Origin of the sequence: Faecalicatena orotica (genome assembly GCF_003149245.1) — a bacterium.
Taxonomy (GTDB): domain Bacteria; phylum Bacillota; class Clostridia; order Lachnospirales; family Lachnospiraceae; genus Faecalicatena_A; species Faecalicatena_A orotica.
In genome coordinates, this window is sequence record NZ_QGDL01000009.1 from 230,686 (window position 1) to 285,881 (window position 55,196).

A 55,196-nucleotide genomic window follows, 5' to 3' on the forward strand; every position below is an offset into this window, starting at 1 on the left:
GATAATTATTATGAATGATATAAGTACGGCATATGATAATCAGGCTCACAGAATAGGACGGATTTCTCTTGTTATTGCATTCGTCTGTACTCTGTTTTTCCCGGCGGCGATTGCAGTTTACTATAAAGTACCGCTTCCGTTTCATGCGATGGGGGCAAGCTTTACGGCAATTATGTTAATGATGATTCCGGCATCTATCGGGGACTTCTTCAGTATCGCGCCGATTGTCAGCCCATCTGGTATGTACATGATGGCGCTTACAGGGAACTTTACTAATATGAAGATTCCGTCTACGATAGCAGCACTGGAATCTGCGGGGCTGGATCCGACAGAATATACGGAAGAATCCAATGTACTTTCAACTCTGGCTGTCGGCGCATCAACAATTACATGTGAACTGGTAATTTTCGCAGGTGTCCTGCTGCTCACACCGCTGTCGAAACCACTGGGTAATCCTGCCCTGGCACCGGCCTTCAACAATATCGTGCCTGCCTTATTCGGTGCACTCGGGGTTACCCTGATTAAAAAGTCACCGAAGCTGGCAATTGCACCGATTATACTGGGATTCCTTATCATAAAATTCCAGCTGATCCCAAGTTCATTTATACTGCTGGCACTGGTACTCCTTTCAGTTGTGGGGGGACGTGTTATCTACAAAATAGATGAAAAGAAAGCTGAAAAATAAAATTACAGAATCAAAACGAACGGCCAGAAGGTAAAGTCTCCTGGCCGTTCATTTTGATTTCCGCCTGCTGATGTGCAGGCAAAACAATTGCCTTTTTAAAAGTACTATGATAAAATCAAATGGTATATATTAGCTTTTTCTGAACTGCACATTTATTCCAAATAATAATACATAAATCTCAAAGACAGAGGGGTGAAATCATGTTTTCACGGAAAAAAAATTTAGTTGTGGAAGACAATCCGCTAAACAGGGGCTTATTATGTGAGATTCTTGCTTCCGATTACGATGTACTGGAGGCGGAAAACGGGCAGGAGGCCCTGGATGTTTTAAAGCAATATAAAGAGGGCATTTCTCTTATTCTGTTGGATATTGTTATGCCGGTCATGGACGGCTATACCTTTCTATCTATCATGAAAGCAGATCCGGCTTATTCCTCAATACCTGTTATTGTAACAACACAAAATGACGGTGAATCGGATGAAGTTGCGGCATTGTCCCACGGGGCATCTGACTTTGTTGCCAAGCCTTACCGGCCCCAGATAATCCTGCACCGTGTGGCAAGTATCATTAATCTGCGGGAGACTGCGGCTATGGTGAACCTGATACAGTATGACAGACTGACAGGGCTGTACAGTAAGGAGTTTTTCTATCAGCAGATTAAGGACATACTGCTTCGGAATCCGGAGAAGCAGTATGATATTATCTGTTCAGATATTGAAAATTTTAAACTGATTAATGACGTTTTCGGAGTGCCGACAGGGGACCGGCTGCTGTGCGGCATCGCAGATATGTATAAGAGGCGCGTGGGCAGCAGGGGAATCTGCGGACGGATGAATTCAGATCAGTTTGCATGCCTTCTGGAGCGGCGGGACGGGTTCACGGAGGAACTCTTCAGGACGGCGACGGAAGAAGTCAATGCATTTATGGATGTCAGGAACATCGTGATGAAATGGGGAATCTATTATATAGAAGACAGGACAATCTCTGTAGAGCAGATGTGCGACAGGGCGCTTCTTGCTGCCCGCAGTATCAAGGGACAGTATGGCAAATACATCGCGGCTTATGATGATACGCTCCGCAACAGTATGCTCAAGGAACAGATGATTACAGACAGCATGGAATCGGCACTGGCACAGAACCAGTTCCAGATATATCTTCAGCCCAAGTACAGGATAGAGGATCAAAAGCTGGTTGGCGCAGAAGCGCTGGTCAGATGGATTCATCCGGAGTGGGGATTCCAGTCTCCGGCTGAGTTTATCCCCTTATTTGAGAAGAATGGATTTATTACAAAGATGGACCAGTATGTATGGGACAAGACCTGTGCTGTCATAAAGGAATGGGAGGTGGAAGGGCTTCCCCCGATATCGGTATCTGTGAATGTATCCAGAGCGGATATCTACAATGCAGATCTGGCAGAAATTTTAATGAGGACGGTTAAGAAGTATAACCTGTCCCCATCACATCTGCATCTGGAAATTACAGAGAGTGCGTATACGGAAAATCCGACACAGATTATTGACACGGTCAGACAGCTGCGTGAACTTGGGTTTATTATAGAAATGGATGATTTCGGAAGCGGTTACTCTTCACTAAATATGCTGAATGAGATGCCTATTGATATCCTGAAGCTGGACATGAAATTCATCCAAAGCGAGACTGCCAAGCCGAACAGCCAGGGAATCCTGCAGTTTATTATTGCACTTGCGCGCTGGATGCATCTGAGTGTAGTGGCAGAAGGGGTGGAAACAAAAGAGCAGTTTAACCGTCTCAAGGAGATTGGCTGTGATTATGTTCAGGGTTACTATTTTGCAAAACCAATGCCATGTGCGGAGTTTAAAGAACTTCTCGGGAAGCAGGAGCATTCAGACACAGAGGAGTTTCCGGCAGAGATGGAATATAAAGGACAGGCGAGTGAATAGATACAGTCCGCAGAAAGAGGATTCAGAATGATAAAACAAAGTGATGCACAGCAGACGATATACGCATTCTGCGAAGCATGGTTTCAGGAGAGGAGTCTGGAAAAAACAGTTTCTTTTCTGGCAGAAAATATGAAATTTACTGGTACTGGTTTTCACGAGTCCGCAGATGGGATCGGGGAGATGCAGGAATATCTGAAACGAGATATCTGTGAAATCCCGGAGCCATTCCAGATGGAACTGAATGTTCTGTATGAACAGCCCCTGACCGAGGAGATCCACACTCTTGCAGCAGAGTTAGTGTTAAAAAATTCATTATACAAATGGCATCTTCGGCCTTTCTTTATCTTAAAGAAGTGTGGACAAAAGTGGTTTATACTTAACATGCAGATAGCGGAACCGAGCAGCAGTCAGAGGGGAGATGAACATTATCCGCAGACACTGGTCATGGAAAATGTTATGAAACAGCGTCAGGAGCTGCTTGATGCTTCTTTGGCAGGCGGTATGATGGGCGGATATATAGAACCAGAATTTCCTTTTTATTTTATTAACCGGCGTATGCTGGACTATCTGGGGTATGAGAACGAGGAAGAATTTGTCACGGACATAGATGGTATGATCAGTAACTGCATGCACCCGGAGGATAGAAACAGGGTGGATGAAGAAGTCGGGGACCAGATCAGACTAAAAGGTGAATACAGCGTAGAATACCGGATGAAACGAAAAGACGGTACTTATATCTGGGTACATGATAACGGACTTCGCACAGCAGATGAGAATGGCAGACAGGCAATTACGTCTGTGTGTATAGATATTACTGCACAAAAGAGAGCACAGAATGAAGTACTGCACATTTATAATAACATACCGGGAGCGGTCTTCAGGTGCCGTTTTGATGAAGATTTTTCTGTAATTGATGCAAATGACGGATTGTTTGATTTTCTGGGCTATACAAGAGAAGAGTTTGCGGCTATGGGAAACAGGATGTCCGCTGTTATATATCCGGATGATCTGGAGATCATGGCGGATAAGCTCAGGTCCCAGCTTGAACATGGAAACACAATCCAGAATGAGAACAGGCTGGTCTGTAAAGACGGCTCTGTAAGGTGGATATCAATCAAGGCACAGCTTCTGGATGAAGAGGACGGGGATGAATATTTTTACTGTGTTTTTGTTGATGTGACGGACACAAAGCAGCTTCAGGACCGGATTAGGGAAGTGTATGAAAAGGAACTTCATTATTTTGCGGCATTATCCTCGGCAGGTGACAGTATCCAGGGGCGCATCAATGTGACAAAAGACCGGGTGGAAAGTTATCTCAGTAACTCTGATGCGGCAGTTACAACTGTAGGTGCAACCTATCGGGAAACGTTTGACCGCTTTGCGGCATCAGCCGTGGAAGAAACTGAAGCGTATACAATTCTGACCGAGATGGACAGGGATAAAGTGATATCAGACTATGCCGAGGGGAAAGTAGACTATCATTTCGAGTTTTTAAGAAAACGGAATGACGGAAGTGTGTTCTCGAGCAGTACGAATATGCGTTCATACCAGAATCCTGAGACAGGTGACCTTATTATTTTCTTCTATACATTTGATATTACCGAACAGAAACTGCAGGAACAGCTGTTGAATAAGATTACAAAACTGGATTATGATATTATCGCAGAAGTTGATATATTCCACGGTACACACAGGCTGATTTCTTTTGATGAAAAGGAGAATACAATTCCCCTCACGGGAAATTTCCAGGATGAAATTAGAAAAATTGCCGATGCTTATATGCCTGAGAGTGCGAAAGACGAAGCTCTTAAGAAACTCTCTTTTGAGTATATGAGGGAACAGCTTGCAGAGAAGGAATGCTACTCTTTTATCAGCGAGGTAAAAGACAGGCACGGCCGACTCCGCGTAAAACGTTTTCAGATATTTTATATTGACAGGGAACTTGGAAAGGTCTGCCTTGCCCAGACGGATGTCACGGATGTTGTACATAAAGAGCAGAAACAGAAAGATGAACTTGCGGCTGCGCTGGTTGCAGCAGAACAGGCCAATGCAGCTAAATCCGATTTCCTTTCCAGAATGAGCCATGAGATCAGGACGCCTATGAATGCGATTATCGGTATGAGTACAATTGCGGTCCAGTCTCTCGGGGATGATGAACAGGTGGCTGACTGTATTTCCAAGATCGGGATCTCTTCCCGTTTCCTGCTGTCACTGATTAATGATATTCTGGATATGAGCAGGATTGAAAGCGGAAAGATGCTGTTAAAGAATGAAAAGATACCGACAGAGGATTTTTTAAACGGAATTAATTCAATCTGTTATGCACAGGCCTCCAGCAAAGGCGTAGAATACGAATGTATTGTCGATCCGGTGCTGGATGATTATTATATCGGGGATGCCATGAAGCTCCAGCAGGTGCTGATTAATATTCTGAGCAACGCGATCAAATTCACTGATGAAGGTGGAAAAGTTACCTTTTCAGCAGCTCAGCGGAGAAGGGCAAAGAATGATGCTGTACTCAGGTTTATTGTAAATGACACAGGCGTCGGCATGAGTGAAGATTTTCTGCCGCATATTTTTGAGCCGTTTTCACAGGAATCGACGGGGACGACAGCTTTGTATGGCGGCACAGGGCTAGGGCTGGCAATTTCAAAGAACATCGTTGATATGATGGACGGAAGGATTACGGTCAGATCCATCAAAGGAATTGGAACAGAATTCACTGTAGATGTAAAGCTCGGGATTACTGAGGAAGAAAAACAGAGGCATAACCAGAAGAAACCACAGTTTAATTTTTCCCATTTAAAGACACTGGTCGTGGATGATGATGTAGCAGTCTGCGAAAGCGCTGTTGTAACACTGGAAGAGATGGGGATCAAAGCCGAGTGGGTGGACAGCGGACGTAAGGCAATAGAAAAAGTGCTCATGCTTCATAAAGAAGACCGGTATTTTGATATGATACTGATCGACTGGAAGATGCCGGAAATGGATGGTATTGAGACGGCAAGGCGGATTCGGGGTATCGTGGGACCGGACGTGACGATCATTATCATGACGGCCTATGACTGGATATCTATTGAGCATGAGGCAAAGATGGCGGGCGTGAATCTGCTTATGAGCAAGCCGATGTTTAAATCCTCGCTCGTATCTGCGTTTACAAGGGCGCTTGGGAAGAAAGAAGAACTCAAACGGCAGGCAGTAGAGGTTGATTATGATTTTACAGGCAGACGTGTCCTGCTTGTGGAAGACAACATGATCAATACAGAGGTGGCAGTTATGCTGCTGGAAGGAAAAAATTTCAAGGTAGAAACTGCGGAAAACGGTCTGCGGGCGATGGAATTATTCAGTAAATCAGAAGAGGGCTACTACGACGTTATTCTAATGGACATCCGGATGCCCATTATGGACGGACTGACGGCTGCGGCGAATATCAGGCATCTGAGTAACCGGGATGCGGAAACGATACCGATCATAGCCATGACGGCCAATGCATTTGATGATGATATTGAGAAGAGTAAGGCAGCTGGTATGAACGCCCATCTTGCCAAACCGATTGAGCCAAACCGGCTTTACCAGATTTTATATGATTTTATATGCGGAAAGGAGGTCTGAGAAATGTCAGGATTTCGGGAAATATTTGAGGAATACGGCGGAGATTACCAGACAACTATGGCCAGATTTATGTTTAAAGAAGATATGTATCTCCGGTTTTTAGACATGCTTTTCCAAGACGAGAATTTGCAGAAGCTGGGAGAGGCACTCGAGGCAGAAGACTTGCAGGCTGCTTTTGAGGCCGCACACACCATGAAGGGTGTTGTAGGCAACATGGGGCTGGAACCGCTGTTCTTAGCTGTATGCAGGATCGTGGAGCCTTTGCGCTTGAAAGAGGCGCGAACGGACTACAAGGAGATGTATCAGGAGATTCAGAAGGAGTTTGTAAGGGTGGATGGTTTGAAGGAGAGACTGAAAAAGGGGGAATAGGTGTGATACAGAGAGAATCTCTCTTTCCGGGAGAGATGGAAGATATCATCAACGCAATCCCCGGTGGTGTTGCCATCTATAAAGTTTCAGATATTTTTGAAACCGTGTATTTCTCAGACGGAGTGCCGGAACTGAGCGGATATACGGTCGCGGAATATCATGAACTGGTCAAGGGTGATGCCGCGGATATGACCTATTGGGAAGATACGGATATGGTAGTATCGAAGGCGAGGGAAGTTATAAGAACACATGCCGTTGCTGAATTTGAATTTCGTAAGCAGCACAGGGACGGCCATATTGTCTGGGTGCGTGTTCAGGTGAAGTGGATCGGGGAGGAAGATGGCTGCCCGCTTCTTCATTGTGTATTTCATAATATCTCGGATTTCAAAGAAGCGCAGCTGGAGATGGAACACCTGATCAATTCTATTCCGGGCGGAATCGCCAGCTACAGGGTGGAAAATGAGCGGTTTATCCCTGTCTTTTTTTCAGATGGGGTGATGGCACTTTCTGGCCATACGAGAGAAGAGTATAATGAAATGACCAGAGATAATGCTCTTGACGTCATTTATGAGCCGGACAGAGAACGTGTTTTAAATGCTGCAAAGGCGGCACTTGTAAGCGGTGAGGTACTGGATGTTTCCTACCGTATGTACCACAGGAATGGGAGTCTGGTCTGGATACATCTAAATGGGCGCCGGATGGGGCCACTGTCTGAATCCAGCAGATTCTATGCAGTGTTTACAGGAATGTCATCTGAAACCCGCCTTTTTCAGAGTATCGTAAATGATACATCAGGCAGTATTTATATTATTGGCAAGAAAAATTATGACCTTCTTTATGTCAATATACGCGAAGAAGGTCCGGGTAAGGGACAGAATTATATAGGCCAGAAGTGTTACAAGGCCCTGTATGGAAAAGACAGCCCGTGTGAATTCTGTACTCTTAAGACACATGGGGCGGATGGTAAAGAACATGAAATGAAAGTGACAGGAACGGAACGTTCTTACAGTACCCGCTTCCGTGAGACGGACTGGAATGGAATCCCGGCTTATCTGAAGTATGTTAAAGATATTACAGAAGAAGTGAAAAATAGAAAAGAGAGAGAACGTCTCGAACAATATTTCCAGACAGTTGTAAAGAACCTCCCTGGAGGTATATCTGTTATGCGCTGCAAAAAGGATGGCGGTCTGGTTACGGAGTTTTTGTCAGACGGCTTTATCGATATGACAGAAATGAGTTCAGAAGATGCATGGGAATTGTACAAGTATGATGCCCTTGCGGGGGTTCATCCGGATGATTTGGAGATGCTGGAAAGGACAATTGATGGTTATATAACCGGCGGGGACGGAAAATGTGAAGCGGTTTACCGTTTGAGAAAAGGAAGTTCAGATTATGTCTGGGTAAAAAGTACGTTTTCCCTGATTCGGAATGAGGGCGGTGAAAGCAGATTTTATGCAGTTTACCATGATATGACAAAGGAGCTCATAGAACAGGAGAAAATCCGTGCCCAATACAGGGAACAGATCCTGCAGCATTACCGCACCCCGGACCCGGATGCGCTTGTCATCGGCCACTGTAATATCACTCAGAATCTCATACTGGAGATTATTGACAGTACAGATTCCGATCTGCTTAAGAACTTTGGTGTTAACAGAACGTCGTTTTTCACAGGGGTTTCAACCCTTGTTGTTGATGAGCGGGAGAGGCAGCAGTTTTTAGACATGTATTTAAATGAACCGGCTCTTGAGGCATATGGGAAAGGTGATACAGAATTGATCCTTAAGTGTTTTATCCGGCTGCCTAAAGAAGAGACAGGCCGCTATGCCCAGTTCAAGGTTAACCTTCTGGAGACACCTGATACCGGAGATATAACAGGAATTCTGACAGTTACGGATATTACGGAGCAGACAATATCTGACAGGATTCTTCACAAGCTTTCAGTAACGAGCTATGACTTTGTGATAGACCTGAACTTAATTACGGATACATATACGGTGCTGGCCCGCAACGATAATGTGGATTGTATGCCGGAACATCTTGGAAGCCACAGGAAACGGCTTGAGTATATGTATCGGGAGGTAGTAGTGCCGAAGAACAGGGAAGTATATAAAAAGGGACTGGAACCAGAGGAGATGTGCCCCCGTCTGGAAAAAGAAGGCTCTTATACGTTTGTATTTTCCGTAATAAATGAGTCCGGTGATATCCGGACAAAGAATATCACGGTATCCGCAGTAGACCTGCGGATCGGCAGAATCTGTCTGGTTCGTACGGATGTGACGGATTCCGTGCGTGAGCAGCAGGGGATGCTGAATATGCTGGCTTATACATTTGAACTGGCGGGATTTATTGATGTCATCAGCAAATGTCTAACGCTATATACCAGGCAGACTGTCCTCGAGAACCTGCCCCCATATGTGATAGAGCATTATGATGACGCTATTGCTGATTTTGCTGCCAACTACGGAACAGAAGAGAATCAGAAAGAGGCACAGGAAGAATTCAGGCTGAGTTCCATGATTGAGGGATTAGAAGAGAAACCTTCAGGATATGATTTTGTGTTTCCTTATCAGTCAGAAGGGGAACTCAGGTATAAGCAGATCAATGTCCTGTGGGGAGATGAAAACCACAGCACAGTATGTGTGGTTCGGGCCGATGTGACTGACATGCTGACATCGGAACGAGAATCTAAAGAGGCGCTTAAGAAAGCACTTGCCCTTGCAGAAGAGGCGAATCACGCAAAGAGCGAATTCTTATCGGCCATGAGCCATGATATACGAACACCGATGAATGCAATTATGGGAATGACGGCTCTTGCAACTGCACATATAGATGACAGCAGCCGGGTGGCGGACTGCCTGAAGAAGATATCAACTTCATCCAAGCACTTGCTGAGTCTGATCAATGATGTTCTGGATATGAGCAAGATCGAACGCTCGCAGATTACGTTGGGGAGAATGCGCATTACCATGCAGGAAATGCTGGGGCAGCTTACAGCTATCATTGCGCCTCAGGCAAAGGCATCGGGCATCCGTTTTCTGGTCAGCAGTGAACATATCGTGCATGAGCAGTTTTATGGAGATCCTCTGCGTATGAACCAGATACTTCTGAATATTTTGAGTAACGCGGTTAAGTTTACCCCGGAAGGTGGGAAGGTAGAGTTTCTGACGGAGGAGATTCCGTCGGATGCTGAAGATGAGAAGGTTCGTTTCCGGTTTACAGTCAGTGATTCTGGTATAGGTATGTCGGAAGAATTCATGAAACACCTTTTTGAACCATTCACCCGCAGCAGTAATGCCGCACAGGTCGAAGGAACTGGTCTGGGCTTAAGTATAACAAAAGGGCTTATTGACCTGATGGGCGGCAGCATTTCTGTAGAAAGCCATATTCATAAAGGAACTATATTCAAAATAGAATTAGAATGCGAATGTCTGGATGAGACTGTGGAGTCAAAGGAAAAATGTGATGCATGTATGACAGACGAGGAGATTGAAAGTCTGTTTGCAGGACGGCGTTTCCTGATTGCAGAGGACAATGCAATTAACGCAGAAATTTTGGTTGAACTGCTTGCGATGCATGGGGCGAAATCGGTAGTGGCAACAAACGGGGCACAGGCAGTCGGGCTTTTCAAGGCAGGGAAACCGGGTACATACGATGCAGTCCTGATGGACATACAGATGCCTGAGATGAATGGATATGAGGCCACGAGGCTGATTCGTGAGATGAAGAGAGAAGATGCTCTGAATATCCCGATCATTGCAATGACTGCGAATGCATTTGCAGAAGATATTCAGGCATCTGTAGATGCAGGAATGGATGCACATGTTGCAAAACCGATTGATATAGAGGTGCTCAGGGCTACACTGACCAGAGTGCTTGGGGATGCGTCATGAAAATCTAATATCATAAAGCAGGAATCACCCTCATATATTACTATATGGGGGTGATTTATATTATATATGTAGTGAAAAGCGGAGATACTTTATATTCTGTTTCTGAGGAGACAGGGGTGCCTATGTGGAAAATCGCCTTTGACAATCAACTGGTGAATCAGGAACAACTGGTTGTGGGGCAGGCGCTTCTGATTTTGCAGCCGGAAGAGTCGGGGAGTATGAGGGGGGATATGTATGTCACGGGATATGCATATCCTTTTGTTGAGCCATATATACTGGAGCAGGCATTTCCTGCTTTAAATGAACTGTTGATCTTTTCTTATGGTTTTACATTTGAGGGGGAACTTGTACCGCCTATGCAGGATGAACTCTGGATGATCGAGGCCGCCTGGGAGGAAGGAATTGAACCCCTGCTTGTGCTGACCCCGTTTTCAAACGGGGCCTTTAATAACCAGCTTGTAAAGGTTCTTGTTGAAAATTTAGAGATCCAGCAGCGGGTCATCGATAACCTGCTTCGTACTGTTGAGGAGCGCGGTTACTCCGGAGTAGATATTGATTTTGAATATGTCCTTCCGGAAAACAGGATAGATTATGCGGAATTCGTCGGCAGGGTCCGGGAAGTTATGAATGCAAATGGATATACAGTATCTGTGGCACTGGCTCCGAAGACATCTGCGGACCAGCCGGGGCTTTTGTATGAGGGGATGGACTACGCGTTGCTGGGGGCAAATGCAGATCATGTATTTTTGATGACTTATGAATGGGGCTATACATACGGGCCGCCCATGGCAGTCGCTCCGCTGAATAAGGTGCGTGAAGTCGTGGAATATGCGTTGACGGAGATTCCCAGGGAAAAGATTCTAATGGGAATCCCCAATTATGCCTATGACTGGACACTTCCATATGAAAGGGGAATCACCAAAGCACGGCTGATTGGAAATGTGGAGGCCGTCAGGATTGCGGCGGAGAACGGGGCATCCATACAATTCTCGGGTATCGCACAGAGTCCGTATTTTACCTATATGCGGGACGGCTTTTCCCACGAGGTCTGGTTTGAGGACGTCCGGAGCATTCAGGCGAAGTTAAACCTTGCAAGGGAATATGAATTACTGGGGGTTGGGTACTGGAATCTGATGCGGCCGTTTCGGGCGAACTGGCTTCTATTGGAAAAATAAGCAGAGTAACTATCCATACATAATCTTTCTAAAAAGAGACACATCCCCCACCTCTTCAACATATACTATGCAGAAGGAGGGTAATGTTATGGTCGAAAAATTAAACGGAATGCCAGAGGCATATGCAGAAGTAAAAGGTTCAGATCAGTATCCGGAAATACATGGCATGGTATACTTTTTTGATGTATACGGCGGGACAATCGTGATGGCAGAGATATACGGGCTGCCAGATGAAGAGAGCCAGGAGACAGGGGAGTTTTTCGCATTCCATATTCACGAGGGGAAGGACTGCCGGGGAGATGGCAAAGAAGCGTTCCCGGATGCAGGAAAACATTATAATCCAGAACATAAAGAACATCCGGAGCATGCAGGGGACCTCCCGCCGCTTTTATCCACCTACGGTGCGGCGTGGAATGCTGTCTACACGGGGAGGTTCCATCCGGATGATGTGACCGGGAGGACTGTGATTATACACAAAGACCCGGATGACTTCCATACCCAGCCATCAGGAAACAGCGGTGAGATGATTGCATGTGGTGAGATCAGGGAATGGGCACTGCAGGAGATGGAAAAGTAATAACAAATAAAAAACCCGGAAATCCAATTACAGGACTTCTGGGTTTTTTATTTGTTCTGATGTAACTGTTCAGTACAGAACTGTGCATTTACTGCACAGTCCGTACGAAAACGTGGAACAGCCAGAAGCAAGCCCCATCGCCAAAGACGATTTTCATGGGCTTGCGACGTAACGGTTCATGGTCCTGAACAGTTACGTTCTGTTTTAGAATATGTCCGTAATACATAGCGGTTCTTTCCGGAAGCCTTTGCATCATAGAGAGCCTGATCAGTAAGTTTGAAAAGTGTATCAAAATTTGTAACCTGCTTCTTAAGGCAGACAGCACCGATACTGCAGGAGGTTTTTACCAGAGGATTTCCTGACAGGCTCTTGACCAGATCGGTCTGAAAGGTAGTGAATGTTTTTTTCAAAGTATCCTCAGAATCATAAAAGTCTTTAATCAGTACCATAAATTCATCGCCTCCGACCCGCCCAATGATGTCGGTCGGACGAAACGAGGACAAGAGCAGCCTTCCAGTCTCTGCCAGAAGTTTGTCGCCACAGGAATGTCCGGCAAGGTCATTCACTTCTTTGAAATTATCCAGATCCATGAAAAGCAAGACACATGTACGGGGGATTCCGACATCCAGATAACTCCGTATTGCATCTTCACAGGTTTTTTTATTGAGGATGCCTGTCAGAGAATCCAGCATACTGAGCCGCTTATACCGGGATCGGATATCATGGTCTTCGGAACGCAGTTTTAGGATGACCTGGGCGACAGCCAGCGCAAACAGAAAACCAACGATGGAATTGAAAATGTCATTTTCAGCCATTGACTGTATCTTGACTGCCTTAACGGAAACAATAAAAACGATCTCGGCCCACAGCATAAGAAAAAAGATATGGCTGAACGGCAGGATAAAAAGTGCAGGGAGTGCAACATATATTACCGGCATAAAAGTAGCCGGTGCGCTGGGATAAGGGAAAACATCAATCAGGATAACAAAAACAAAAACTACGACGACATACAGCTGGCATAATCCGGTAATAGTACGGCTGCTTTTTAAATACGACTTCATAAGCAGGCTGGATAAAATAAAAAACAACAGGGCAGCCGGGAGAAATAATAAATGCTGCAGTGTAATTGTCCAGCCCTTTACGATAAAAGGCGTGAGTATATAAAAGAACAGCAGCAGAACAACATTGATCATACTTGATATTCTCAGCAGTCCAAGGTTCTTTTCTGCGATTTCTAATTCTGCATCTTTGAAATATTCTTTTTCCAACCTGAGCATATTCTTTACATTAGTCATAAAACGCTGCCACACTTAAATATTCCCCCTCGTGGATTTGTGATTTGTCATACAAAAATAAATATAAAATTATTATACCGTTTTTTTCCTGTTAGTACAACTGTTACCGTATTACTGTTTACAGGCTGCCTGTGAACAGCAGCATTTTCGGTGATTTTGAAAAATTCCATCGGTACATCAGTCAGGTATCTTGACTTTCACCGCGTGATTACTTACAATACAGCCATGAAGAAAATAGAGATGATGATCATTAGTTTTACAAAGTCAGGCAGTATATTGAATGCAGAATTAAAGCGAAAATTCACAGAAAACGGAATGGAATGCACAGGCTTCAGTGTCAGAAGGTTTGCCGGGGGAGAGGACGGCATACAGGCGCTGCCGGAGGATGTGAATGTCTGGATAGGGGCAGAGTGGGGAAAAGCAGCGTTTCTTTTTATTGGAGCCTCTGGGATTGCAGTCCGTTATATCGCTCCCTGGGTGAAAGACAAGTTTACCGATTCACCGGTTATTGTGATGGATGAGAAGGGCTCGTTCGTAATCCCACTTTTATCTGGACATGTCGGCGGTGCGGTGGAGATTGCGAAAATGGTATCTGTATGGACAGGTGCCGTGCCTGTTATCACAACGGCGACAGATGTACAGGAAAAGTTCGCCATAGATGTATTTGCCGAAAAAAACGGGATGCAGATTGAAGACAGGAGGCTGGCAAAAGAAATTTCGGCAGAGATTCTGGAGGGCGGGAAAGTTGGATTTTACAGTGTGCTGCCAGTCTCAGGGAAAGTGCCTGCCGAATTAAGCGTATGTACGTCACCGGGGGAACTGGAAAGGTTTCCTTTCGGTGTGGCTGTGACAGACCGGAAGGAAAAGATCCTGCCGCATAGGGGGGGGATCCTCACACTGCATACAGGTGCTGGAATGATTGTGGGTCTGGGCTGCCGCAGGGGGACGAAGCGGGAGCAGTTGGAGGCAGGGCTTCAGGCTGTCCTGAAAGAGAACCGCATTCTGCCGGAACAGATAGAAGGTTTTGCAAGTATTGACCTCAAGTGTGATGAAGCCGGGATTCTGGAGCTTGCAGATGCATGGGGAGTCCCTTTCAGGACCTTTTCGGCGGAAGAATTAAAACAGATCGAAACAGTCAGCAGCCATTCTGCATTTGTGGAGCAGACAACCGGCGTGGACAATGTCTGTGAGCGGGCCGCAATTCTGCACTGCAGGGATGGGGAACTGATACAGCCGAAAATCTGTTCAGAGGGTTCCACATTTGCACTTGTTAGAAAAAAAAGAAACCTTTCTTTTTAAACTGAGAGGCGAAAAGAGGATAAAATCATGGAGGAAACAAAACAGCATTTAGGGATCAGCCCGGAGACAGCAGAAATCAGGATACTTCTATTTTCTGGGACAACGGAGGGACGTCAGCTCGCAGAGTCACTGCGGGAACTTCCGGTTTATGTCTATGTCAGTACGGCTACGGAATATGGCCGTGAATGTACCGGTACCGGAGATAACATAGAGACAGCGGCCGGACGGATGGATGAGACGGCCATCCGCTGTTTTCTGGATGTACATAAGATTGATCTGGCGGTGGATGCAACACACCCCTTTGCAAGGGTGGTGACGGAGAATATACAAAACGCCTGTAAAGCAAACCGGACGGAATATATACGGTGTCTAAGGGAGAAGCAGAACATAGAGGCATTAGAAACAGACCATGTTATATTCAAAAAATCCGTTTCAGACGCCGTGGAATATTTAAAAGGGAAAGAGGGGAAGGTTCTGATAGCAACAGGGAGCAAGGAACTGAAGCTGTATACTGAAATTGATGATTATCAGGAGCGGTGTATTGCGCGGGTACTGTCGACCAGAGAGGCTGTAGAAGAAAGTACGGCACTTGGTTTCAAAGGCCGCAGTCTGATTGCCATGCAGGGACCGTTCAGCAAGGAACTAAACATAGCGATGCTCCGCTATACGGGGGCCAGATATTTCGTGACAAAAGAATCTGGGAAAGCAGGCGGTTTTCAGGAGAAGGCGGAAGCGGCAAAAGAAACGGGGGCCCGGCTGATCGTGATTACCCGTCCTGAAGAGTGTGGTACAAGCTCTGCTGAAACATTGCTTTATATCAGGCAGAAAATTAGAAAAAAGGGCACGTCCTGCTGATGCGGGCATGCCCTGTGCGATACTTATATTACCGGAACTGCTTGGGTGTCAGCCCGGTATATTTTTTAAATACCTTTGAAAAGTAACTCTGGTCTTCGAATCCGATCGCAATTGCAATATCAATGATAGAGAAGTCTGTATTGGATAGCAGCCTCTTGCTTTCCTCAATCCGGACCATATTCAGATATTCCTTGAATGAGGAACCGGTTGACTGTTTGAACATGGTCGAGAAGTAGGACGGGTGCAGATGTACATGCATGGCAACATCCTCCAGAGTGAGTGGTTCATTGAAATGCTTGGATATGTAGATCATGGCTTTCTTGATCAACTCACTGTTCTGGGACGGTATATAATTAAAAAGGCTTTCCGTAAATGATTCTACAATCTCCTGCAGCTTATAGCAGAGTGTTTCCATCGTATCGACAAGCTGTATGTTTTTCAGAAAATGATTATTAAGCTTCAGTATGTTGTCCGTCTGGGCACCACCTTCAATCGCAGCACGGGAAAGCAGGGAGCAGAGTTCGATTGCTCTGGCTTTCACGATTTCCAGGCTGTTTCCTTCGGAGAAAAGTACATATCCCAGCAGTTCATTCAGAATGGCATTGGCCTGCTTGACATCACCCAGCTTTACTTTACTGATTAATTCCTTTTCCTTTTCATAGGGATAGGAATTGGTACTGATATTTTCTTCCTTGTAACGCTGGATGGACTCATTAATCCGGGACTGTTGGAAAAGCTTCTGGTTATTTTGCTTCAGTTCTTCCTTACTGTCGTTGATCAGGTTGGCAAACATGTAGTAGAGAAGCCGGCTGATATGATTCACCTTGGCGGGTGTGGCCAGCGGGATGCTGGCAGTCTCATCGTACAGTTCCAGTGCTTCAGTAGTCGGAATATGATACTTCTTTGCAATATCAGAGATCAGTATCGAGTCCGCCGGATCCATTAAAAAGGGCCCTACGAGAATAGAACCGAGAAACGTTTTCTTGCTGATCAGCGGGAAAACGATATGGTTCAGTTCGGCGTGACAGGCGAATATATAAGGTTCACCAAGTGTTATGGCTTTCTTGCTTGCGGAAATATGCATCTTCTCACAAGAGTCGCCGCTGGGAAGATAATCCTGAAAGCAGCGGCAGAAATTTGCCATCTGTCCGCTCTCGGCAATAAACTCTCCATGCTCGTCAATGACCTGGATCGGCAGCTGCATGCAGGCGTAAAAAGTATCAGTCATGGCCTTCAGGGTTTCCTCCGGAACGATAGAGTACAATAAAGGTTTCAACATTATCCCTCCATTAATCTTTGGTTCTGTAAGTAGTTCCTATTTAGTTTATCACATTATAAACGAAAATGGGATAAAGCCTGCAAAAAATAAAAAGAAAATATTTGTACAAAGATTCTAAAATAATTACCAGAACAATAGTAGGAAAATAGATAGAATGAAATACAGAAACAGCCAGACGGCAAAAAGATAAGTTGGAGGGAATGAAGTTATGTCTATTATTCAGGAAATGTCAGAATTTCTTCAAAAAGGAAGAGCAAAAAATGTAAAAGCATTAGTACAGCAGGCTTTAGATGAAGGTGTTGATCCAAAGGAAATTTTGAACGAAGGTCTGTTATCTGGAATGATGATTATCGGGGCAAAGTTTAAGAACAACGAGGTGTTCGTACCTGAGGTTCTGGTTGCGGCGAGAGCTATGAATGCAGGATTATCTGTTCTTGAGCCAAAACTTGTTGAAGTTGGGAATGAGCCTGTAGGTAAAGCAGTTATCGGAACAGTTCAGGGAGATTTACATGATATTGGCAAGAACCTCGTAGTGATGATGCTCAAAGGGGCTGGATTCGAAATCTACGATCTTGGAGTTGATGTTGAGACATCCGTATTTATTGATAAAGCAGAAGAAGTCGGAGCAGACGTGATCTGTATGTCAGCGCTTCTTACAACAACTATGCCGAAGATGCAGGACTGTATAGACCAGTTGAATGAAAAAGGACTTCGCAGCAAGTTTATTGTAATGGTCGGCGGAGCTCCGGTAAACGACAGTTTTGCACAGCAGATCGGTGCAGATTTCTATACACCGGATGCAGCAACGGCAGCAGAAGTAGCAAAGAAAGCAGTTATGGACAGGAAGTAATTTCGAATCAGAACATAGAAAAACGATTGTAAAAATCAAGGAAACCGGTGTGAATCCGGTGCAGGCTTGCCCCTACTGTAAGCGGTGACGAAGAATAACAGCCATTGTCCTTTCAAAGGATGAGAAGGCATTCCAAGGATGAACCGTGAGCCAGGATACTTGTCATTGTCAGCAGCCGATCGTGGGTAGGAGATGGCCGCTGGTTATAATTGAATCAGGAAAATCAGCAGAAACTCTTTTATGGGAGTTTTTCTTTATATATAGAAATTGTAGCTGCCCGGAACTATGGACAGTTATCGGAAACTATTATAATTGTGTTAACTATAGAGAGGGCGGCAGGATGATAATTAAAGATTTTGACATCAAGATATGTAAAGAAAGTGTTTTGAATTTAATAGACTGTTATGAGGACAGTGAGATCTATGATGAGGTCCTGGAAGAATATGAGGAAATGCTGCCCGAAGCATATAAAAAAATAGAGCCGGCGGCTCTGCTTGCGTTTGGCAGTGTGGAGGAATTCCATCTGGCGGAGTATGAAGGAGAGAGTCAGGAGGCCTTGTTTAGCATTACATCGGTAGGCGGCGAAATCAGCCGGTGGGCAACCGGGCTGTTTGCACAAGGCAATTATCTGGGCGGGATGCTGGCCGATGCTATGGCGGACGATTATCTATTCCAGATGGACCATCTGCTTTCAGATACCATTATCAGGCTGTGCAGGGAGAGAAAGCGCGGTGTTATACGGCGTATGGAGGCTCCGCAGGACATCCCTATGTCGGCGCAGAAAAAAGCTCTGGAAGTAACAGACGGGGAAGCACTGGCAGGGATACATATCAAGGAAAGCTTCATGTATGACCCGGTAAAGACGACCTGCCAGATTTACCTTTTGGATGAAAATTCTGATAATTTCAAGATTGAACATGACTGCAGCAAATGTCCGAATTTAACGTGTAAGCTGAGGCATATCCCGGACTTCATGATGAAGGTTTCATCGGCAGGCGGCAGCGGCGGTTCCGAAGAGGTCGTTGTAACAATTACCGGGAAAAAGGACCAGACACTCATGGAAGTGCTCAAGGAGCATAATATATTCCTGAGTGCTGTATGTGCCGGACGTGGTACCTGTGGAAAATGCCGTATCAGGGTATTGGAAGGGGAAGTAAAGCCGTCAGCGGAGGACAGCCGGTTTTTCGATGAGGATGAGATCCGGGCGGGGTTCCGTCTTGCCTGCCGTGCCTATGCATCCGGGGACTGTACGATTACACTTGACTGTGGACAGGAGGAAGGATTTGCAGTCCTTACGGATTTCGGAGAAGAGGCAGGGCGCGGGAAAACCTTGCAGGCAGAGGACGGAAACGCTGGAGATTACGAGGGGGGCAGATTCGGGATTGCCACGGATATCGGTACGACAACGATTGCCATGCAGCTGGTCAATCTTACGAGTAAACGCGCAGTGAAGACTTATACGGCCATGAACCGTCAGCGCGCATATGGTGCAGACGTAATCAGCAGGATCGAGGCATCCACGAATGGTAAGGGAAACGAACTGAAGGAAAGCATTCAGGAAGACCTGATGTCCGGAATAAAAGATCTTACAGAAAACGGGAAGATCCTTCCGGAACGAATGGTAATCGGGGCCAATACTACGATGGTCCACCTGCTTATGGGATATCCATGTGAGACGCTCGGTGTCTTTCCCTTTACTCCGGTCAATCTGGAACAAATTACGACAGATGTAAAAGCACTTTGCGGGAAGTCAGCAAATGATTTTGACGGTAGTTTTGAAGTAAATATCTATCCGGGAATTTCAACCTATGTGGGCGGGGATATTACAGCGGGAATGTACGCCCTTAATTTCCAGAACAGGGAAAAAGTGTCCGTGCTGATTGACCTGGGAACGAACGGAGAGATGGCAGTCGGCAATAAAGATAAGATCTATGTGGCATCAACGGCGGCAGGGCCTGCATTCGAGGGCGGCAATATTACATGCGGTACGGGCAGCATCCCCGGTGCTGTCTGTAAAGTTGAAATCCATGACGGGAAGGCCGTGACAGAGACAATACAGGACAAGCCTATATCAGGAATCTGCGGCACGGGGGTTGTGGAGATCACATACGGGCTTTTAAAAGAAGAACTGATCGATGAGACCGGACTTCTGGACGAGGAGTATTTTGAGGACGGATTTTATCTGGGTGAAGATGCACAGGGGAGAACCATCGGTTTTTACCAGAAGGATGTAAGGGAGATCCAGCTTGCCAAGTCTGCTGTACGGGCGGGGCTGGAGACGTTAATCCTGAGATATGGAATCCCTTATGACGAAATTGAAACTGTCTATATAGCAGGCGGTTTCGGGTATCAGCTGGACATCAAAAAGGCGGTCGGCATCGGACTCCTCCCGAAAGAGTGTGAGGGAAAGATCGAGGCCGTGGGCAACAGCTGCCTGAAGGGGGCGATTGCAAAATTACTGGAACCGGATGCAGATGAAGTGATAGAAAAGATCAGAAGCGTCTCGAAAGAAATCAGATTGTCCAATGATAAGGACTTTAATGAATTTTATATGGATTACATGTTTTTTGAAGAGGACTAACATTCCTTTTAGAATATAAAAAGGATGGCCGGCAGCACGCGGGGCCATCTTTTTTATGGTAATCTTTACTAGTTTATAATCCCTCGGCCGCAGTTGCCCGGATTTCTATAATTCCTACAAAGTATCCTTAAAAAATTACAATACATAGGGGGAACAGCCGTTTACAATAATATATGCGTAGATATTTTTGCAATAGAGGCCGTTTTACGGCCCGGTCACGGATTGCATATTTTTATGAAGTGTGATAAAATTTTTAAGATTGAATTCTACATGTATAATCAGGCAGGGCTCAATCGGGTTGAACAGCTCTTGTTCAATTTACAAATCTTATTCGGGCCAGAGGCCCAATAAGCATAGTTCAGATCTGGCAGACAGTTTAAAAGTAAGCCGTTTTATTAAAACGGCAGGGGAAGCAGGTTGGAATCCTGCACAATACCCGTTGCTGTATTAGAGGAGCGGTATTCCATAAGGTCACTGTGGGGATTCTCATGGGAAGGCGGAATATCGTGATGATACTTGAGTCAGAACACCCGCTTTTAGAAAGATCTGGATGGTTACGGGGAGATGACCAGTTGTCCTTACGAATCTCTAACGATTTTGTGATGGACCTGGGCTATTTTCAGCAAATTCACAAAAAAGGAGAGAGAAAGACATGACAAAAAAAGAAAAAATCTTACTCAAAGCATCCATCGCGTTCGCCGTGATGTTTGCAGTCACACCGGCAGTCAATGCAATGCACATTATGGAAGGGTACCTTCCGGCAGGATACTGTATTGCATGGGGCGTTATTTGTGTCCCATTCTTAGCAGCCGGATTTATTTCCCTGAAGAAAAGAATGAAAGAGAACCGCAAATCCATCACACTGATCGCGATGGCAGGGGCGTTTATTTTCGTAATTTCATCCCTGAAGATTCCTTCTGTAACAGGAAGCTGTTCCCATATGACAGGAACCGGACTCGGAGCGATCCTTTTTGGACCTGCGGCTGTTAGTATACTTGGAATTATCGTACTTTTATTTCAGGCAATCCTGCTTGCACATGGCGGCCTTACATCACTGGGAGCCAATACATTCTCAATGGCTATTGCAGGACCGCTTCTGTCATTTGGAATATATAAGCTGTGTATGAAATGCAAGGTAAATAAAAAGGTTACCGTATTTCTGGCTGCATGTTTAGGCGATCTGTTTACATATTGTGTGACAAGTATCCAGCTTGCACTTGCGTATCCGTCAGAATCCGGCGGTGTCGCTGCTTCAGCAGTGAAATTCCTCGGTGTGTTTGCACCTACACAGATTCCGCTGGCGGTCATCGAAGGTATCCTCACCGTTATTATCGTAATGGCGCTTGAGTCTTATGCAAAACCGGAACTGAAGGCAATCGGATTTATGAAGGAGGCAAAGTAAGATGAGTAAGAATGCAAAAACAGTTATCATTTTATTAATTATCGCGGCATTGATCGCGTTTGTTCCCCTGTTTGCGTTAAAGGGGGCCGAGTTCGGCGGCTCTGACGATGCGGGAAGCGTTGTAGTGGAAGAACTGCAGGGCGGTGAATATACTCCCTGGTTTACTCCGATTCTGGAAACTGCTTTGGGCGGAGAAATTCCGGGAGAAGTAGAAAGCCTTATCTTCTGTCTCCAGACAGGAATCGGTGTCGGCGTGATTGCATTTGTAATGGGACGCTTTGTCGAGCGCAGGAAATGGCAGAAAAGCGAAGAATAAAGAAAAATAACGAAACTGCGCCGGAGAGGAGCAAGATATGATTGTAGTGGATAAGCTTTGTTATCGTTCGAAGCTTAGGCTTGTGAATGCAGGGGAGAAATTCATATTTTCTGTCATGACACTTTTATTCTGCATCATCAGCCGCTCTCTTTTAATAGCGGGAATCGCTTTTTGGGTAAATGGGTTCCTGACGGTAAAAAAGGGCGGGATTTCATTTGGACGATACATACGTCTGCTGGCTGTACCATTTACATTTCTTATACTGAGTACTCTTGCGATTATCGTAAACTTTTCTAAGGTCCCACTGGATGCATATGCGGTGCCAGTGGGCACCTTTTTTATCACAGGAAGCAAAGCATCTCTGGCATTCGCCATCCAGCTGATAGCAACTGCTATGGCAAGTGTATCCTGTCTGTACTTTTTATCCTTAAATACAACAATGACAGATATTCTCGATGTATTAGGCAAAATGCACTGTCCGGAGATGATGATTGAACTAATGATGCTGATCTACAGGTTCATCTTCGTGCTGATGGAAACAGCTTCCGCCATCATGGTTTCACAGAAGTCCAGACTGGGCAATAAAAATCTGAAAACATCTGTGAAGTCATTCGGGCATATGGGGGCAGGACTCTTTATCAGAGCACTCAGACGGTCTAATTTTTTGTATGATGCGATGGAGTCCAGATGCTATAACGGAAAAATAAAGGTGCTTAGTGTACAGCATCCTGTGAAGAAAAAGGAGGCGGTGGGAATCCTGCTCTTTGAGCTTCTGCTGCTCGGTCTTACGATATGGAGGAAACTGGTATGAGTATAGGTACAGAGGATATTATAATAGAAGTAAAAGATGTTCACTATGCCTACGAGGAGGATGGACCGCATTCATTAAACGGTGTCAGCCTCCGGATTAAGAGAGGGCAGAAAGTCGCCTTCATGGGTGCAAATGGATGCGGTAAATCCACACTGTTTTTATGCTGTAATGGCATCTACAGGCCGGACAGTGGAACGATTCTGTTTAATGGGAAACCTGTTGACTATTCCAAAAAGGGGCTGCTTGACTTAAGGAGCAAGGTAGGGATTGTCTTCCAGGACCCGGATAACCAGTTATTTTCGGCGAGTGTTTATCAGGAAATCTCTTTTGGACCTCTGAATCTGGGGCTGCCGGAGGATGAAGTGAGAAAGGATATCGAGCAGGTGATTGAATATCTGGAGATTACGCCTTTTTGTGACCGTCCGGCACATGCCCTGAGCGGGGGACAAAAGAAGCAGGTTTCGATCGCTGACATCCTTGTTATGCATCCCGATGTGATTATTCTGGATGAACCGGCGGCTGCCCTGGATGCGAAACATACGAAGATGGTGAACCAGATAGTGGACAGGCTGGCAGATGAAGGAATCACGATACTAATGGCTACCCATGATATTGATTATGCCCTGTCATGGGCGGATGAGATTGTCCTGATGCACGAAGGGAAAGTTCTGCTTCAGGCGGATCCGGTCACGGTATGTACGAATCAGGAGGCTCTTGAGATGACGAATCAGGAAGAACCTGCTGTTTTGAAATTATTTGACAAACTGGTAAAAAAGGGGGTTCTCAAGGAGAACCTCCGGCCGCCTGTCAGCATGGGACAGTTAGAACAATATATAGAACATGGAGTTTAAAGCAGCGAACCTGCATAAAAGGAGACGGATATGGAGAGAACGGCAGAGACGAAGAAAGCGATACTGGCTGTAAGCTTTGGAAGCAGTCATATGGATACTCTGGAAAAGAATATAGACAAGATCGAACAGCAGTTTGCAGAGACATTTCCGGATTACCGGGTGTACCGTGCATTTACAAGCCAGATGATTCTGAAGAAGCTGAAAAAGACAGAGAATCTGCATTTTAATACGGTGAAAGAGGCAATGGAGCAGATGGAGGCCGAGGGCATTGAGAATGTGATCGTGCAGCCGACGCATATCATTAACGGGATTGAAAATGACAGGATGATGTGTGATGTGATGGAATACACAGATAAGTTCCGAAAGATCCGTGTCGGAAAGCCCCTGCTCACCAGTGTGGATGATTATAAGAAGGCAATCCATGCAGTGATGTCAGAAGTAGATCTGGAAGACGGCGAGGTTCTTGTATTCATGGGGCACGGGACGGACCACCATGCAAATTCAGCATATCCGACGCTGGAGTACACGTTTCATTCCTTAGGCTACAGTCAGGTTCTGGTGGGAACCGTGGAAGGGTTTCCGGACTTAAAAAATGTGATGACAAAACTGGAAATATCCGGTGCAAAGAAGGTCATGCTGATGCCGTTCATGCTTGTGGCAGGAGATCATGCGAAGAATGACATGGCGGGAGAAGAAGATTCATGGAAGACGGAGCTTGAAGAAGCCGGCTATGAGGTGAAGGCGGTCATCAAAGGATTAGGAGAGATGAGGGGGATCCGCAATATTTATATAGAACACATCGAAGCAGTTATGTAAAGGAGCATCCTTATGACAGAAAAAGATCTGAACAGGTACCAGTCGGAAGAAAAACAGGGGGCGTTGATCTGGAAAAACCAGAAACAGCTCCGCTCAGGTTATACGACCGGCAGCTGTGCGGCTGCCGCGGCGAAGGCAGCGGCACATATGCTGCTTACGGGAGAGACGATCTGGCAGGTTTCCCTTCTGACTCCCAAGGGTGTTTTGCTCTATCTGGATGTGGAGGATATACAAATCGGTCAGGATGCGGTCAGTTGTGCGGTCCGTAAGGACAGCGGGGATGACCCGGATGTGACGGACGGTATCCTTATCTATACAAAAGTCAGCAGATGCCCGGGGACAGAGCTGCATCTGGACGGCGGCGAGGGAGTCGGCCGGGTGACAAAGAAGGGACTGGAGCAGAAGATCGGGGATGCAGCAATAAATAAAGTTCCCCGCAGAATGATCCTTCAGGCGGTGGATTCCCAGAGAGAGGAGTCTGGCAGCACAGGCGGGCTCGAAATTGTGGTCTCCATCCCAAAAGGGAAAGAACTTGCCCGGAAAACCTTTAATCCCCGTCTCGGGATTGAAGGAGGCATCTCAGTTCTCGGAACGAGCGGAATCGTGGAACCAATGAGTGAGCAGGCGCTGACAGCTACGATTCATCTGGAGATGAAGATGCTCAAAGAGAACGGTTATGACTGGTGTTACGTCGTACCCGGCAACTATGGCAGTGACTTCCTGACACAGACGCTGAAGTTTAATGGGGAATTGTCTGTGAAGTGCAGTAATTATATCGGGGATACCATCGATTATGCGGTCAGTCTTGGAATGAAAGGGATTCTCCTCATCGGACATATCGGGAAGCTTGTAAAGCTGGCGGCAGGGGTGATGAATACCCATTCCAGACAGGCAGACTGCCGGATGGAGGTATTTGCGGCACATGCCGCCCTGCATGGGGCATCACAGGAAATAACAGGCAGGCTGATGGGAAGCCTGACGACGACGGAGGCCGTGGACCTTCTGAAGCAGGAAGGAATGCTGGATGTTGTTATGCGGAGTATCCTTGAGAAGGCTGAGTACCACTTAAAGCACCGTGCAGGAGAGAAATTGAAGATCGGGGCGGTCGTATTTTCTATGGAGGAAGGGATTTTAGGAAGTACATCCGGCACCCGGGAATTACTGGAACAGATACAGCGGCTTAAACCGTGATCAGTTACCCAACAGATACATAAAGGAGAGAACATAAGATGGACGGTATATTTTACGGAGTAGGCGTAGGGCCCGGAGACCCGGAGCTTCTTACTTTAAAAGCAGTGAAAGCGATACAGGAAAGTGAGGTCATTGCGGTGGCAGTGTCTTCCCCGGACTTCCGGGAACCTGTATATGAGGAGGCGGGAACGGTAAGCCGGTTCCCCCTTCTGCTGGAAAAATGTGTGGCGTGGCAGATTGTACTGCCCGCAGTTCCAGAGATGGAATACAAAGCCAGACTCTTTCTGCCTATGCCGATGATGAAGGAAAAAGAGGTATTAAAGGAGATCCATGACAGGTGTGCTTCAGTGACGGAAGATTTGCTCAGAACCGGGAAGGATGTCGCTTTTATTACACTGGGAGACCCGACCGTATATTCTACATGTCTGTATGTACATAAGCGGTTAAAGAAACGTGGAATGAAGACTGCACTGATCCCCGGAATCCCGTCTTTCTGCGCGGCAGCGGCAAGGATGGACATGGGACTGGCGGAGAACCGCGAGGAACTGCATATTATCCCTGCCTCCTACGGAGTCGAGGAAAGCCTTGATCTGAAAGGGACCAAAGTACTGATGAAGGCAGGAAAGAAAATGCCGTATGTGAAGCAGGTAGTCAGGGAAAAGGGACTGGAAGCGGAAATGGTGGAAAACTGCGGGATGAGCCAGGAACATATTTACAGGCAGGTGGAAGAAATACCGGATGATGCCGGGTACTATTCGCTCGTGATCATTAAAGATAAGGGGGAAAAGAGATGATTTTATTTGTAGGGGCAGGCTCTGGAGCTGAAGATCTGATCACGGTCAGGGGGTACCGCTATCTTCAGGAAGCGGATATCATTGTATATGCAGGTTCGCTCGTAAATCCGGGCCTTCTGAAGGTGAAAAAGGAAGGCTGTGAGGTTTATAACAGCGCGAAAATGACCTTGGAAGAGGTTCTGGAAGTAATGATAAAAGGGGAGAGGGAAGGCAGGAGCGTCGTCCGTCTCCACACCGGGGATCCCTGCCTGTACGGGGCAATCCGTGAGCAGATGGATGCACTGGATGCAGAAGGAATTTCTTATGAATACTGTCCGGGAGTCAGTTCTTTCTGCGGCGCGGCGTCAGCGCTTAAGGCAGAATACACTCTTCCAGATGTGTCACAGTCCGTGGTCATCACAAGAATGGCTGGGAGGACGCCCGTGCCGGAACGGGAATCCATCCGCAGCTTCGCGGCTCATCAGGCAACAATGGTCATTTTCTTAAGCACGGGAATGCTGAAGAAGCTTCAGGAGGAACTGATGGCAGGCGGATATGCGAAAGATACGCCGGCGGCGATTGTCTATAAGGCAACCTGGCCGGACGAGAAAGTACTAAGGTGTACAGTAGACAGCCTTGCGAAAACAGCAGAAAAGGAAAACATCACGAAGACTGCCCTGATTGTTGTCGGAAAGGTGCTGGATGGGGAGTATGACCGGTCCAGACTGTATGACCCGTCGTTTACCACAGAATTTCGTCAGGCATCAGAGGGAGGAAAAGACAATGGGTAAGATTTATGTTGTAGGTTTGGGTCCGGGTGCGGACATGCAGATGACGATGGAGGCAAAAGCCGCCGTAAAGCAGTGCGGGATCATCGTGGGTTACACGGTCTATGTGGATCTGGTAAAAGAAGAATACCCGGACAAGGTGTTTCTGACAACGCCCATGACGCAGGAAGTGAAACGCTGCCAGATGGCTTTTGAGGAGGCTCAAAAAGGGCAGGATGTGGCCATGATCTGCAGTGGGGATGCGGGAATATACGGGATGGCAGGGCTGATGCTTGAGGTCGGGAAGGAGTATCCTGAAATCGAGGTCGAAATCGTCCCCGGAATTACTGCGGCAAACGGTGGCGCGGCCGTGCTGGGCGCCCCGTTGATGCATGATTTTGCGGTGATCAGTTTAAGCGACCTTCTCACCCCCTGGGAGAAGATCGAAAAGCGGGTGAAGGCGGCGGCAATGGCTGATTTTGTCATCTGCCTGTACAATCCATCCAGCAGGAAACGGAAGGACTATCTGAAAAAAGCCTGTGAGATGATGCTGGAATATAAATCCGGGGACACAGTCTGCGGAACGGTGCGCAACATCGGCCGGGATGGTGAAGAATCACAGATCATGACACTTAGCCGCCTGAAAGACACGGAGGTGGATATGTTTACGACTGTATTCATCGGAAACGAACAGACGATAGAAATTAATGGGAAAATGGTAACACCGAGAGGATATCGGAATGTGTAAGAAAGACCAGACAATTTACCTGATTGGCATTGGCATGGGTGCACAGGATTCCCTTACAGGGGAGGCCCTTAGGCTACTTGGTGACTGTGGCTGTGTGATCGGTGCCAGAAGGATGACTGAGGCCCTGAAAGGCTTGGGAAAACCGGTGTTTCATGCCTATCTGCCGGATGAGATCCGCGGATATATTGAGGCACACAGAAAATATAAAAAGATCGCGGTGGCGCTGTCCGGAGACCCCGGTTTCTACAGCGGGGCAAAAAAGCTGGAAGCCGAATTGGAAGGATATGAGGTCATACGCGTGCCGGGAATCTCTTCCGTCGTTTATCTCGCGTCCCGGCTCCATACTTCATGGGAAGATGCCGCCCTTGTAAGCGCCCACGGCAGAATACAGAATTACATTCACGCAGTGGCACACAATGAGAAAACCTTTCTTCTGCTGGGCGGTGAAACCTGCGGGGCTGCACTGTGTGAAAAACTTCGTTACTACGGTCTGGAGGATGTGGACTGCTGGATCGGGAGACGGCTATCCTATGAGGATGAATGTATCATACATAAAAAGGGAAGCAGTCTTTCCCCGGAGGACTGTTCCGGGCTGGATGTGGCACTCATTCTCAATGCACATCCGTGCAGGCGGACCTTCTGCCATGTGGAGGATGAGGAATTCATACGCGGCAAAGTACCTATGACAAAATCCGAGGTGCGCGCGGTTAGTATGGCAAAGCTCCAGCTCCATGAGGATGCAGTGGTTTACGATATCGGCGCCGGGACTGGTTCGGTTGCGGTGGAGGCCGCGATGCAGTCAGGGACGGTCCGGGTCTATGCCATTGAGAAGAATCCGGAAGGGGCGCTTCTGATCGAGGAAAATAAAAAGAAGTTCAGGACGGACTGGGTGACGGTTGTGGAAGGCACGGCCCCGGAGGCACTTCTGAATCTGGAAGCACCTACCCATGTGTTCATTGGAGGGAGTTCGGGAAACCTGAAGGACATTCTGAAGACGGTGAAGCGTAAGAACCCGGAGGTACGGATTGTCCTGAATGCGATCTCTCTGGAAACAGTGAAGGAAGCAATCGAGGCTGTGGAGGAAGGCATTCTGAAGGAACCTGAGATCGTGCAGATTGCGGCATCCAGATCGAGAAAACTTGGCGCATATCATATGATGACCGGTTTGAATCCGGTATATATCATTACGGAAGGGAAGGCATAGCAATGAAAGGTTCTCAGTTTATGATCGCAGCGGCATCCAGCGGAAGCGGCAAGACTGTGATCTCCTGTGCTCTGATGGCGGCTTTTTTACAGAAGGGCATGAAGACTGCCGCATGTAAATGCGGGCCGGATTATATCGATCCCATGTTCCACAGGGAGGTGCTTGGAATTGAGTCAGAAAATCTGGATCTTTTCTTCTGCGAACCAGAAGTGCTAAAACCGCTTTTTCTGGAACATACCCGCGGTGCGGAAGTGACCGTAATTGAGGGAGTGATGGGATATTATGACGGGATGGCCCTGGACTCGGACCAGGCCAGTTCTTTCCATGTGGCCGGTACACTCGGTATTCCGGTGGTCCTGGTAGTGCCCTGCAGGGGGATGGCACTTTCGGTTCTGCCCATGATTCTGGGAATGCTCCAGTTTCGTGAGGAAAGCCACATTCAGGGGATCTTATTGAACCGCATTTCCGGAATGCTGTATCCGAAGATGAAGGCCATGATTGAGGCCGGACTCAAGGAAAAGGGATATCAGATCCCGGTCGTCGGTTATGTGCCTGAGGATGAAGTGTTTGGGCTGGAAAGCAGACATCTCGGACTGGTCACACCGAAGGAGGTTCTTGGAATCCGTGAACGCCTTATGCGGGCAGGAGAAATCTTAAGTGGCACGGTGGATCTGGAGCAGCTGCTGGAAATCGGAAGAAACGAAGGTAATGCAGATACAGAAGCAGCGGGGCAGGCAAGGGAAGTTCAGACGGGTAAAAAAGCCCGGATAGGCATCGCCCGTGATGAAGCATTCTGTTTCTATTATAAGGATAATCTGGAACTGTTAAAAAATGCGGGCTGCGAACTGATTCCCTTTAGTCCGCTCCATGACAGCCGGCTGCCGGAAGGGCTGCAGGGAATGATCATCGGAGGCGGTTACCCGGAGCTTTATACAGAAACACTTTCTGCAAACGGTGAGATGTGTACGGCAGTCAGAGAAGCAGTCGAAGAGGGAATGCCGTGTCTGGCAGAATGCGGCGGATTTATGTATCTACATGAGGAAATGGAAGGAAAAGACGGAGTCTTTCGTTCTGTGGCCGGTGTCATAGAAGGTCGGGCAGTAAAAAAAGACAGGCTGGTCCGATTTGGTTATATTGACCTTCAGGCACAGAAAGACGGAATCTATTTCAAAAAGGGAGAGCGGCTGAGAGGACATGAATTCCATTACTGGGACAGTACCGATAACGGTACAGACTGTCTGGCGGTGAAGCCGGACAAAAAACGTTTCTGGGAGTGTATCCATATGGAGGGCAGCCTGTTTGCAGGATATCCCCATATTCATTTCTACTCCAATCCCGTTTTTGCAGAACGGTTTATCGAAAACTGCAGAAAATTTCAATCAGAATAGGAAGGTATGAAAAGCGATGGCACAGGTGACAGAAATTCCGGAAAAGATCACTCCGGAGGAATTGAAAATGATGATTGAGCCCGCCGATCAGGCAAGTGTCGAGGCTGCGAAGAGAAGATGGATGTCCGTGGCAAAGCCTCTGTTCAGTCTGGGGAAATTGGAGGATGCCGTGATCCGCATGGCGGGGATGAAGCGGACAGCAGAGTATGATCTGGAGAAAAAGGGCCTGATTATCATGTGTGCGGATAACGGCGTCGTGGAAGAGGGTGTGACACAGACAGGGCAGGAGGTTACGGCGATTGTGGCTGATAACTTTACAAAGAAAGCAGCCAGTGTTGCAATCATGAGCGAAATCGCGGGAGCCGATCTGTTCCCGGTCGATATCGGGATGGCGGTGGATGTGCCGTCCGTGACAAAGACATCTCAAAAGATTGCTTATGGAACAAAGAATCTGGCAAAGGAACCTGCGATGACAAGGGAAGAAGCATGGAACGCCATACTGGTCGGAATCCGCATGGCCGGTGACCTGAAGGCGCAGGGATATGATATTCTCGCAACCGGTGAGATGGGCATTGGAAATACCACGTCAAGCAGCGCCGTGGCCGCTGTACTCCTGAACCGGCCGGTCGAGGAAGTTACCGGAAAAGGGGCAGGCTTAAGCAGTGAAGGGCTGGAAAAGAAGATTGGTGCAATCAAGCGGGGGATCAGTCTTCATAAGCCGGATCCAGATGACGCTCTGGATGTGCTGGCAAAGGTAGGCGGACTGGATATCGCGGGACTGGCCGGGGTATTCTTAGGCGGTGCACTGTATCATGTACCAGTCGTGATCGACGGTTTTATTTCAGCGGTATCTGCCCTGACTGCCCTTCGCATGGTTCCGGCTGCAGGAGATTACATGATGCCTTCCCATGTATCCAAAGAGCCGGCCGGCCAGATGCTTCTGGACGCGCTGGGTATATCCCCGTTTCTGACCTGTGATATGTGTCTGGGTGAGGGCAGCGGTGCCGTAGCAGTCTTTCCACTTCTGGAGATGGGACTTTCAGTTTACCGCAGGATGAGCACCTTTGAAGAGACAAAGATTGAAAAGTATGAAGTTTTGAAGTAACCGGGGGACGAGGAGGGAATATCATGTATCTGCTTGAATCATGTGCTGTGGCGATGTCGATGTATTCGAAAATACCGATGCCGAGAGTGGAATGGAATGAAAAGAATATGAAGTATGCGATGTGTTTTTTTCCTGTCATCGGTGCAGTGATTGGCATACTGGAAGTCCTTCTGGGCAGTCTGCTTTTGAAAAGCGGTGCCGGGAAACTGTTCTTCGCGGCGGCAATGACGCTGCTGCCTGTGCTGGTCACGGGCGGGATTCATCTGGACGGTTTTATGGATACGATGGATGCTGTCAGTTCCTACGGGGACCGGGAGAAAAAACTTGCGATCCTGAAAGACTCAAATTCCGGTGCCTTCGCAATCTTAGGACTGGGCTGTTACTTTCTGTGGAGCGTGGCTGTGTGGAGCGAGGTGACACTGGACATGCTGCCCGTGATCGGGTGCGGGTATGTTCTGTCCCGCTCTTTCAGCGGATTCTCCATCGTAACCTTCCAGGCCGCCAGAAACTCTGGGCTTGCGAAGACTTTTCAGGACGGGGCCAAGAGGAAGAACGTCAGGATTACGATGATTATTTACCTTTTTGTTTTCTCAGGGCTGGTCCTGTGGCTGAACTGGGTTCTCGGACTTGCTTCCCTTGCGGCTGCTGCGGTGGTCTTTCTATATTACAGGCGGCTGTGCAACAGGCAGTTTGGCGGAGTTACCGGGGATCTGGCGGGGTATTTCCTCCAGCTCTGTGAACTGGCGGTGCTGACCGGAATTGTACTGGCGGGGAGGCTGTTATGAAGGTAGTTATGATACGGCACTTCCAGACGCCGGGAAATCTGGAACGAAGATATGTAGGCCGGACAGACGAGCCCCTGCTCGAAGGGGAAGGGCTTATCAGGATGGCAGAAGAGAAACGAAACCTCATTCAGGCATTGGGAAAGCTTGATTGTGTGATTGCCAGTCCGATGAAACGCTGTATCCAGACCGCAAATCTGCTCTTTCCGGGAGAAGAGCCGCTGCTCTGTGAAAAGATGCGGGAATGTGACTTCGGGCTGTTCGAGGGGAAGAACTACGAGGAACTCAAAGACCTTCCCGTCTATCAGGAATGGCTGGATTCCCGCGGGACGATACCTTTCCCGGAAGGGGAGAGCCACGAAGCGTTCAAGGCCCGGTGCGTGGAAGGATTCGAGGAAATGGCGGCAGAGCTGGTCGAAAAAGGCTGTGAGACGGCGGCTATGGTCGTCCACGGGGGAACGATTATGGCCGTGCTGTCCCGGTTTGACCGGGGAGACAGTGAGTTTTATGACTGGCAGGCCGAAAACGGCGGCGGGTATGTGATTTCTCTGGATGAGGCGGCATGGGGCAGAGGACAAAAAGAATTCAGGGAGATAGAACGGTTATGATGGCATTGTTAGCCTGTGGGACAGGATTTATATTAGATTTTCTATTTGGAGACCCGGTATGGCTGTATCATCCGATCCGGCTGATTGGTGCACTGATTGCATTTTTGGAAAAACAATTCCGGAGAATCTGTAAAGATCAAAAGAATGCACAGTTTGTGGCCGGGGGGCTCTTGGGGATCCTCGTCGTGCTCGTTTCTGTAGTGGTTCCGTGTCTTTTCCTGTATGCAGCGGGACGTGTACACCCGGTACTTCGATTCCTGCTGGAAAGCTTCTGGTGCTGGCAGCTTTTGGCGGCGAAGGGACTGAAGCAGGAGAGCATGAAGGTATATGCAGAAGTCAAAAAAGGAGACCTTCCCGGAGCCAGAAAGGCTGTTTCCATGATCGTGGGAAGGGATACACAGTGTCTGGATGAGGCCGGTGTCGTGAAGGCGGCCGTAGAGACTGTTGCGGAAAATACTTCAGACGGGGTGACGGCGCCGCTTCTGTTTATGATGATCGGAGGCGCCCCCTTAGGATTCTTTTACAAGGCAGTCAATACAATGGACTCCATGATCGGCTATAAGGATGAAAAGTATCTGTATCTGGGACGATGCGCGGCAAAGATGGACGATGTGCTCAATTATATCCCGGCCCGTCTGTCCGCTTTTCTGATGATTGCGGCAGCGTGGGTGCTGAAGATGGACGCACGCGGCGCGTGGCGCATCTATCTGCGGGACCGGAGAAAACATGCCAGCCCGAATTCGGCGCAGACAGAGGCAGTCTGTGCGGGGGCACTTCAGATCCGGCTCGCCGGGGATGCGTGGTATTTCGGGAAGCTGTATAAAAAAGATTACATCGGTGATGACATCCGGCCCGTTGAGGCGGAAGATATTCCGAGGGCGGACAGGCTGATGTATGGGACGGCAGTACTGACATTCCTGCTGTTCGGGATGGTAAAACTGGTGTTCATCTTGTAATGGTTCCTTTTTTGGAACAGCTGTTTGACTTTGAAGATTTAGATGCGGGAGGATTTTATGGATTACATGCATGGCGGTGATATTTACACATATGAAGGCATGATTGACTTTTCTGCCAATATCAATCCTTTCGGGCCGAGCCGGAAGGTGAAAGAGGCGGCTGCCTTAAGTTCTGAATGGATCGGTGTGTATCCGGACAGCCGTTTAAGCAGACTGAGGAAGGCACTGGCAGAAAAAGAAGACATCGACGGAGAGCTGCTTGTCTTTGGAAACGGTGCGGCGGACCTGATCTTTTCCATCGTCTTTGCAGAGCGTCCGAGAAAAGCGGTGCTGACGGCCCCGTCTTTTTCCGAGTACGCTCAGGCCTTAAAGGCAGCAGGCTGTAAGATCGTGTACCATTATCTAAAGGAAGAAGAAAATTTTAGGCTGACAGAGGAGTATCTGGATCAATTGACGGAAGATACGGACATGGTTTTCTTATGCAGTCCGGACAATCCGACAGGGCAGACCGTGGACAGGGAACTTCTGCAGGAAATCATTCAAAGATGTCAAGAACGGCATATCAGGCTTGTTTTAGATGAATGTTTTTATGAGTTTCAGGAGGACCAGACAGGCATCCTGTCGGCGAAGGAAGCATTGGTAACAAAGGAAGTATTTCTGATGCGGGCGTTTACAAAGATGCATGCAATGCCCGGCCTGCGGCTTGGGTACGGCATCAGTTCGGACAGGGGCCTTTTAGAGAAACTCTGTGCTGTCAGGCAGCCGTGGAGCGTCTCCGTGACCGCGCAGGAGGCGGGACTTGCCGCCCTTACGGAGCCGGAGCGGGTAGAGATGACCAGGTGCTTTGTAAGTGAGGAACGGAAAATGATGGAAAAAGAATTGGGAAGAATAGGAGTCAGGTATTTTCCGTCCTCAGCAAATTATATGCTGTTAAAAAGTAAATATGATTTATTTGAGCTTTTAAAAGAGCAGTACATACTGATCCGGGACTGCAGCAATTACGAAGGACTGAAAAAAGGCTATTACCGCATTGCGGTGAAAAGCAGCAGTGAGAACAGGCAGCTGCTATCGGCACTGGAAGAAATCTATTCAAAAGACTGCAGGACTGCAGAATAAAAAGAAGGAGAACCGATATGTCAAAATGCATTATGATACAGGGGACCATGTCCAATGCGGGAAAGAGCATCCTCGTGGGAGGCCTGTGCAGGGTATTTGCCCAGGACGGATACAGGACGGCCCCGTTTAAATCACAGAATATGGCCCTGAACTCTTTTATTACAAAAGAGGGACTGGAAATGGGACGAGCCCAGGTCATGCAGGCAGAGGCAGCCGGGATCGAACCTTCTGTACTGATGAACCCGATCCTGCTGAAGCCTACCAATGATACAGGGTCCCAGGTCATCGTTAACGGAGAAGTGACCGGGGTGATGTCAGCCTCGGAGTATTACCGCTCCAAGAAGAAATTCGTACCGGCTGTTCTGGACGCATACCATGAGCTGGAGAAGTCGTATGATATTATTGTGATTGAGGGGGCGGGAAGCCCGGCGGAAATCAACTTAAAGGACGAGGATATCGTCAATATGGGATTAGCAGAGCTTGTGGATGCACCGGTCCTTCTGGTCGGAGATATCGACCGGGGCGGGGTTTTTGCACAGCTGGTAGGCACGGTCATGCTTCTGGAGGAACAGGAAAGAAACAGAATCAAGGGAACGATCATCAATAAATTCCGTGGAGATAAGAATATACTTGCACCGGGACTTCAGATGCTGGAAGAGAAAACCGGGATACCGGTCCGGGGCGTGGTGCCCTATTTCTATCTGGACATTGACGATGAGGACAGCCTCACAGAACGGTTCGACAGAAAAGAAACGGCAGGACTGGTGGATATTGCTGTCATACGCCTTCCGCGGATTTCAAACTTTACGGATTTCATGGCACTGGAATGTATGGAAGGAGTTTCCGTGCGTTATGTTTCTGCACCCGGAGAGTTTGGAAATCCGGATGCAGTACTCATACCGGGAAGTAAGAATACTATCGGTGACCTGCTCTGGATGCGCCAGAACGGACTGGAGGCCAAGGTCATACGCCACAGCGGACAGGGAAAGTTAGTCTTCGGAATCTGCGGAGGTTACCAGATGCTTGGGGAAGAGATCACCGATCCCGAAGGGGTGGAACAGAAAGGAACCATACAGGGGATGGGACTTCTGCCGGCGAGAACAGTTTTTGAACAGGAAAAGACAAGGACGCGCGTGCAGGGGACCTTCCTAAGTCCCGGCGGGATGCTGGATGATTTAAACGGTGTCCAGATCGAGGGATACGAGATCCATATGGGAGCCACAGAACTGACAGGCGGGTCTCCGATCCTGACGTTGAGAAACGATGTCACGGAAGAATCCCAGAAGATGGATGGAGCCGCCCACGGCAATGTATATGGCTGCTACGTCCACGGTGTATTTGATAAACCGGAGGCTGCCGGAGGCCTGGTCCGTGCACTGCTGAAGCAGAAGGGACTGGACCATGAGGATATCAGGGCCGTCGATCTTGAAGAATATAAAAACCAGCAGTACGATAAACTTGCGGACATCATCCGGGAGAGTCTGGATATGGATGCAGTCTACCGCATACTCGAAGGGGGAGAATAAATATGGTGCAGTCTATCATCCGGATCGGAAGCCGGGAAAGCAGGCTTGCCGTTATACAGGCAGAACTGGTAAAGAATGCGATTGAAAAATATAACCCTGGAATAAAAGTGGAACTTGTGACCATGAAGACGACAGGAGACAAGATCCTGGATAAGAGTCTGGAACTGATCGGGGGAAAAGGACTGTTTGTCAAGGAACTGGACAGGGCACTTATGGAGGGCAGGATTGATATTTCTGTACACAGCCTGAAGGATATGCCGATGGAGGTTCCAAAAGAACTTCCATTGATCGGTTACAGCAAAAGGGAAGATCCCAGAGACGTCCTGATTTATAAGCCGGGGCGGACGGAAATTCCGGAAGGCGGGATCATCGGGACTTCCAGCCGGAGAAGGTCACTGCAGCTAAAGAAGCTGTTCCCATCCTGTTCCTTTCAGGGAATCCGTGGCAACGTCCAGACGAGGCTTCGTAAACTGGAGCAGGAAAACTTTGATGGTACGGTGCTTGCTGCGGCAGGGCTGAGACGTTTACAGATGGAGTCCGTAATGGGCAGGATATTTGAAACTGATGAGGTCATTCCGGCTGCAGGACAGGGGATACTGGCTGTGCAGGGAAGACGCGGGGAGGACCATTCCTATCTGGAACCTTTCTTTAGCAGCAAAAGCGAAGCCGAGGCTCTTGCAGAACGCGAGTTTGTATCGGCACTGGACGGGGGCTGCACATCACCGGTTGCAGCGCATGCCAGTGCAGTGGGGACGGAAATCCGGCTTACGGGTCTGTATTATCAGGAAGAAGACGATACATACTGGGTGGAAACAAGAACGGGGGAGACTGCCAGAGCCAGACAGCTTGGTGCCGGTCTGGCAGAGGACATGAGACAAAGGAGTAAATCATGAAAGAGAAGATAGAAAAAGTACCCGGGGCAGAACCTTGCGGCAAGGTATGGCTTGCCGGGGCAGGCCCGGGAGATGCAGGACTTTTAACGGTCAGGACAAAAGAACTGATGGAACTGGCAGATGTGATTGTTTATGATGCCCTGATCAGCGCCCAGATCCTGAGTCTGATCTCCCCGAAGAAAGAGATGATCCATGTGGGAAAACGTTCGGGTCACCATATGGTGCCGCAGGAGGAGATCAACCAGATTCTGCTTGAGGAAGCAAAGAAAGGGAAAAAGGTGCTCCGCTTAAAGGGCGGTGACCCCTTCATATTTGGAAGGGGCGGCGAGGAACTGGAACTGCTTAAGGAGAATGGGATACCATTTGAAATCGTCCCCGGAATCACATCAGCAGCAGCAGTTCCGGCCTATGCGGGGATTCCGGTTACCCACCGGGATTTTACATCATCCTTCCATGTGATAACGGGGCATCCACGAAAAGACGGAACGAGCAGAATTGATTATCCGTCTCTTGTAAACCTTAAGGGAACGCTCGTCTTTTTAATGGGGATTTCTTCCATGAGAACGATCCTGAAAGGACTGACGGACGCAGGAATGGACTCTCAGACACCGGCTGCGGTTCTGGAAAAGGGAACACTTGCCGCGCAGAGGCGTGTGGTTTCTACGGTAGAACATCTTGCAGAGGATGCAGAGAAAGCGGCAATCGGCACACCGGCGATCATCGTAGTCGGTGAAGTCTGTGCACTGGCAGATACCTTCCACTGGGCGGAGGACCGGCCTCTTGGGGGGAGGCAGATTCTTGTTACACGTCCGAGGCAGAACGGTTCCAGACTCTCCGATAAACTGCGTTCTCTGGGCGCCCAGGTCATCGAACTGCCTGCAATTGATACAAAAACAATCTCACCGAATCCGGTACTGGAACGTGAAATGAAGGCGTTCGGGCATTTAGCAGAGGAGGAATGGCTCGTCTTTACAAGCCCCATAGGAGTCAGAGTCTTCTTTGAACAGATGGCTGAGCTTAAAATAGACTTAAGAAAGCTGTTTCGATGCCCCGCAGATGTGAAGATCGCGGCGATCGGGTCTGCCACGGAGAAAGAACTTGCCTTGTACGGGCTGTTTGCTGATTTAGTACCAAACGTATACTGTGCTGCAAGCCTGGGCACCCAGCTGGCAGAAACGGCAAAAGCCGGAAGCAGAGTCACCATCGTGCGTGCGGCAGCCGGGTCGGAAGAACTGCTCCCGCCGCTTGAGGAGGCAGGCATCAAAGCCGTGGATATCCCATTATACGAAACAGTTTATGAGACTCATGGGCAGGTCAGGGAAAAGATACAAAAGCTGTTTGAAGATGGTGAGATCGATGCAGTCACATTTACCAGTGCATCTACGGTGAAAGGCTTCGTGAACGCAGTCGGTGCACTCGATTACAAAAAGATACAGGCGGTCTGCATTGGAGAACAGACTGCCGCAGAAGCAGAAAAATACGGGATGCAGATTCGGATTTCGAAGAAGGCTTCCATTGACAGTATGGTGGAGCTGATTAGCTCTATGTTCTAAAATGGCGGGGCCTGCAAGGGGAAAGGAGGAGAAGCAGATGCTGAGATATACGTGTAAAAGAATCCTGACTGGTATTCTTTCGCTTTTTGTGCTCGTAACAGCTGCTTTTTTCCTGACCCGCATGATGCCGGGCAGCCCCTTCCAGACAGGGAATGTAACGGAGAGCGTGCTTGAGTCTATGGAAGAGGAATATGGTCTGAATGATCCACCGGTCCGCCAGTACCAGACCTATCTGGGTAACCTGCTGAAAGGGGATCTGGGCGTTTCCTTTAAAAAGCCGGGGGTCTCTGTGAGTGAGGTCATCGGCCGGGCATGGCCCGCCACGGCTTCCCTTGGTGCACTTGCAATACTGGCGGCGGTTGTTGTAGGAACGTGTCTGGGAATCTGGCAGGCTTCCACGAAGAACCGTGCGGTAAAGGGCGGTATTTTCTTTGGAACCATACTGGGAACGGGGATTCCAAACTTTGTTATTGCGCTCCTGCTGATGCTGTGCTTCGGGGTGAAATTAAAACTCCTGCCTATCGCGGGGCTTAAATCGGCTGCAAACTATGTTCTTCCCGTAATCTCACTGGCTGTGTACCCGGCTTCGGTAATTGCAAGGCTGATGCAGAATACGTTCCGGGAGGAAATGAGCCGGGATTATGTGGTGCTGGCGAAGGCAAAGGGGCTGAAATGGAGGCGTACTGCCGTGACACATATACTGAAAAATGCGTGGATACCGGTCCTCAATTACATTGGTCCGGCGGCGGCCTTTTTGATGACAGGAAGTTTTGTTGTGGAGAGCGTGTTTACGATACCGGGACTGGGACGGGAATTTGTCAATTCCATTGCGAACAGAGATTATACTCTGATTCTGGGGCTGACAATTTTCATGGGAGTCACGGTTATCGTGATTAATCTTCTTACGGACCTGCTCTGCGCATGCCTGGACCCCAGAGTGAGGAGGGCATACCGATGAGAGTAAAATACAGAAACAAACTGTTTTTAAGCGGAATCCTCCTGCTGCTTTTGCTTACACTTCTGGCAGTATTTGTGCCTGCATTTTCCCCTTATTCCCACACCGGGCAGAATGCAGAGATACAAAATACAGCTATGTCCCTGGCGCACCCCTTTGGCACAGATAAGTTTGGACGGGATATCTTTGTCCGTGTCTGGTACGGGACGAGGATCAGTCTGGCGGTCGGGATCGGAAGTGCAATGATCTGCGGTGTGGCTGGAATTTTTTTCGGCAGTATTGCAGGTCTGGCGGGGGGGAAAACGGATCTGGTGCTGATGCGTGCGGCGGATGTGATTGATGCCATTCCGTCCCTTTTGTATGTCATACTGATTACCCTTGTGATGGGGGCAAATGTGGGAAGCATCCTGCTTGGAATCTGTATTTCCGGCTGGATTGATCTGGCCCGGATCGTGCGTGGGGAAGTACAGCGCCTTAAGACAAGGGAATTTTGCACGGCGGCCCGTCTGGCGGGGGCAGGTGCGGGAAGAATCCTGCTTAGGCACCTTCTTCCCAATGCCGCGGGACCTGTGATTGTGAATCTTACATTTATGATTCCGAAAGCCATATTTACGGAGGCATTTTTAAGTTTTGTAGGTGTAGGGATCTCAGCGCCGGTGGCAAGTCTGGGGACACTGATACAGGATGCCAGAAGCCAGATGCAGGTATATCCGTCACAGATGCTTTTCCCGATATTGGTACTTTGTATTCTGATTCTCTCCATGAATTTTATCGGAGCCGGGCTGGAACAGTCTGTCAGGCAGATTGAGGAAGGATAGTATAGAAATGAAGCTGTTGAGTGTACAGGATTTGAGCGTACAATTTCATGACAGGTATGAAGGACAGGAGGCAGTAAGCCACGTGTCTTTTGAAGTGGGCCCCGGAGAAATCGTAGGGGTAGTCGGAGAGTCCGGCTCCGGAAAAAGTACGGGTATGCATGCTATACTCGGGCTTCTTCCTAAGAAGGCGGAAATTACATGCGGCAGTATGATGCTGGAAGGTGAGGATATCACACCTCCCGGTCCGAAAGGCTGTGGGAGGCAGAGAAAAGAATACGAGAGAAAAATGGAGACTGTCCGCGGAAACCAGATTGCGATGGTCTTTCAGGACCCGCTGACCTATCTGAATCCGACGGTGAAAATAGGAAGGCAGATCACGGAGACTATCCGTGCACATAGGAAAGTCAGCCATGCCGAGGCGAAAGAGAGAGCCGTGGAACTGTTGGACATGGTGGGAATCAGGAACAGCACCCGGCGCATGGGGCAGTATCCCTTTGAACTTTCCGGCGGGATGCGGCAGAGGGTGGTGATTGCCATTGCACTTGCGTGTGAACCTAAACTGCTCATTGCTGACGAGCCTACGACGGCGCTGGATGTGACGGTGCAGGGACAGATTCTGGAGCTTTTGAAGAAAATATCTGTGGAAACAGGGACGGCCCTCCTCTATGTCAGCCATGATTTAGGTGCGGTCGCATCGCTTTGCAGGCGTGTACTCGTGATGCAGGAGGGGAGGCTGGTAGAAGAGGGGACTGTGGAAGACATTTTTTACGAGCCGAAGCATCCGTATACACAAAAACTTCTCTCCCAGGCAACAGGCCTTTTGAAACTTCCGAAGGAGCAGCATGCTGCATCCATTCTTCTGAAAGTAGAACATGTGAGTAAGGACTACTTTGATGCAGGCAGACTGCACAAATCTGAAAAGACAGAAGCGGTCCATGATGTATCTCTACAGATTGGCAGAGGAGAAACGTATGGACTGGTGGGAGAAAGCGGCTGCGGAAAATCTACGCTGGCGGGAATGGTCACGCAGATGCTGGAGCCGACGGCAGGAAAAATATCTTACATGGGTGATAAGACAAAACTGAAATACCCGGTACAAATGATTTTTCAGGACCCTTATGCCTCTTTGAATCCACGCATGTGTGTGCAGGATATTCTGGAGGAGCCCCTTTTGTTAAACACATCGGATTCCCGTGGGGAGCGCGTCCGAAAGGTAAAGGAAATGCTGCATCTGGTAGGATTAAAAGAAGAAGATGCGAAGAAGTTCCCGAGGGCATTTTCGGGCGGCCAGCGCCAGCGAATCGGGATCGCAAGGGCACTGATTCTGGAACCGGAGCTTCTGGTCTGCGATGAACCGGTATCTGCCCTGGATGTGTCGATTCAGGAGCAGATTCTCTGTCTTCTGGAAGAGATTCAGGAGAAAAAGAAGCTCTCCTATTTCTTCATTTCCCATGATTTGAATGTGGTTAAGCGGATCAGCCGGAGAATGGGGGTCATGTATGCAGGGAGTCTTGTCGAAGCGGGGAATACGAAGGATATTTACGAGGACCCCTGGCACCCGTATACGAAGGCGCTGCTGTCGGCGGTCCTCGTGCCTGATCCCTTTAAGGCAAGGAGAAAGAAGGGAATCCTGCACACCGAAGAAAAAAAGATGGAAATCCCTTTGGGGAGGGGATGCCCCTTTGCCCCGAGGTGTGGATATGCCAGTGATTTATGTTTTGCGGGTAAGCCACAGAAATATCAGTATGGAGAAAGAGAGATTGCATGTTTTCTATATTCGGAGGAACATGCGGGAAAAAGAAGAAGCGGCTTGAAGATGACATCACAAATTTAAGGAGACGAAAATGAAAAAGATAATTTGCATGATTCTGTCAGTAGCCCTGTGCGGGACTTTTGTCCTGTCAGGATGTGGAAAACAAGATAAAAATGGCGGGGATGGGACTGCGGATAAAAAGGAAAACGAGAAAGAGATTGTTGTGGCGACGAACAGTGAAACCGGGGGACTGGACCCTGCAGGAATGATCGCGCTGACTTATCTGGCTTATTCTGTCTCTGCGCTGGATGAACTCCTGACTTATAATGAGGCTGGTGAGATTGAGTACCGGGCGGCCGAATCCTATGAGGTGAATGACGATTCTACGGTGTGGACCTTCCATCTTAGGAAAGATGCCGGGTGGTCCGACGGGACACCAGTGACAGCAGACGATTTTATCAATACGATGGTGCGTTCACTGGATCCGAAGAGCGGCAATGGTTATGCAAATTATTTGTATCCGATCAAGAATGCAGAGGCAATCTATAACGGGGAGGCTGACGCGGACAGTCTGGGAGTGAAGGCAGTAGATGACAATACACTGGAATTTACACTGGAAAAGCCGTGTGTATACTTTCTGGATCTGTTAAGACTTCCGGTCTATACTCCGTCGTGTGTCAAGTATGCGGATGAAGTAGGCAGTGGATGGGACAAAGATCCAAAGACAAGCGTTGCAAACGGACCGTTTTATCTGGATGAGTATGTCCCGGAGCAGTATTTCGTTTTGAAGAAAAATGAGAAGTACTGGAATGCAGATAAGGTAAAACTCGATAAAATCACTTATCGCTTCTTTGATGACCAGCAATCGATGGCCAGTGCCTATGAAACAGGCGAGGTCGACGTCGCACCGGCCCTTCTGTCTTCTGTGATGGAACTGTATGAAGGAAAAGATGACCTTGTGATAACAGATACAATCGCAACAAGATATATTTATCCGAACCTGAATGTAAAACCGCTGGATGATGTGAGGGTAAGAAAGGCCATCAACCTTGGAATCAACAGGGAAGAATTGTGCAGTATGGTAGGAGCGGATACAGAGCCTACTGTAAACTTCATTGCAAAATACATGAAGGACAAGCAGTCCGGCGGATATTTTGTGGACGGGGCCGAACCGCCGTTTGAGGAGAATCTGGAAGAGGCAAAGAAACTGCTTGCCGAGGCCGGATACCCGGACGGAAAGGGATTTCCCAAATTGACTTATAGTTATCCTTCCCTTGAGATGGATTCCGATACTGCGCAAGTACTTCAGGAACAGTTAAAGAAGAACCTGAATATAGATATCGAACTAAATGCCCAGGAGCTTCAGGTCAATTATACCGAGAGAAAAGCCGGAAACTTCGATCTGTGCCGCATGAACTGGACCGCTGACTTTGCGGACCCGTATACGTATTTATCCATGCTGCTCAGCAATGGGACTTATAATTGCAGCGGTATCCGCGATGAGAAATATGATGCACTCGTAGAACAGTCTGACACAGAAAAAGATCCTGTAAAGCGGGCAGAATTAATGCATCAGGCAGAACAACTGGCAGTAGGAGAAGAGTTTTATATTATCCCGCTTTATTCGATGAAAAGCTGTAACCTGATCCGTCCTGAGATCAAGGGAATCACGCAGATTCCGGCTACGGGTGCCCTGGAGTACCGGTACGCGGAACTGGAAGAATAAAACAGGAGGCGTAAGATATGTTTTACCTAGTGACAGGGGGCAGCGGGAGTGGTAAGTCTGCATTTGCTGAGGATATTGTGTGCAGTCTTGCCCGTGAATCCGGGGGGAGCCTGTTTTATGTGGCAACGATGCTCCCATACGGGGAGGAGACGAAAAGAAAAATCCTCCGCCACCGTGTGATGCGTCAGGATAAAGGCTTTGAAACTGTAGAATGTTATACCGGACTTGAAGAAAAGGCGGAGCATGGTATGGGAGTGTGTACAGAGTGGGAAGAAGCTTCCTCCCGCTGTGTTCTTTTGGAGTGCATCTCCAATCTGGCTGCAAACGAGATGTACCAGCCGGATGGGGCCAAAGAGAATACTGTCAGGGCTGTTATCCGGGGTGTGAGGGCATTAAACCGGAAATGCCGCCATCTTGTGGTTGTGACGAATGAAGTGTGCTCGGAATGTTCTTCAGACTCAGAAGAGATGCAGATGTACAAACGATTCATGGGAGAGATCAATACAGAACTTGCCCGCATGGCAGACGGTGTGGCAGAAGTGGTGTATGGTATTCCGGTGAAACTAAAAGGTGTGCTTCAGCTATGTAAAACAAAAACGGACGGGAAACGGGAAGGAGAACCGCACATGAAACTGGTGATCGGTGGAGCATATCAGGGTAAACTGGCATATGCGAAGAAAGAGTTTTTGGCAGCGGACCATTCATGGATTGACGGGGCCTCATGCCCTTTCGAGGATATTTATACCTGCCAGGGCATCTGGCATTTTGAAAGCTACATCCGGCGTATGATGGCAGCAGGGAAAGACTTGAAGAATCTGGCATCTTCCATTGCCGGCAAAAATCCGGACCTTGTTGTTGTCAGCACAGAAATCGGGTATGGACTGGTACCTGTGGATGCATTCGAACGAGAGTACCGCGAGCAGGCCGGGCGAATCTGTACAGAGCTTGCGGCACTTGCAGAAAGAGTTGACAGAGTTGTGTGCGGGATAGGTACGACATTGAAAGTACTAGATTGAAAGTGCTAGATTGAAAGTACGAGATTGAAAGTACTAGATTGAAAGGGGAATTGTAATCATGCATCAGATAGAACTGGAAAAAGTACTGCCTGCTGAAATAGAGGCAAGAAGTTTTGAAATCATTACGGAGGAACTGGGGGATAGACTGCTTGTACCCGGGACGGAGCCGATTGTAAAACGGTGCATTCATACGAGCGCAGACTTTGATTACGCACAGAATCTTGTATTCACGGAAGGCGTCGTGGAGCATGCAATTGATGCTTTAAGAAACGGGGCCTGCATTGTTACAGATACACAAATGGGAAAAGCCGGGATTAACAAGAAAAAACTTGCAAAATATGGCGGCGAGGTCTTTTGCTTCATGTCCGATGAGGACGTTGCAAAGATTGCAAAAGAACAGGGCACTACCCGGGCCACTGCAAGTATGGACAAGGCGGCAGGACTGAACAAGAAACTGATCTTTGCCATAGGAAATGCACCTACAGCACTGGTCAGGCTGTATGAACTGATACAGGAAGGCAGATTAAAACCGGAACTGATCATTGCGGTTCCCGTAGGCTTTGTAAACGTGGTACAATCCAAGGAACTCATCATGGCGCTGAAAGACATACCGTCAATCACAGCGCGTGGAAGAAAAGGCGGAAGTAATATTGCGGCATGCATCTGTAATGCACTGCTGTATATGATGGACTGATGCAGGGAATAACGCATATTTTTTAAACTGCAAAGTGCAAAAAATAGGAGAGGATATCATATGGCAAAGGCATATTTTCCCATGTTTGTAGATATATCACAAATGAAGATTATTGTAGTGGGCGGCGGAACAATCGCGACCAGGAGAATCAAAACACTTCTGCAGTTTGCATCGGATATTACCGTGATCTCACCGGAAATAACGGATCAGCTGAAAAAGCTGGAGGCTGCGGGGAAGATCAGGCATATCTGCCGTACCTATCAGGAGGCCGATATTGCAGAGGCGGACATGGTCCTTTCAGCTGCGGACAGCAGTAAGGTCAACAACCAGGTTGCAGAAGACTGCAAAAAAAGAGAGTATGCAACAGGCCGGAAGATCCTTATAAGCATAGCAGACGACCGCTCGAAGTGCGATTTCTATTTCCCGTCCGTCATCGTCAGGGATGAAGTCGTAATCGGAATTAATTCGGGGGGACAAGACCCGGGGAAAGTAAAGCAGGTACGCCGGAAACTGGAGGATGTGATGGGACGGGGAGACATGATGTAACCGATATTATGTTTTCAGTATATAGACGCCATATTTATTTATATGATATGATTTCTATATCATATAAAAGCGAGGTGAATACATATGCCATTGACAAACGAAGATCTGAAGGCGATAGGGCAGCTGCTTCAGCCAATAAGGGACGACATCGTGGATATGAAAACAGATATTGTAGATATGAAAACGGATATCGTGGATATGAAAACAGATATCGTGGATATGAAAACAGATATCGTGGATATGAAAACAGATATCTCAGGTCTAAAAACCGATGTAGGGAATATGAAAACGGATATCTCAGGTCTAAAAACCGATGTGGGAAACATGAAAACAGATATCTCAGGCCTAAAAACCGATGTGGGAAATATGAAAACAGATATCTCAGGCCTAAAAACCGATGTAGGAAATATGAAAACAGATATCTCAGGCCTAAAAACTGACGTTACAGGTCTGAAAGCGGATGTTATAGATATCCGGTCGAAGATGGTAACAAAAGATTATCTGGATGAGCGTCTGCATGAATTAGAGAATAATGTGCTGGTAGAGGTTGACAGAGTACAGGAGAAATCCAATGCCCATTACGCAGAGTTAAAGGAAGAGGTTAGAAAAGTACGCATCGATATGGGGACCAGAGATTCGGAAGACATCCGGGCAAAATTAGCAATATTTGAGAGAGAACTTGCCAAAGTGAAGGAGAAGGTTTCATAGGGTATGGTAATTGTAAGAGCTGTGGAGATTAGGGAGTGATGCATATGTCATTAATAAATGATGATTTATTAGCAATCAGTAAATTGCTGGGTACTAAGTTAGGTCATATTAGATCCAACATGGTTGCCAAACAAGATTTATCAAATTGTTTGGAGAGAATGGGGCATAAGGTAAACCAGCGAATTGATGATATTGCCGCCAGAGTGGAGCGTTTAGAGCAAGTATCATAGCTAACAATTACATATACTATAAACAAAGAGTGTAAAGTCTGTTAAGTTAACAGGGGCGTTACACTCTTTTTACATTTGTATTTCAGATTAATAAATTTGAGTTGCTAGTTACTTTCGCCGGTTTTTTTATTTGCAACTAATTTTTTGTTCCCTTACACTATTAGTAAGTTTACAAAAGAGTGCATTAAAAGAGAGGAAAAAATGGGTGCGATAAATGTATGATTGTTTAAAGGAGGGTTACAAATGGAATGGCTGAAAAAGTTAAGTGGCGCCATAGACTATATAGAAAATAATCTGGATGGCCAAATTTCATATGATGAAGCTGCGCGGATTGCCTGTTGTTCCACTTTTTACTTTCAACGTTTATTCTCATATGTGTCTGGGATTTCCTTATCAGAATATATCCGGCACAGGAGAATGACGCAGGCAGGGTTTGAATTACAGAGAACGGATAAAAAAGTGATTGATATTGCTTTGAAATATGGATACACATCCCCGACTTCATTTAATCGGGCCTTTCAAACTGTTCACAATATTACTCCGACTGCTGCCCGAAATATGGGAAGTACACTGAACGCATATCCGGCAATTCGTTTTTCTGTTCAGGTTACGGGAGAAAATGCTATGGCGTATCATCTAACAGAGAAGAATTCCATGCGCATGGTAGGGATTCGTATTCCATTATCTACAGGTATGGAAGATAATTATAAGACTATACCAGAATTTTGGAAGTCTGTTTTGTGTGGAAATCTGTTTTCAGAGATATGCAACTTATCCAATCAATTTTCCGAAAGGATATTAGGTGTAAGTGTATATGAAAATCCAAAAAGGATATTTTACTATATCGCTGTCGTTACAGACAAACCCGCACCGCCTAATATGTTTGAGTTTGAAATTCCGGCAGCCACATGGGCTGTCTTTGAAAACAACGGTTGCTTCAAAGAAAATGTACAGAGTATTTTTAACAGATTCTATACGGAATGGCTGCCATTTTCGGGATTTGATTACGCCGGACTGCCAGATATAGAAGTATATCCTGTTTGTGAAAAAGCGCCTGAGAACGGACATTCTGAAGTATGGATTGCTGTAAGAAGGGACAAGGAGGACGAAATATGTATCATTTAAGATTAAAAGGTGACCATTATCAAATGGGTGTTAAGCGGGGAAAAATATTTCAAAAAAGCAATGTGAGATTTCCGCTTCACCTTGATGAGTTTCAGCTTGTATATGGAAAAAAGAGCGAACAGATATTGAGAAAAATTTTCCCAGAGGTCTGTGAAGAAATCCGTGGTATCAGTGATACCATAGGTATTGACTATTATATCTTAGCTTCATGGCTGCTATGTATGGGCTGTTGTATGTATAATCTGGAAGATAATATCCCAATTGAAATCAGAGGGTGTACCGCTTTCGCCTACTCTAAGGATGGGAATATTATCTATGGACGAAACAACGATTTGCCGCCATACTTGAAAAAGGGAAGTAAAAGTGAAATATATTCCCCTTCAAACGGAAACAGATTTAACATAACGACCTCTTCTTTCATTAACGGAGAAGAGGGAATAAATGAGCATGGTTTAGTTATAGCAATGACTTTTGTTATGACCTGTCTGAAGAAGATACAGGCGGGATTTACTTCCTGTTTCATTGTCAGGTATCTGCTGGAAAAAGCGGGTAATACAGAAAATGCGCTTTCTTTGCTTATGGAATTGCCAATAGCTTCTAACTGCAATATTCTCATTGCCGATAAGAGTGGGAAAATGATGGTTGTTGAATGCACCCCTTCGGCAAAGAAAATAAGGAAAGCTGAAAATTTGGAGAATGGCAAAATAGTATGTACTGTTAATAGCTTTATTTCCAATGAATTAAAATCGTATGACGCAGCAAACGGAAGCGACTATCATTCTAATAAACGGTATCATACCGTCATAAATAGTTTTTCTACCCACATAAAAGGAAATCTCATTGAGGCAACAGAACAGCTTTTGAAAGGGAAATATGGTTTCATGTGTCAATATGATGATGAACCAGATTTTGAAACGGTCTGGAGTTCAGTTTTTGACTTAAAACGTCTAATGATATATCGGGCAGAGGGCGACCCGCGAAAAAAGAAATTTCTTACAGACAGCAGATTACATGATATTGTACAGGGAAAACATAACTTATGTAAATGACTATTTTGACATGGTATATCAATCTCCCAATATTTAATTGTAATTGTTTACACCTTATGGATGTGCACAGTAAGACATCAGCCCGTTAAATGTTGCCTTCGGAGATGGGGGATGCACCAATGGCGCATGTTCAGCATGGACCGTAGTAAAGCGTAGACAAGATTCCATGAAATCATCACTTTAATGGTTTCGATGTCGTTCAACGGGGGCACGGCAAGACTTGAACAATAACATTAATCTAGCATAATGATATATTTTCTAAAAAACTCTTGATTTTATTAGAAAGAAGTTTTATAATAAATCACATGCAGATATAGTTCATTGGTAGAATGCCAGCTTCCCAAGCTGGAGAGGCGGGTTCGATTCCCGTTATCTGCTTTTTTAAAAATCAGACGTATGTCTGATTTTTTTTCATATAATAAAGGCCTATTTATGAAGGCGTGACATATTGTAAATGTTACTGGAAAAGGGATTGGCAATAAAGTCAGAAAATGAGCATGAAATTTGATGATTATGACGAACATGTTCAAAAAGGTACAGGGCAGTTTGCAAAAAGGTACAGGGTAAAACTCAATTAGGGACGTAGTATAATTAAAAAAGATTACGTCCCCAATTCGCTTGACTAATTAATACTTCGGGTGTAGAATTAAATTACTTCGAAGGATGAAATAAATGGTGAATGGTATGAATTATGATGATGAGAGATTTGAGGATTGTATTTTCCGGTATGTGGATCAGGTGAAGGAGTTTCTGGCCCCGGAGATCTGGCAGAATCTGTTGATGGACTGCTCTAAGAATGAAATATTTGTCTTGTGGCTTTTGTACGTGGAGAAGGAAGTGAATATGACGCGGATTGCGGAGTATATCAATGTACCGCTTAACACGGCGACGGGGATTGTCAGCAGGATGGAGAAGAGGAAGCTGGTGGTTAGGCAGAGGAGCGAGGAGGACAAGAGAATTGTTACGATTCGGCTTGGAGAATGTGGGACACAGCAGATTCAGCTTCTGTTAAAGGAGTTCATGTACTATGGGCAGAAAGTGATGGAAGGGTTCACTGAGGAGGAATTGAATATATTCTTTCGTATGTTGAACCGTTTTATGGAAATTTTAAAAGAGGAACATAGTAAGAAGCAGGAAAAGCCTAAGGTGAGAAAAATAATAATTGAATGACTTGCTGCTGCCGAATGGCAGTGGCAAAATTTAAAACAAATACTTCGAACATCGAAATATTCATCTGATGAATAAAAATGGAGGAATGAGAATGAGCAGGATTTATATTTTTACGGGTAAGGGTGGAGTTGGTAAAACAAGTACGGCGACAGCACATGCTGTGAAAAGTGCAAATGATGGTGTGAAAACGTTACTTGTAAGCACTGATATGGCACATAATCTTGGTGATCTGTTCGAGAAGGAACTTGGCAGGGAGCCGGTTGAGATTATCCCGAATCTGGATGTATATGAGATTGATCCCGAATACGTGCTGGAACATGATTTTCACGAGATGTCAGAGAGTCTGAGGAAGATGATTTCTCTGGACAGTGATGTGGGAATGGAAGATTTTGGAATGATTCCGGGCATGGAAGAGCTGGTTTCGCTTTTGAAAATCGCAGAGGTTTACAAGGAAGGAATCTATGGGCGGATTATTGTAGACTGTGCACCGACCGGGGAGACACTTTCTTTATTGAAATTTCCGGAGCTTTTATCATGGTATGTGGAGAAATTTCTTCCGGTCGGCAAGGTGGCAATCAGGGTTCTGGCGCCAGTGTCTAAGAAACTATTAAAAGTTGAGCTGCCAAACAGGGAAGCGATTAACGATATTGAGCGGATGTATCTGAAGCTTGTAGAATTGCAGGAACTATTGAAGGACAGGGAGATCACGAGTATACGGCTGGTGGCTGTACCTGAGAAGATGGCGGTAGAAGAGACGAAGCGTAATTATATGTATATGAATCTCTATAATTTTAATGTGGATGGAATTTATATTAACAGAATTCTTCCCAAAGACATTGATAATAAGTTCTTTGATAAATGGCTGGAAATCCAGGGGAGATATGTAATCCAGCTTGAAGAATGTTTTACAGGACTGCCAATCTGGTATATACGGTGGTACGATGAAGAACTTAAGGGGCTGGACGCAGTAGGGCGAATTTGCCGGGATGTGCTTACGGAAGATGTATTTGCTTCAAGGATGGATGGTCCCAGAGAAGAATTCCGCGAAAATGAACAGGGATATCTTCTCCGGGTTCCTATTCCGTATGTGGAGAAGGATGAACTGGATGTGTATCAGTCGGAATCGGACGTTGTAATAAAGCTGGGGAATTTTAAACGTAATATCCCGTTACCGGATTCGATAAGGACTTACGAAATTACTTCTGCAAAACTGGAAAAAGAATATTTAAACATGCAGTTTGAACTCAAATAATGATTTTATCAGAAAGGGAAGAATGAAATGAACAAAGAAATGATGAAAAGGGTCCATGAGGCTTATCATTATGAGCGTCTAGCTGTTCAGTCTTTGATAGGGCCAAAAGTATCCGCGCATTTTGATGTGATTGAAAATGAGGTAAAGGAAATGGTAGCGGAGTGCATTTGCGGCATTATAAAATCCGGTGGAAAAGAAAAGCCGGGTGAGCACTTTGGGGATACAGATCATGATAAGAAAGTTCAAAAGGTCATCATAGAGTAAATTGACGAAAAGCAGGAGGAAATAAAATGAGGATCATATTGTATACAGGGAAAGGCGGAGTTGGTAAAACGACAGTAGCAGCGGCAACTGCCTGTAAGATTGCCCGGGAGGGGAAAAAGGTACTGGTAATGAGTACCGATCAGGCGCACAGTCTCAGCGATTCAATGAATGTCAGATTAGGTAAGGACCCTGTAAAAATTCAGGAAAATCTATATGGGCTTGAGGTTGATACAATCTATGAAGGTGAAAAAAGCTGGGGAAATCTTAAAAGTTATATGCGCGAGATGCTGACAATAAAAGGCAGGGGCGGAATCGAAGTGGAAGAACTGCTTGTATTTCCGGGGCTTGAAGAATTATTTTCCATGTTCAAAATTATGGAAATGGCTGAAAGTGGAGTTTATGATGTCATTATTGTAGACTGTGCACCGACCGGAGAGACACTTTCCTTATTAAAATATCCGGAAAAATTTTCTGATATGCTGGAAAAGATACTTCCAATGAAAAGGAAAAGTTTAAAAGTAGCGGGACCGGCGGTAGAAAAAATTATGAAAATACCGATGCCCGAGGAGTCTGTATTCGACGATATTGAATATTTGATGGATAAAATGGAGAGATTACAAAAACTGATGCTGAACCATGATATTGTAAGCATGCGTATTGTCACAACACCTGAGAAAATCGTAATACAGGAGACGAAGCGAAATTTTACATGTCTTCATTTATTTAACTATAATGTAGATGCAATCATTATTAACAGGATTTATTCAAAAGAGGCGATGGAAGGATATTTTCAGAAATGGGTTAACATGCAGGAAGAAGGATTACAGGAAATTAAAGAATGTTTTTCCGAGGTTCCTAAATTTTATCTCGAACTACAAAAAGGTGAAATATGCTCCCTGGAAGACCTCCAAAGAACCGGTGAAATGCTATTTCTCGATCAAGATCCTTTTAGGATTTTATTCAAGGAAGAGATATATAAAGTCAGTCTCCTTGAAGGAGAAAAAAAGCTTACTATACTGCTGCCATTTGCCGACAAAGGTGAACTCGAATTAAAACAGTCCGGAAGAGAGCTTGTGCTCGCTGTCAAAAATGAAGTAAGGCGATTCCCACTGCCGGTAACACTACAGGACAACGAAATCAAGGGAGCAAAGTACAAAGCACCTTATTTGACAATTCAGTTTTAATCAATTTGGGACGTAGTATATTTCAAAAAGATTACGTCCCCAACCGCACACAGGGAAATTTGCAAAAAGGTACAGGGCAAAACTCAATTTGGGACGTAGTATAATTGAAGAAGATTACGTCCCCAACTACATGTGTACTGTTTCCTGCGCGATTCTGATAAAGTCTTTTGCATAAGAAGCAAGATATGCATTTTTCCGGTAAGCAATCATGAGTGTAGTAAATATTCCATTCTCGCCGATAGAAAAACAGACAGGCGGCTGCCGGAAGATCATATTTTTTACATAAGTTTCTGGAAGAAAACAGGAGCCAAGACCTTCCTGAGAGAGCAGGGCACAGGTCTGTGTGCTTCGCGTGAGCAGGGAAACGGGCGGGTCAATCTGATATTCTTTGAATAAGTTCCGGGCAATTTGTCCGGTATTCTGTTCCGGATAGTGCAGTATGAATGGTTCTTCTGCCATCAGTGACAGGTCAAAGGAAGGATATTTTCTTCCGGGATGCAGGTGCCCCATTGAGGCAAAGGGGTGGCCGGGAGGAAGGCAGAGCAGTACCTCTTCTTTTAGAAGGAGTTCATAGGAAAGCTTTGGGTGAGGGCTTGATTCTGTAAAGACAGCAAAGTCCAGCCGGTCGTCTGTCAGAAGGCGCTCCTGAATGGCATGGGTTTCTTCAAACAGATTCACATGTATACCGGGATATTCTTTGTGGAAAACCGGGAGTATTCTGGGAATCATGCAGGAGCTGCGCATCAGCGGGAAGGCAATATTCAGTTCACCTTCACTGCAGGAATGGAGGTCCAGCAGTTCTTTTTCCCAGTCCTGCTTAAGCGCTACAGCCTTCTTGGCATAGTCAAGGCAGCAGCGCCCAAGATAGGTGGGAATATAACAGTTATTACTTCGGGAAAAAAGCTTCCCTCCCAGTTCCTGCTCCTGTTTCCGGAGAGATTTACTTAAGGTCGGCTGCGAGATATATAGTTCCTGCGCTGCCTTCGTCAGATTCTGGTGCTTGGCGATACAGAGGAGGTACTGAAGATCCTGAAAATTCATGAGCATGCTCCTTTCAAACTTACTATGCCATATGGGAATAGTTTTTATGGAAAATATGAATTGGACAACTGGTTTATTTTCAGCATACAATATATGTTAAGAAAATACAAGATATGAAGGAGAGTACTTATGAAACCGTAAATTATTTTTCTAAATCCTACCCTGTTCATCCTATGTAGGACTTAGTCTTGGATAAGTAGGGTTTACTCTTGCATATGATTCCTTCTAGCGGTATAGTTCTATCAGTTGTCCAAACCGGCGGCATAAGGAGGATAACACTATGTCAAAACTTATACCAGGGAATCATAAACATCTTACAATCGAGGACCGTCGCTATATTGAACAATCTCTAGATGAAAGCAAGTCTTTTCGTGAGATTTCCAAGTACCTTTGTAAGGACCCGTCCACCATATCCGATGAAGTCTTTAAAAATCGGGTTGCTAACACTTGGAATAAAGGCAGCTTCAACAACC

At 46.8% G+C, this 55,196-nt stretch carries 49 protein-coding genes, 1 tRNA gene and 2 riboswitches; of the genes, 47 read left to right on the top strand and 3 right to left on the bottom strand.

What is annotated here, in order from left to right; genetic code table 11:
* The first annotated feature begins 10 nt into the window (after window positions 1–10).
* The 7 genes from A8806_RS15650 (at window position 11) to A8806_RS15680 (ending at window position 12,227) form a co-directional block, all read left to right on the top strand.
* A complete protein-coding gene (locus A8806_RS15650; protein ID WP_109732136.1) occupies window positions 11–685 on the top strand; it encodes a hypothetical protein in 675 nt (224 codons plus the stop codon).
* Between the two features lie 200 nt (window positions 686–885).
* Complete coding sequence (locus A8806_RS15655) at window positions 886–2,604, top strand: two-component system response regulator (protein ID WP_109732137.1); 1,719 nt, start codon at window positions 886–888, stop codon at window positions 2,602–2,604.
* Window positions 2,605–2,631: 27 nt separating this feature from the next.
* Complete coding sequence (locus tag A8806_RS15660) at window positions 2,632–6,216, top strand: PAS domain-containing hybrid sensor histidine kinase/response regulator (RefSeq protein WP_109732138.1); 3,585 nt, start codon at window positions 2,632–2,634, stop codon at window positions 6,214–6,216.
* Between the two features lie 3 nt (window positions 6,217–6,219).
* Window positions 6,220–6,585 (top strand): Hpt domain-containing protein, encoded by a 366-nt coding sequence (locus A8806_RS15665; RefSeq protein WP_109732139.1) that lies wholly within the window; start codon window positions 6,220–6,222, stop codon window positions 6,583–6,585.
* 2 nt (window positions 6,586–6,587) lie between these two features.
* On the top strand, window positions 6,588–10,475 hold the full coding sequence (locus A8806_RS15670; RefSeq protein ID WP_330405384.1) for a hybrid sensor histidine kinase/response regulator: 3,888 nt from the start codon (window positions 6,588–6,590) through the stop codon (window positions 10,473–10,475).
* A 44-nt stretch (window positions 10,476–10,519) separates the two neighbouring features.
* On the top strand, window positions 10,520–11,650 hold the full coding sequence (locus A8806_RS15675; protein WP_181368752.1) for a glycosyl hydrolase family 18 protein: 1,131 nt from the start codon (window positions 10,520–10,522) through the stop codon (window positions 11,648–11,650).
* An 88-nt stretch (window positions 11,651–11,738) separates the two neighbouring features.
* The gene (locus A8806_RS15680) at window positions 11,739–12,227 is read left to right on the top strand and encodes a superoxide dismutase family protein (RefSeq protein ID WP_109732140.1); all 489 of its coding nucleotides are present in this window, start codon (window positions 11,739–11,741) and stop codon (window positions 12,225–12,227) included.
* A 176-nt stretch (window positions 12,228–12,403) separates the two neighbouring features.
* Here the strand turns inward: A8806_RS15680 and A8806_RS15685 are convergent, their stop codons facing one another.
* On the bottom strand, window positions 12,404–13,537 hold the full coding sequence (locus A8806_RS15685) for a GGDEF domain-containing protein (protein WP_109732141.1): 1,134 nt from the start codon (window positions 13,535–13,537) through the stop codon (window positions 12,404–12,406).
* A gap of 135 nt (window positions 13,538–13,672) precedes the next feature.
* Here A8806_RS15685 and A8806_RS15690 point away from each other — a divergent pair, with 135 nt between their 5' ends.
* Together A8806_RS15690 and cobK are read left to right on the top strand one after the other, a co-directional pair.
* On the top strand, window positions 13,673–14,821 hold the full coding sequence (locus tag A8806_RS15690; RefSeq protein ID WP_109732142.1) for a cobalt-precorrin 5A hydrolase: 1,149 nt from the start codon (window positions 13,673–13,675) through the stop codon (window positions 14,819–14,821).
* Between the two features lie 27 nt (window positions 14,822–14,848).
* On the top strand, window positions 14,849–15,676 hold the full coding sequence (gene cobK / locus A8806_RS15695; RefSeq protein WP_109732143.1) for a precorrin-6A reductase: 828 nt from the start codon (window positions 14,849–14,851) through the stop codon (window positions 15,674–15,676).
* Window positions 15,677–15,704: 28 nt separating this feature from the next.
* On the opposite strand, the gene A8806_RS15700 is transcribed toward cobK, so the two are convergent.
* The gene (locus A8806_RS15700; protein WP_242996124.1) at window positions 15,705–16,955 is read right to left on the bottom strand and encodes a PocR ligand-binding domain-containing protein; all 1,251 of its coding nucleotides are present in this window, start codon (window positions 16,953–16,955) and stop codon (window positions 15,705–15,707) included.
* A gap of 208 nt (window positions 16,956–17,163) precedes the next feature.
* Between A8806_RS15700 and A8806_RS15705 the strand changes: the two genes are divergently transcribed.
* The 37 genes from A8806_RS15705 to A8806_RS15885 all read left to right on the top strand — a co-directional run bounded on the left by A8806_RS15705 (window position 17,164) and on the right by A8806_RS15885 (window position 53,682).
* Window positions 17,164–17,805 carry a corrinoid protein gene (locus A8806_RS15705; protein ID WP_109732144.1) on the top strand — a complete coding sequence of 214 codons (642 nt, stop codon included), beginning with the start codon at window positions 17,164–17,166 and terminating at the stop codon, window positions 17,803–17,805.
* Window positions 17,799–17,986: riboswitch (cobalamin riboswitch) on the top strand. Its footprint overlaps the gene before it by 7 nt.
* A 159-nt stretch (window positions 17,987–18,145) precedes the next feature.
* Window positions 18,146–20,386 (top strand): ASKHA domain-containing protein, encoded by a 2,241-nt coding sequence (locus A8806_RS15710; RefSeq protein WP_242996125.1) that lies wholly within the window; start codon window positions 18,146–18,148, stop codon window positions 20,384–20,386.
* Window positions 20,387–20,749: 363 nt separating this feature from the next.
* Window positions 20,750–20,938, top strand: a riboswitch (cobalamin riboswitch).
* A gap of 100 nt (window positions 20,939–21,038) precedes the next feature.
* Window positions 21,039–21,788: an energy-coupling factor ABC transporter permease gene (locus tag A8806_RS15715; RefSeq protein WP_109732145.1), complete on the top strand. Its 750-nt coding sequence runs from the start codon at window positions 21,039–21,041 to the stop codon at window positions 21,786–21,788.
* A 1-nt stretch (window position 21,789) separates the two neighbouring features.
* The gene (locus tag A8806_RS15720; protein WP_109732146.1) at window positions 21,790–22,104 is read left to right on the top strand and encodes an energy-coupling factor ABC transporter substrate-binding protein; all 315 of its coding nucleotides are present in this window, start codon (window positions 21,790–21,792) and stop codon (window positions 22,102–22,104) included.
* A gap of 37 nt (window positions 22,105–22,141) precedes the next feature.
* A complete protein-coding gene (gene cbiQ / locus A8806_RS15725; RefSeq protein ID WP_109732147.1) occupies window positions 22,142–22,915 on the top strand; it encodes a cobalt ECF transporter T component CbiQ in 774 nt (257 codons plus the stop codon).
* The gene (locus tag A8806_RS15730; RefSeq protein ID WP_109732148.1) at window positions 22,912–23,766 is read left to right on the top strand and encodes an energy-coupling factor ABC transporter ATP-binding protein; all 855 of its coding nucleotides are present in this window, start codon (window positions 22,912–22,914) and stop codon (window positions 23,764–23,766) included. The genes cbiQ and A8806_RS15730 overlap by 4 nt, the downstream gene beginning before the upstream one ends.
* Window positions 23,767–23,796: 30 nt before the next feature.
* Window positions 23,797–24,582, top strand: coding sequence for a sirohydrochlorin cobaltochelatase (locus tag A8806_RS15735; protein WP_109732149.1), 786 nt, complete (start codon window positions 23,797–23,799; stop codon window positions 24,580–24,582).
* A gap of 12 nt (window positions 24,583–24,594) precedes the next feature.
* Window positions 24,595–25,773, top strand: a complete 1,179-nt coding sequence (gene cbiD, locus A8806_RS15740) for a cobalt-precorrin-5B (C(1))-methyltransferase CbiD (RefSeq protein ID WP_109732150.1) — start codon at window positions 24,595–24,597, stop codon at window positions 25,771–25,773.
* Between the two features lie 38 nt (window positions 25,774–25,811).
* Window positions 25,812–26,567: a precorrin-2 C(20)-methyltransferase gene (locus A8806_RS15745; protein ID WP_109732151.1), complete on the top strand. Its 756-nt coding sequence runs from the start codon at window positions 25,812–25,814 to the stop codon at window positions 26,565–26,567.
* Window positions 26,564–27,337: a precorrin-4 C(11)-methyltransferase gene (gene cobM, locus A8806_RS15750; RefSeq protein WP_109732152.1), complete on the top strand. Its 774-nt coding sequence runs from the start codon at window positions 26,564–26,566 to the stop codon at window positions 27,335–27,337. Before A8806_RS15745 ends, cobM begins: the two co-directional genes overlap by 4 nt.
* Window positions 27,330–28,061, top strand: coding sequence for a precorrin-3B C(17)-methyltransferase (gene cobJ, locus A8806_RS15755; RefSeq protein ID WP_109732153.1), 732 nt, complete (start codon window positions 27,330–27,332; stop codon window positions 28,059–28,061). Before cobM ends, cobJ begins: the two co-directional genes overlap by 8 nt.
* Window positions 28,054–29,265 carry a precorrin-6Y C5,15-methyltransferase (decarboxylating) subunit CbiT gene (gene cbiT / locus A8806_RS15760; RefSeq protein WP_109732154.1) on the top strand — a complete coding sequence of 404 codons (1,212 nt, stop codon included), beginning with the start codon at window positions 28,054–28,056 and terminating at the stop codon, window positions 29,263–29,265. The genes cobJ and cbiT overlap by 8 nt, the downstream gene beginning before the upstream one ends.
* 2 nt (window positions 29,266–29,267) lie before the next feature.
* The gene (locus A8806_RS15765) at window positions 29,268–30,653 is read left to right on the top strand and encodes a cobyrinate a,c-diamide synthase (protein WP_109732155.1); all 1,386 of its coding nucleotides are present in this window, start codon (window positions 29,268–29,270) and stop codon (window positions 30,651–30,653) included.
* A gap of 16 nt (window positions 30,654–30,669) precedes the next feature.
* Window positions 30,670–31,758, top strand: coding sequence for a nicotinate-nucleotide--dimethylbenzimidazole phosphoribosyltransferase (gene cobT, locus A8806_RS15770; RefSeq protein WP_181368753.1), 1,089 nt, complete (start codon window positions 30,670–30,672; stop codon window positions 31,756–31,758).
* Window positions 31,759–31,781: 23 nt separating this feature from the next.
* On the top strand, window positions 31,782–32,543 hold the full coding sequence (locus tag A8806_RS15775) for an adenosylcobinamide-GDP ribazoletransferase (protein WP_109732156.1): 762 nt from the start codon (window positions 31,782–31,784) through the stop codon (window positions 32,541–32,543).
* On the top strand, window positions 32,540–33,148 hold the full coding sequence (locus A8806_RS15780) for a histidine phosphatase family protein (RefSeq protein ID WP_109732157.1): 609 nt from the start codon (window positions 32,540–32,542) through the stop codon (window positions 33,146–33,148). The genes A8806_RS15775 and A8806_RS15780 overlap by 4 nt, the downstream gene beginning before the upstream one ends.
* A complete protein-coding gene (gene cbiB / locus A8806_RS15785; RefSeq protein ID WP_109732158.1) occupies window positions 33,145–34,104 on the top strand; it encodes an adenosylcobinamide-phosphate synthase CbiB in 960 nt (319 codons plus the stop codon). The genes A8806_RS15780 and cbiB overlap by 4 nt, the downstream gene beginning before the upstream one ends.
* 57 nt (window positions 34,105–34,161) lie before the next feature.
* Window positions 34,162–35,220 carry a pyridoxal phosphate-dependent aminotransferase gene (locus A8806_RS15790; protein ID WP_109732159.1) on the top strand — a complete coding sequence of 353 codons (1,059 nt, stop codon included), beginning with the start codon at window positions 34,162–34,164 and terminating at the stop codon, window positions 35,218–35,220.
* Window positions 35,221–35,237: 17 nt separating this feature from the next.
* Window positions 35,238–36,746: a cobyric acid synthase gene (locus A8806_RS15795; RefSeq protein ID WP_109732160.1), complete on the top strand. Its 1,509-nt coding sequence runs from the start codon at window positions 35,238–35,240 to the stop codon at window positions 36,744–36,746.
* Window positions 36,747–36,748: 2 nt separating this feature from the next.
* The gene (hemC, locus tag A8806_RS15800; RefSeq protein WP_330405385.1) at window positions 36,749–37,639 is read left to right on the top strand and encodes a hydroxymethylbilane synthase; all 891 of its coding nucleotides are present in this window, start codon (window positions 36,749–36,751) and stop codon (window positions 37,637–37,639) included.
* Entirely contained in the window at window positions 37,636–39,192 is a 1,557-nt protein-coding gene (cobA, locus tag A8806_RS15805; RefSeq protein WP_109732161.1) for a uroporphyrinogen-III C-methyltransferase, read from the top strand. The genes hemC and cobA overlap by 4 nt, the downstream gene beginning before the upstream one ends.
* A 37-nt stretch (window positions 39,193–39,229) precedes the next feature.
* The gene (locus tag A8806_RS15810; protein WP_109732162.1) at window positions 39,230–40,150 is read left to right on the top strand and encodes an ABC transporter permease; all 921 of its coding nucleotides are present in this window, start codon (window positions 39,230–39,232) and stop codon (window positions 40,148–40,150) included.
* Window positions 40,147–40,965 carry an ABC transporter permease gene (locus A8806_RS15815; RefSeq protein WP_242996127.1) on the top strand — a complete coding sequence of 273 codons (819 nt, stop codon included), beginning with the start codon at window positions 40,147–40,149 and terminating at the stop codon, window positions 40,963–40,965. Before A8806_RS15810 ends, A8806_RS15815 begins: the two co-directional genes overlap by 4 nt.
* A 7-nt stretch (window positions 40,966–40,972) precedes the next feature.
* Window positions 40,973–42,799: an ABC transporter ATP-binding protein gene (locus A8806_RS15820; RefSeq protein WP_109732164.1), complete on the top strand. Its 1,827-nt coding sequence runs from the start codon at window positions 40,973–40,975 to the stop codon at window positions 42,797–42,799.
* Between the two features lie 10 nt (window positions 42,800–42,809).
* Window positions 42,810–44,444 carry a peptide ABC transporter substrate-binding protein gene (locus tag A8806_RS15825; protein ID WP_109732165.1) on the top strand — a complete coding sequence of 545 codons (1,635 nt, stop codon included), beginning with the start codon at window positions 42,810–42,812 and terminating at the stop codon, window positions 44,442–44,444.
* A 17-nt stretch (window positions 44,445–44,461) separates the two neighbouring features.
* Window positions 44,462–45,460, top strand: a complete 999-nt coding sequence (locus A8806_RS26905) for a bifunctional adenosylcobinamide kinase/adenosylcobinamide-phosphate guanylyltransferase (RefSeq protein WP_109732166.1) — start codon at window positions 44,462–44,464, stop codon at window positions 45,458–45,460.
* Between the two features lie 58 nt (window positions 45,461–45,518).
* Window positions 45,519–46,154, top strand: a complete 636-nt coding sequence (locus A8806_RS15835) for a precorrin-8X methylmutase (protein WP_109732167.1) — start codon at window positions 45,519–45,521, stop codon at window positions 46,152–46,154.
* 60 nt (window positions 46,155–46,214) lie between these two features.
* On the top strand, window positions 46,215–46,700 hold the full coding sequence (locus A8806_RS15840) for a precorrin-2 dehydrogenase/sirohydrochlorin ferrochelatase family protein (RefSeq protein WP_109732168.1): 486 nt from the start codon (window positions 46,215–46,217) through the stop codon (window positions 46,698–46,700).
* 84 nt (window positions 46,701–46,784) lie between these two features.
* Entirely contained in the window at window positions 46,785–47,408 is a 624-nt protein-coding gene (locus A8806_RS15845; protein WP_109732169.1) for a hypothetical protein, read from the top strand.
* A gap of 44 nt (window positions 47,409–47,452) precedes the next feature.
* Window positions 47,453–47,638 carry a hypothetical protein gene (locus A8806_RS15850; protein WP_146203301.1) on the top strand — a complete coding sequence of 62 codons (186 nt, stop codon included), beginning with the start codon at window positions 47,453–47,455 and terminating at the stop codon, window positions 47,636–47,638.
* A 243-nt stretch (window positions 47,639–47,881) separates the two neighbouring features.
* Entirely contained in the window at window positions 47,882–48,763 is an 882-nt protein-coding gene (locus tag A8806_RS15855; protein WP_109732171.1) for an AraC family transcriptional regulator, read from the top strand.
* Window positions 48,751–49,812, top strand: coding sequence for a C45 family autoproteolytic acyltransferase/hydolase (locus A8806_RS15860; RefSeq protein ID WP_109732172.1), 1,062 nt, complete (start codon window positions 48,751–48,753; stop codon window positions 49,810–49,812). Before A8806_RS15855 ends, A8806_RS15860 begins: the two co-directional genes overlap by 13 nt.
* A gap of 307 nt (window positions 49,813–50,119) precedes the next feature.
* A tRNA-Gly gene (locus A8806_RS15865) sits at window positions 50,120–50,190 on the top strand.
* 294 nt (window positions 50,191–50,484) lie between these two features.
* The gene (locus A8806_RS15870; protein ID WP_109732173.1) at window positions 50,485–50,982 is read left to right on the top strand and encodes a MarR family winged helix-turn-helix transcriptional regulator; all 498 of its coding nucleotides are present in this window, start codon (window positions 50,485–50,487) and stop codon (window positions 50,980–50,982) included.
* Between the two features lie 91 nt (window positions 50,983–51,073).
* Window positions 51,074–52,234 (top strand): ArsA family ATPase, encoded by a 1,161-nt coding sequence (locus A8806_RS15875; protein ID WP_109732174.1) that lies wholly within the window; start codon window positions 51,074–51,076, stop codon window positions 52,232–52,234.
* Between the two features lie 27 nt (window positions 52,235–52,261).
* Window positions 52,262–52,498, top strand: a complete 237-nt coding sequence (locus tag A8806_RS15880) for a hypothetical protein (RefSeq protein ID WP_109732175.1) — start codon at window positions 52,262–52,264, stop codon at window positions 52,496–52,498.
* 26 nt (window positions 52,499–52,524) lie between these two features.
* The gene (locus A8806_RS15885) at window positions 52,525–53,682 is read left to right on the top strand and encodes an ArsA family ATPase (protein ID WP_109732176.1); all 1,158 of its coding nucleotides are present in this window, start codon (window positions 52,525–52,527) and stop codon (window positions 53,680–53,682) included.
* 126 nt (window positions 53,683–53,808) lie between these two features.
* Here A8806_RS15885 and A8806_RS15890 read toward each other — a convergent pair whose 3' ends face one another.
* Window positions 53,809–54,723 carry a LysR family transcriptional regulator gene (locus tag A8806_RS15890; RefSeq protein WP_109732177.1) on the bottom strand — a complete coding sequence of 305 codons (915 nt, stop codon included), beginning with the start codon at window positions 54,721–54,723 and terminating at the stop codon, window positions 53,809–53,811.
* Window positions 54,724–55,003: 280 nt separating this feature from the next.
* Between A8806_RS15890 and A8806_RS15895 the strand changes: the two genes are divergently transcribed.
* Window positions 55,004–55,196: helix-turn-helix domain-containing protein (locus A8806_RS15895; RefSeq protein WP_146203302.1), on the top strand; the 193-nt coding region annotated here is incomplete at its 3' end.

Excerpts from the sequence above, each read along its gene's own strand:
- A8806_RS15875 (WP_109732174.1), top strand. The coding sequence starts at position 51,074 with ATGAGCAGGATTTATATTTTTACGGGTAAGGGTGGAGTTGGTAAAACA.
- A8806_RS15820 (WP_109732164.1), top strand. The coding sequence starts at position 40,973 with ATGAAGCTGTTGAGTGTACAGGATTTGAGCGTACAATTTCATGACAGG.
- cobA (WP_109732161.1), top strand. The coding sequence starts at position 37,636 with ATGAAAGAGAAGATAGAAAAAGTACCCGGGGCAGAACCTTGCGGCAAG.
- A8806_RS15845 (WP_109732169.1), top strand. The coding sequence starts at position 46,785 with ATGCCATTGACAAACGAAGATCTGAAGGCGATAGGGCAGCTGCTTCAG.
- A8806_RS15720 (WP_109732146.1), top strand. The coding sequence starts at position 21,790 with ATGAGTAAGAATGCAAAAACAGTTATCATTTTATTAATTATCGCGGCA.
- cbiQ (WP_109732147.1), top strand. The coding sequence starts at position 22,142 with ATGATTGTAGTGGATAAGCTTTGTTATCGTTCGAAGCTTAGGCTTGTG.
- A8806_RS15880 (WP_109732175.1), top strand. The coding sequence starts at position 52,262 with ATGAACAAAGAAATGATGAAAAGGGTCCATGAGGCTTATCATTATGAG.
- A8806_RS15745 (WP_109732151.1), top strand. The coding sequence starts at position 25,812 with ATGGACGGTATATTTTACGGAGTAGGCGTAGGGCCCGGAGACCCGGAG.
- A8806_RS15735 (WP_109732149.1), top strand. The coding sequence starts at position 23,797 with ATGGAGAGAACGGCAGAGACGAAGAAAGCGATACTGGCTGTAAGCTTT.
- A8806_RS15795 (WP_109732160.1), top strand. The coding sequence starts at position 35,238 with ATGTCAAAATGCATTATGATACAGGGGACCATGTCCAATGCGGGAAAG.
- A8806_RS15885 (WP_109732176.1), top strand. The coding sequence starts at position 52,525 with ATGAGGATCATATTGTATACAGGGAAAGGCGGAGTTGGTAAAACGACA.
- A8806_RS15705 (WP_109732144.1), top strand. The coding sequence starts at position 17,164 with ATGTCTATTATTCAGGAAATGTCAGAATTTCTTCAAAAAGGAAGAGCA.
- A8806_RS15680 (WP_109732140.1), top strand. The coding sequence starts at position 11,739 with ATGGTCGAAAAATTAAACGGAATGCCAGAGGCATATGCAGAAGTAAAA.
- A8806_RS15835 (WP_109732167.1), top strand. The coding sequence starts at position 45,519 with ATGCATCAGATAGAACTGGAAAAAGTACTGCCTGCTGAAATAGAGGCA.
- cbiT (WP_109732154.1), top strand. The coding sequence starts at position 28,054 with ATGTGTAAGAAAGACCAGACAATTTACCTGATTGGCATTGGCATGGGT.
- A8806_RS15700 (WP_242996124.1), bottom strand. The coding sequence starts at position 16,955 with ATGTTGAAACCTTTATTGTACTCTATCGTTCCGGAGGAAACCCTGAAG.
- cobK (WP_109732143.1), top strand. The coding sequence starts at position 14,849 with ATGGAGGAAACAAAACAGCATTTAGGGATCAGCCCGGAGACAGCAGAA.
- A8806_RS15765 (WP_109732155.1), top strand. The coding sequence starts at position 29,268 with ATGAAAGGTTCTCAGTTTATGATCGCAGCGGCATCCAGCGGAAGCGGC.
- A8806_RS15780 (WP_109732157.1), top strand. The coding sequence starts at position 32,540 with ATGAAGGTAGTTATGATACGGCACTTCCAGACGCCGGGAAATCTGGAA.
- A8806_RS15675 (WP_181368752.1), top strand. The coding sequence starts at position 10,520 with ATGGGGGTGATTTATATTATATATGTAGTGAAAAGCGGAGATACTTTA.
- hemC (WP_330405385.1), top strand. The coding sequence starts at position 36,749 with ATGGTGCAGTCTATCATCCGGATCGGAAGCCGGGAAAGCAGGCTTGCC.
- A8806_RS15710 (WP_242996125.1), top strand. The coding sequence starts at position 18,146 with ATGATAATTAAAGATTTTGACATCAAGATATGTAAAGAAAGTGTTTTG.
- A8806_RS15775 (WP_109732156.1), top strand. The coding sequence starts at position 31,782 with ATGTATCTGCTTGAATCATGTGCTGTGGCGATGTCGATGTATTCGAAA.
- A8806_RS15730 (WP_109732148.1), top strand. The coding sequence starts at position 22,912 with ATGAGTATAGGTACAGAGGATATTATAATAGAAGTAAAAGATGTTCAC.
- cobT (WP_181368753.1), top strand. The coding sequence starts at position 30,670 with ATGGCACAGGTGACAGAAATTCCGGAAAAGATCACTCCGGAGGAATTG.
- A8806_RS15715 (WP_109732145.1), top strand. The coding sequence starts at position 21,039 with ATGACAAAAAAAGAAAAAATCTTACTCAAAGCATCCATCGCGTTCGCC.
- A8806_RS15655 (WP_109732137.1), top strand. The coding sequence starts at position 886 with ATGTTTTCACGGAAAAAAAATTTAGTTGTGGAAGACAATCCGCTAAAC.
- A8806_RS15660 (WP_109732138.1), top strand. The coding sequence starts at position 2,632 with ATGATAAAACAAAGTGATGCACAGCAGACGATATACGCATTCTGCGAA.
- cbiB (WP_109732158.1), top strand. The coding sequence starts at position 33,145 with ATGATGGCATTGTTAGCCTGTGGGACAGGATTTATATTAGATTTTCTA.
- A8806_RS15855 (WP_109732171.1), top strand. The coding sequence starts at position 47,882 with ATGGAATGGCTGAAAAAGTTAAGTGGCGCCATAGACTATATAGAAAAT.
- A8806_RS15850 (WP_146203301.1), top strand. The coding sequence starts at position 47,453 with ATGTCATTAATAAATGATGATTTATTAGCAATCAGTAAATTGCTGGGT.
- A8806_RS15890 (WP_109732177.1), bottom strand. The coding sequence starts at position 54,723 with ATGAATTTTCAGGATCTTCAGTACCTCCTCTGTATCGCCAAGCACCAG.
- A8806_RS15650 (WP_109732136.1), top strand. The coding sequence starts at position 11 with ATGAATGATATAAGTACGGCATATGATAATCAGGCTCACAGAATAGGA.
- A8806_RS15825 (WP_109732165.1), top strand. The coding sequence starts at position 42,810 with ATGAAAAAGATAATTTGCATGATTCTGTCAGTAGCCCTGTGCGGGACT.
- A8806_RS15815 (WP_242996127.1), top strand. The coding sequence starts at position 40,147 with ATGAGAGTAAAATACAGAAACAAACTGTTTTTAAGCGGAATCCTCCTG.
- A8806_RS15840 (WP_109732168.1), top strand. The coding sequence starts at position 46,215 with ATGGCAAAGGCATATTTTCCCATGTTTGTAGATATATCACAAATGAAG.
- cobJ (WP_109732153.1), top strand. The coding sequence starts at position 27,330 with ATGGGTAAGATTTATGTTGTAGGTTTGGGTCCGGGTGCGGACATGCAG.
- A8806_RS15810 (WP_109732162.1), top strand. The coding sequence starts at position 39,230 with ATGCTGAGATATACGTGTAAAAGAATCCTGACTGGTATTCTTTCGCTT.
- A8806_RS15665 (WP_109732139.1), top strand. The coding sequence starts at position 6,220 with ATGTCAGGATTTCGGGAAATATTTGAGGAATACGGCGGAGATTACCAG.
- cobM (WP_109732152.1), top strand. The coding sequence starts at position 26,564 with ATGATTTTATTTGTAGGGGCAGGCTCTGGAGCTGAAGATCTGATCACG.
- A8806_RS26905 (WP_109732166.1), top strand. The coding sequence starts at position 44,462 with ATGTTTTACCTAGTGACAGGGGGCAGCGGGAGTGGTAAGTCTGCATTT.
- A8806_RS15870 (WP_109732173.1), top strand. The coding sequence starts at position 50,485 with ATGGTGAATGGTATGAATTATGATGATGAGAGATTTGAGGATTGTATT.
- A8806_RS15790 (WP_109732159.1), top strand. The coding sequence starts at position 34,162 with ATGGATTACATGCATGGCGGTGATATTTACACATATGAAGGCATGATT.
- A8806_RS15860 (WP_109732172.1), top strand. The coding sequence starts at position 48,751 with ATGTATCATTTAAGATTAAAAGGTGACCATTATCAAATGGGTGTTAAG.
- cbiD (WP_109732150.1), top strand. The coding sequence starts at position 24,595 with ATGACAGAAAAAGATCTGAACAGGTACCAGTCGGAAGAAAAACAGGGG.